The organism is Lacticaseibacillus kribbianus, from assembly GCF_020180945.1.
In the GTDB taxonomy this organism is placed as follows: domain Bacteria; phylum Bacillota; class Bacilli; order Lactobacillales; family Lactobacillaceae; genus Lacticaseibacillus; species Lacticaseibacillus kribbianus.
Genome location: NZ_JAIPUL010000001.1, coordinates 961,992 through 1,019,662, shown reverse-complemented (window position 1 = coordinate 1,019,662; position 57,671 = coordinate 961,992). Strand labels below are relative to the sequence as shown.

The 57,671-nt window shown below is 64.6% G+C and carries 51 protein-coding genes and 1 riboswitch (2 of these 52 cut by a window edge); of the genes, 43 read left to right on the top strand and 8 right to left on the bottom strand.

Going from position 1 to position 57,671, the window contains the following annotated elements:
- The 19 genes from typA to uvrC all read left to right on the top strand — a co-directional run.
- A protein-coding gene (typA, locus tag LE416_RS04755; protein ID WP_225047340.1) for a translational GTPase TypA crosses the window boundary here: on the top strand, positions 1–346 show its 3' end. Its footprint begins 1,502 nt before the window's first position; the window shows 346 of its 1,848 coding nt (coding positions 1,503–1,848); the start codon falls outside the window, past its left edge; it ends in the stop codon at positions 344–346.
- A 170-nt stretch (positions 347–516) separates the two neighbouring features.
- Positions 517–1,707 (top strand): FtsW/RodA/SpoVE family cell cycle protein, encoded by a 1,191-nt coding sequence (locus LE416_RS04750; RefSeq protein ID WP_225047339.1) that lies wholly within the window; start codon positions 517–519, stop codon positions 1,705–1,707.
- Positions 1,700–5,134: a pyruvate carboxylase gene (locus LE416_RS04745; RefSeq protein ID WP_225047338.1), complete on the top strand. Its 3,435-nt coding sequence runs from the start codon at positions 1,700–1,702 to the stop codon at positions 5,132–5,134. The genes LE416_RS04750 and LE416_RS04745 overlap by 8 nt, the downstream gene beginning before the upstream one ends.
- A gap of 132 nt (positions 5,135–5,266) precedes the next feature.
- A complete protein-coding gene (locus LE416_RS04740; RefSeq protein WP_225047337.1) occupies positions 5,267–5,575 on the top strand; it encodes a YlbG family protein in 309 nt (102 codons plus the stop codon).
- A complete protein-coding gene (rsmD, locus tag LE416_RS04735; protein ID WP_225047336.1) occupies positions 5,562–6,116 on the top strand; it encodes a 16S rRNA (guanine(966)-N(2))-methyltransferase RsmD in 555 nt (184 codons plus the stop codon). The genes LE416_RS04740 and rsmD overlap by 14 nt, the downstream gene beginning before the upstream one ends.
- A 3-nt stretch (positions 6,117–6,119) precedes the next feature.
- The gene (gene coaD / locus LE416_RS04730; RefSeq protein WP_225047335.1) at positions 6,120–6,617 is read left to right on the top strand and encodes a pantetheine-phosphate adenylyltransferase; all 498 of its coding nucleotides are present in this window, start codon (positions 6,120–6,122) and stop codon (positions 6,615–6,617) included.
- On the top strand, positions 6,610–7,650 hold the full coding sequence (locus LE416_RS04725) for a SepM family pheromone-processing serine protease (RefSeq protein WP_225047334.1): 1,041 nt from the start codon (positions 6,610–6,612) through the stop codon (positions 7,648–7,650). Before coaD ends, LE416_RS04725 begins: the two co-directional genes overlap by 8 nt.
- A gap of 77 nt (positions 7,651–7,727) precedes the next feature.
- Positions 7,728–8,417, top strand: coding sequence for a helix-hairpin-helix domain-containing protein (locus LE416_RS04720; protein WP_225047333.1), 690 nt, complete (start codon positions 7,728–7,730; stop codon positions 8,415–8,417).
- The gene (locus LE416_RS04715) at positions 8,414–10,579 is read left to right on the top strand and encodes a ComEC/Rec2 family competence protein (RefSeq protein ID WP_225047332.1); all 2,166 of its coding nucleotides are present in this window, start codon (positions 8,414–8,416) and stop codon (positions 10,577–10,579) included. Before LE416_RS04720 ends, LE416_RS04715 begins: the two co-directional genes overlap by 4 nt.
- Complete coding sequence (holA, locus tag LE416_RS04710; protein WP_225047331.1) at positions 10,566–11,594, top strand: DNA polymerase III subunit delta; 1,029 nt, start codon at positions 10,566–10,568, stop codon at positions 11,592–11,594. The genes LE416_RS04715 and holA overlap by 14 nt, the downstream gene beginning before the upstream one ends.
- Positions 11,595–11,602: 8 nt before the next feature.
- Positions 11,603–12,493, top strand: a complete 891-nt coding sequence (locus LE416_RS04705) for a histidine phosphatase family protein (protein ID WP_225047330.1) — start codon at positions 11,603–11,605, stop codon at positions 12,491–12,493.
- Positions 12,494–12,570: 77 nt separating this feature from the next.
- Positions 12,571–12,825, top strand: a complete 255-nt coding sequence (rpsT, locus tag LE416_RS04700; RefSeq protein WP_225047329.1) for a 30S ribosomal protein S20 — start codon at positions 12,571–12,573, stop codon at positions 12,823–12,825.
- A gap of 148 nt (positions 12,826–12,973) precedes the next feature.
- Positions 12,974–13,243, top strand: a complete 270-nt coding sequence (gene rpsO / locus LE416_RS04695) for a 30S ribosomal protein S15 (RefSeq protein ID WP_225047328.1) — start codon at positions 12,974–12,976, stop codon at positions 13,241–13,243.
- 342 nt (positions 13,244–13,585) lie between these two features.
- A complete protein-coding gene (locus LE416_RS04690; RefSeq protein ID WP_225047327.1) occupies positions 13,586–14,395 on the top strand; it encodes an endonuclease/exonuclease/phosphatase family protein in 810 nt (269 codons plus the stop codon).
- Complete coding sequence (locus LE416_RS04685; RefSeq protein ID WP_225047326.1) at positions 14,382–15,068, top strand: SGNH/GDSL hydrolase family protein; 687 nt, start codon at positions 14,382–14,384, stop codon at positions 15,066–15,068. Before LE416_RS04690 ends, LE416_RS04685 begins: the two co-directional genes overlap by 14 nt.
- Before the next feature lie 143 nt (positions 15,069–15,211).
- Complete coding sequence (locus LE416_RS04680; protein WP_225047325.1) at positions 15,212–16,891, top strand: ribonuclease J; 1,680 nt, start codon at positions 15,212–15,214, stop codon at positions 16,889–16,891.
- Positions 16,892–16,950: 59 nt separating this feature from the next.
- A complete protein-coding gene (locus tag LE416_RS04675) occupies positions 16,951–17,868 on the top strand; it encodes a hypothetical protein (protein ID WP_225047324.1) in 918 nt (305 codons plus the stop codon).
- 201 nt (positions 17,869–18,069) lie between these two features.
- The gene (tuf, locus tag LE416_RS04670) at positions 18,070–19,260 is read left to right on the top strand and encodes an elongation factor Tu (protein ID WP_225047323.1); all 1,191 of its coding nucleotides are present in this window, start codon (positions 18,070–18,072) and stop codon (positions 19,258–19,260) included.
- 468 nt (positions 19,261–19,728) lie between these two features.
- Entirely contained in the window at positions 19,729–21,516 is a 1,788-nt protein-coding gene (gene uvrC, locus LE416_RS04665; RefSeq protein ID WP_225047322.1) for an excinuclease ABC subunit UvrC, read from the top strand.
- A 121-nt stretch (positions 21,517–21,637) separates the two neighbouring features.
- Here uvrC and LE416_RS04660 read toward each other — a convergent pair whose 3' ends face one another.
- The 6 genes from LE416_RS04660 to LE416_RS04635 form a co-directional block, all read right to left on the bottom strand.
- Positions 21,638–22,150: a GNAT family N-acetyltransferase gene (locus tag LE416_RS04660; RefSeq protein ID WP_225047321.1), complete on the bottom strand. Its 513-nt coding sequence runs from the start codon at positions 22,148–22,150 to the stop codon at positions 21,638–21,640.
- A 157-nt stretch (positions 22,151–22,307) separates the two neighbouring features.
- Positions 22,308–24,248: a PTS fructose transporter subunit IIABC gene (locus tag LE416_RS04655; protein ID WP_225047320.1), complete on the bottom strand. Its 1,941-nt coding sequence runs from the start codon at positions 24,246–24,248 to the stop codon at positions 22,308–22,310.
- Between the two features lie 2 nt (positions 24,249–24,250).
- The gene (pfkB, locus tag LE416_RS04650; RefSeq protein WP_225047319.1) at positions 24,251–25,168 is read right to left on the bottom strand and encodes a 1-phosphofructokinase; all 918 of its coding nucleotides are present in this window, start codon (positions 25,166–25,168) and stop codon (positions 24,251–24,253) included.
- A complete protein-coding gene (locus LE416_RS04645) occupies positions 25,165–25,914 on the bottom strand; it encodes a DeoR/GlpR family DNA-binding transcription regulator (RefSeq protein WP_338034766.1) in 750 nt (249 codons plus the stop codon). The genes pfkB and LE416_RS04645 overlap by 4 nt, the downstream gene beginning before the upstream one ends.
- Positions 25,915–26,121: 207 nt before the next feature.
- Positions 26,122–28,062 carry an acyltransferase family protein gene (locus LE416_RS04640; protein ID WP_225047317.1) on the bottom strand — a complete coding sequence of 647 codons (1,941 nt, stop codon included), beginning with the start codon at positions 28,060–28,062 and terminating at the stop codon, positions 26,122–26,124.
- A complete protein-coding gene (locus LE416_RS04635; RefSeq protein ID WP_225047316.1) occupies positions 28,025–28,417 on the bottom strand; it encodes an MORN repeat-containing protein in 393 nt (130 codons plus the stop codon). The genes LE416_RS04640 and LE416_RS04635 overlap by 38 nt, the downstream gene beginning before the upstream one ends.
- A 237-nt stretch (positions 28,418–28,654) precedes the next feature.
- On the opposite strand from LE416_RS04635, the gene obgE reads away from it, so the two are divergent.
- The 10 genes from obgE to LE416_RS04585 all read left to right on the top strand — a co-directional run bounded on the left by obgE (position 28,655) and on the right by LE416_RS04585 (position 41,584).
- Complete coding sequence (gene obgE / locus LE416_RS04630; protein ID WP_225047315.1) at positions 28,655–29,944, top strand: GTPase ObgE; 1,290 nt, start codon at positions 28,655–28,657, stop codon at positions 29,942–29,944.
- Positions 29,945–29,967: 23 nt separating this feature from the next.
- On the top strand, positions 29,968–32,004 hold the full coding sequence (locus tag LE416_RS04625) for an acyltransferase family protein (RefSeq protein ID WP_225047314.1): 2,037 nt from the start codon (positions 29,968–29,970) through the stop codon (positions 32,002–32,004).
- Between the two features lie 594 nt (positions 32,005–32,598).
- Positions 32,599–33,534: a ribonuclease Z gene (gene rnz, locus LE416_RS04620; RefSeq protein WP_225047313.1), complete on the top strand. Its 936-nt coding sequence runs from the start codon at positions 32,599–32,601 to the stop codon at positions 33,532–33,534.
- Position 33,535: 1 nt separating this feature from the next.
- Positions 33,536–34,324 carry an SDR family NAD(P)-dependent oxidoreductase gene (locus LE416_RS04615; protein ID WP_225047312.1) on the top strand — a complete coding sequence of 263 codons (789 nt, stop codon included), beginning with the start codon at positions 33,536–33,538 and terminating at the stop codon, positions 34,322–34,324.
- A 9-nt stretch (positions 34,325–34,333) separates the two neighbouring features.
- A complete protein-coding gene (locus LE416_RS04610; protein ID WP_225047311.1) occupies positions 34,334–34,717 on the top strand; it encodes a LapA family protein in 384 nt (127 codons plus the stop codon).
- Positions 34,718–35,101: 384 nt separating this feature from the next.
- The gene (clpB, locus tag LE416_RS04605; RefSeq protein ID WP_225047310.1) at positions 35,102–37,699 is read left to right on the top strand and encodes an ATP-dependent chaperone ClpB; all 2,598 of its coding nucleotides are present in this window, start codon (positions 35,102–35,104) and stop codon (positions 37,697–37,699) included.
- A 548-nt stretch (positions 37,700–38,247) separates the two neighbouring features.
- Complete coding sequence (gene rpmF, locus LE416_RS04600) at positions 38,248–38,436, top strand: 50S ribosomal protein L32 (protein ID WP_225047309.1); 189 nt, start codon at positions 38,248–38,250, stop codon at positions 38,434–38,436.
- Between the two features lie 110 nt (positions 38,437–38,546).
- Positions 38,547–39,098: a DUF1836 domain-containing protein gene (locus tag LE416_RS04595; protein ID WP_225047308.1), complete on the top strand. Its 552-nt coding sequence runs from the start codon at positions 38,547–38,549 to the stop codon at positions 39,096–39,098.
- A gap of 1 nt (position 39,099) precedes the next feature.
- Positions 39,100–40,644: a bifunctional metallophosphatase/5'-nucleotidase gene (locus tag LE416_RS04590; RefSeq protein WP_225047307.1), complete on the top strand. Its 1,545-nt coding sequence runs from the start codon at positions 39,100–39,102 to the stop codon at positions 40,642–40,644.
- A gap of 82 nt (positions 40,645–40,726) precedes the next feature.
- Positions 40,727–41,584 carry a hypothetical protein gene (locus tag LE416_RS04585; RefSeq protein ID WP_225047306.1) on the top strand — a complete coding sequence of 286 codons (858 nt, stop codon included), beginning with the start codon at positions 40,727–40,729 and terminating at the stop codon, positions 41,582–41,584.
- A gap of 305 nt (positions 41,585–41,889) precedes the next feature.
- Here LE416_RS04585 and LE416_RS04580 read toward each other — a convergent pair whose 3' ends face one another.
- Positions 41,890–42,087 (bottom strand): YjzD family protein, encoded by a 198-nt coding sequence (locus LE416_RS04580; protein ID WP_225047305.1) that lies wholly within the window; start codon positions 42,085–42,087, stop codon positions 41,890–41,892.
- Positions 42,088–42,206: 119 nt separating this feature from the next.
- On the opposite strand from LE416_RS04580, the gene LE416_RS04575 reads away from it, so the two are divergent.
- The 12 genes from LE416_RS04575 (at position 42,207) to LE416_RS04520 (ending at position 54,832) form a co-directional block, all read left to right on the top strand.
- Positions 42,207–45,503, top strand: coding sequence for a DNA polymerase III subunit alpha (locus tag LE416_RS04575; RefSeq protein WP_225047304.1), 3,297 nt, complete (start codon positions 42,207–42,209; stop codon positions 45,501–45,503).
- 114 nt (positions 45,504–45,617) lie between these two features.
- Positions 45,618–46,577, top strand: a complete 960-nt coding sequence (pfkA, locus tag LE416_RS04570; protein WP_225047840.1) for a 6-phosphofructokinase — start codon at positions 45,618–45,620, stop codon at positions 46,575–46,577.
- 59 nt (positions 46,578–46,636) lie between these two features.
- A complete protein-coding gene (gene pyk, locus LE416_RS04565; RefSeq protein ID WP_225047303.1) occupies positions 46,637–48,403 on the top strand; it encodes a pyruvate kinase in 1,767 nt (588 codons plus the stop codon).
- A 374-nt stretch (positions 48,404–48,777) separates the two neighbouring features.
- On the top strand, positions 48,778–48,939 hold the full coding sequence (locus LE416_RS04560) for a hypothetical protein (protein ID WP_225047302.1): 162 nt from the start codon (positions 48,778–48,780) through the stop codon (positions 48,937–48,939).
- 143 nt (positions 48,940–49,082) lie between these two features.
- Complete coding sequence (locus LE416_RS04555) at positions 49,083–49,544, top strand: DUF441 domain-containing protein (protein ID WP_225047301.1); 462 nt, start codon at positions 49,083–49,085, stop codon at positions 49,542–49,544.
- Between the two features lie 58 nt (positions 49,545–49,602).
- The gene (locus LE416_RS04550) at positions 49,603–50,454 is read left to right on the top strand and encodes a S1-like domain-containing RNA-binding protein (protein WP_225047300.1); all 852 of its coding nucleotides are present in this window, start codon (positions 49,603–49,605) and stop codon (positions 50,452–50,454) included.
- Positions 50,455–50,462: 8 nt separating this feature from the next.
- Positions 50,463–51,344, top strand: a complete 882-nt coding sequence (xerD, locus tag LE416_RS04545) for a site-specific tyrosine recombinase XerD (RefSeq protein ID WP_225047299.1) — start codon at positions 50,463–50,465, stop codon at positions 51,342–51,344.
- 147 nt (positions 51,345–51,491) lie between these two features.
- Positions 51,492–51,884, top strand: coding sequence for an N-acetyltransferase (locus tag LE416_RS04540; protein ID WP_225047298.1), 393 nt, complete (start codon positions 51,492–51,494; stop codon positions 51,882–51,884).
- Entirely contained in the window at positions 51,859–52,584 is a 726-nt protein-coding gene (locus tag LE416_RS04535) for a segregation and condensation protein A (protein WP_225047297.1), read from the top strand. The genes LE416_RS04540 and LE416_RS04535 overlap by 26 nt, the downstream gene beginning before the upstream one ends.
- A complete protein-coding gene (gene scpB / locus LE416_RS04530; RefSeq protein WP_225047296.1) occupies positions 52,584–53,168 on the top strand; it encodes an SMC-Scp complex subunit ScpB in 585 nt (194 codons plus the stop codon). Before LE416_RS04535 ends, scpB begins: the two co-directional genes overlap by 1 nt.
- On the top strand, positions 53,155–53,976 hold the full coding sequence (locus LE416_RS04525) for a pseudouridine synthase (RefSeq protein ID WP_225047295.1): 822 nt from the start codon (positions 53,155–53,157) through the stop codon (positions 53,974–53,976). The genes scpB and LE416_RS04525 overlap by 14 nt, the downstream gene beginning before the upstream one ends.
- A gap of 50 nt (positions 53,977–54,026) precedes the next feature.
- Positions 54,027–54,147: riboswitch (FMN riboswitch) on the top strand.
- A gap of 94 nt (positions 54,148–54,241) precedes the next feature.
- A complete protein-coding gene (locus tag LE416_RS04520) occupies positions 54,242–54,832 on the top strand; it encodes an ECF transporter S component (protein ID WP_225047294.1) in 591 nt (196 codons plus the stop codon).
- Between the two features lie 379 nt (positions 54,833–55,211).
- On the opposite strand, the gene LE416_RS04515 is transcribed toward LE416_RS04520, so the two are convergent.
- A complete protein-coding gene (locus LE416_RS04515) occupies positions 55,212–55,448 on the bottom strand; it encodes a ferredoxin (protein WP_225047293.1) in 237 nt (78 codons plus the stop codon).
- 30 nt (positions 55,449–55,478) lie between these two features.
- Here LE416_RS04515 and LE416_RS04510 point away from each other — a divergent pair, with 30 nt between their 5' ends.
- A complete protein-coding gene (locus tag LE416_RS04510; protein WP_225047292.1) occupies positions 55,479–56,468 on the top strand; it encodes a YpbB family protein in 990 nt (329 codons plus the stop codon).
- A protein-coding gene (locus tag LE416_RS04505; RefSeq protein WP_225047291.1) for a RecQ family ATP-dependent DNA helicase crosses the window boundary here: on the top strand, positions 56,455–57,671 show its 5' portion. The gene runs 193 nt beyond the window's last position; the window shows 1,217 of its 1,410 coding nt (coding positions 1–1,217); its start codon is at positions 56,455–56,457; its stop codon lies off the right edge, out of view. The genes LE416_RS04510 and LE416_RS04505 overlap by 14 nt, the downstream gene beginning before the upstream one ends.

Sequence of the window (57,671 nt, the reverse complement as noted above, 5' to 3'; positions counted from 1 at the left end):
CACGTACTCGCTGCAGAGCATCGAAGACCGCGGCCAGCTCTTCATCGACGCTGGTGTCGAGGTCTACGAAGGCATGATCGTCGGCGAGAACAGCCGCGACAACGACATCGCCGTCAACGCGACGAAGGGGAAGAACCTGACCAACACCCGTGCGGCCGGTAAGGACCACGCGGCGGCCATCAAGACCCCGAAGAACCTCAGCCTCGAGGAATCCATCGAGTTCCTGAACGACGACGAGCTTTGCGAAGTGACCCCGACCTCCGTTCGCCTGCGCAAGAAGATCCTGAACACCGGCGAGCGTCAAAAGGCCGACAAGCGCCGCAAGATGGCCAAAGACATCGACTAATCGCACCACCGAAGCCCTCCATTGCGAGGGCTTTTTTGGTTTCCTGCCCGTTTTCTGTATGACCGTTGACAGCCAGTTGGTGAAATGACGCATGTGGCCACGCGAATGCCGCACGATTGCGGGATGTGTGGTAGAATTATGTTACATTTTGCCGCGAAAGGGCGACCGCCGTGCTCAAGAAACTTCACTACCTGGATTACTACCTACTCGTTCCCTACCTTCTGCTCTGCGCCACCGGCGTGGTGATGGTGTACTCCGCCAGCGCCTACTACACGCAGGTTCGCTTCGGGGCCAACCAGACCACGTACATGCTCAAGCAGCTGATCTTCGTGGCGCTCGGGCTGGTTCTCGTCGCGCTGTTTTATTACTTCAGGCTCAGCGTGCTGCGGGACTGGCGCTTCCAGTTGGTCGCCAACGTCGCGCTGTTCGGAAGTCTGGCCTACCTGATCCTGCGGGGCATCCTTCACCCGACCTCCGCGGTCAACGGGGCCAGCGCTTGGATCGACGCCGGGCCGATCAGCATTCAGCCGACCGAGTTCGCCAAGCTCGTGATGATCATCTACCTGGCGCACATGTTCACCATGCGTCAGGACCAGATGCGCCGCATCGACTTCAGGCTTCGCGACATGAGAAAACCGCTGATCTTCGTGCTGTTTCTGATTGTTCTGGTCCTGGTCGAGCCGGACACCGGGGGGGCGATGATCCTGACCGGGATCGCCGCGGTGATGCTGATCGCAAGCGGCATCCCCAAGCGCTACGGCTTCGGCTTCGCGGGGATCATGGCGGTGGTGCTCGGCGGCGGCTACTACGCGGCCAGTCACCTGACGTTTCCGGCCAGCTGGCTGAAGCACTACCAGCTGCGCCGGGTCGTCGCCGCGTTCCACCCGTTCGAGTGGGTCAAGCTCGAGGGCAATCAGGTGGTCAACTCGCTTTTGGCCATCGACCACGGCGGGCTGACCGGCGTGGGGCTGGGGATGAGCAGCCAGAAGCTCGGCTTTTTGCCGGAGCCTTACACCGACTTCATCTTGGCGGTGATCGCCGAGGAGCTCGGGCTGATCGGCGCGGCGCTGGTGATCGGCGGCATTTTCTTCCTGATCATGCGCTGCTACCTGGTCGGGGTGCGCAGCAAGAACAACTTCCACGCGCTGATGGCGTACGGCATCGCCACCATGATGCTAATTCAGACCATTTTCAACGTCGGCGCCGTGTCGGGCATGATTCCCGTCACCGGCGTCACGCTGCCGTTCATCTCGTACGGCGGCTCATCGATGCTGGTGCTGTCGGCCTCGGTCGGCATCATGCTGAACATCAGCGCCAGTGAACGCAAAGCCAAGGAGAAAGCAGGGATTGCGCATGCGTAAAGTATTGGTTGCCAACCGCGGGGAGATTGCCGTGCGGATTTTCCGCGCGGCCACGGAGCTTGGGCTCGCCACCGTCGGCATTTTTGCCGCCGAAGACGAGCTGGCCATCCACCGCTTCAAGGCGCAGGAGAGCTACCAGGTCGGCGCGGGCAAGGCGCCGATCGCGGCGTACCTCGACATGGACGACATCATCCGCATCGCGCTTCAAAGCGGCGCGGACGCGATTCACCCCGGTTACGGCCTGCTGTCGGAGAACGCGACGTTCGCGCGCAAGGTCGCGGCGGCGGGGCTGACCTTCGTCGGCCCGCGCCCCGAGCTGCTCGACATGTTCGGCGACAAGGTCGCGGCCAAAAAGGCGGCGCACGCCGCGGGGCTGGCCACGATTCCAGGCACCCCAGAGCCGACGGAAGACTTTGACGAGATCCTCGCCTTCACAAAGACCCACGGGTTTCCGGTCATGCTCAAGGCGGCCAGCGGCGGCGGCGGCAAGGGGATGCGTATCGTGCACTCCGAGGCCGAGCTGCGCGCCGTCTACCAGAACGCGGTGAACGAGGCCAAGGCCAGCTTCGGCGACGGCCGCATGTACGTGGAAAAATACATTCCAAGCGCCAAGCACATCGAGGTGCAGGTGCTCGGCGACTGGCACGGCCACCTGCTGCACCTGTTCGAGCGCGACTGCTCCGTGCAGCGCCGCAACCAAAAGGTGATTGAAATTGCACCGGCCGTCGGTCTCGACTTGGCCCTGCGCCAACGCATCTGCGACGCGGCGGTGGCCCTGATGACAAGCGTCGGCTACGAGAACGCCGGCACGGTCGAGTTTCTGGTCGAGGGGGACAACTTCTACTTCATCGAGGTCAACCCGCGCGTGCAGGTCGAGCACACCATCACCGAGCTGATCACGGACGTCGACATCGTCCAAAGCCAGCTGCGCGTGGCGGCCGGTGCCGACCTGTTCAAGGACCTGGGCCTGCCGCAGCAGGCCGATTTGACCTGGCGCGGCGCGGCGATTCAGTGCCGCATCACCACCGAGGACCCGGCCAACGGCTTCATGCCCGACACCGGCACCATCAAGACCTACCGCAGCCCGGGCGGCTACGGGGTGCGGCTGGACGTCGGCAACGCGTACGCCGGCGCCGTGGTCAGCCCGTACTACGACTCGCTTCTGGTGAAAACCTCCGTGCACTCGGCGACCTTCGCCGGCGCGGTGCGCAAGATGCTGCGGGCGCTCGGCGAGTTCCGCATCAGCGGGGTCAAAACCAACCTGCCGTTCCTGGTCAACGTGCTCAACGCGCCGACCTTCCGGGAGGGGCTGGCCGAGACCACGTTCATCGACCAGACGCCGTCCTTGTTCAGGCTCAAGCCGCAGGTCGCCAAGACCGATCAGCTGATGGCCTACGTCGGCGAGATCACGGTCAACGGCTTCCCGGGGCTCGAGCGCCACGCCCAAAAGTACTACCCGGACTGGCAGTACCGCCTGCAGTTCCCGCAGACGGCGCCCAAGACCAACCTGGTCGAGCTGCTGGCCAACGGTGGTCCGCGGGCGGTCACGGCCTGGATGAAGGACCAAGACCGCGTGCTCTTGACCGACACCACCTTCCGCGACGCGCACCAGAGCCTGTTTGCCACCCGGATGCGCACGCGCGACATGCTGCGCGTGGCGCCGGACATGCACAACGCGCTGCCCGACCTGTTTTCCATGGAGATGTGGGGCGGCGCGACCTTCGATGTCGCCTACCGCTTCCTCAACGAGGACCCGTGGCGCCGGCTGCAGGCGCTCAGGCAGGCGATGCCCAACACGCTGCTGCAGATGCTGTTTCGCGGCAGCAACGCCGTCGGCTACAAGAACTACCCGGACAACGTGATTCGCCAGTTCATCGCCACGGCGGCGAAAAACGGCATCGACGTCTTCCGCATTTTCGACTCCCTCAACTGGGTGCCGCAGCTGACCCACTCGATCGACGCGGTCAAGGCGACCGGCAAGCTGGCCGAGGGGACGATGTGCTACACCGGCGACATCCTGGGCGACGCGCACCCCAAGTACAACCTGCCGTACTACGTCAACCTGGCGCGCGAGTTGGTCGCTGCCGGCGCCGACATCCTGGCGATCAAGGACATGGCCGGGCTGCTCAAACCCCAGGCCGCGTACGCCCTGGTGGCTGCGCTCAAGGACGCCGTCGACGTGCCGCTGCACCTGCACACCCACGACACCACCGGTAACGGCATCGCGACTTACGTGGCCGCGGTGCGCGCCGGCGTCGACGTGGTCGATGTCGCCCAGTCGGCGATGTCCGGCACCACAAGCCAGCCGTCGATGGAAAGCCTGTACTACGCGCTGGAGGGCTCGCCGCGCCAGCCACAGCTCGACATCGACCACGCCGAGCACCTGAACCAGTACTTCCAGGCGATTCGGCCGTACTACGCCGATTTTGCCAACAACGTGACCGGCCCGCTGACCGACATCTACGCCGTGCAGATGCCAGGTGGCCAGTACTCCAACCTGCAGCAGCAGGCCAAGGGGATGGGCCTGACCGACTTCGAGGCGGTCAAGCGCATGTACCAGGACGTTAACGCCCTGTTCGGCGACATCGTCAAGGTTACACCGTCGTCCAAGGTGGTCGGCGACATGGCCCTCTACCTGTTGCAAAACGAGCTGACCACCGCGGACGTCCTGGATCACGGCGAGCAGCTGGACTTTCCGGAGTCCGTCGTCGCCTTCTTCAAGGGCGACCTCGGCCAGCCGGTCGGCGGCTTCCCTAAGCTGTTGCAGGCCAAGATTATCAAGGGCCAGACGCCCCTGACCGTGCGGCCGGGCAGCCTGGCCGAGCCGGTTGATTTCACTGCGGTCCGGGAACAGCTGAAGACTTCCGGCCTCGCGCACCCGACGGAGGAGCAGGTGCTCTCCGCAATCCTGTACCCGGAGGTGTTCGCCGGCTACCTGAAGAACCAGGCCCTGTACGGCCCGGTCACCCGCCTGGACAGCCCGACCTACTTCCAGGGCATGCGCATCGGCGAGCGCGTCAGCGTTGCCGTGGCGCCGGGCACCACCTACATCATGCAGCTGGACGCGATCGGCGAGCCCGACGCGGCCGGCCTGCGCACGCTGTACTTCACCGTCAACGGCCAAAAGCGCGAGGTGCAGGTCAAGGATGCGGCGGCCAAGCACACCACGACCGGCGCCCAGCTGGCCGAGCCGACCGACAAAAACCAGATTCCGGCACCGATGGGCGGTCGCATCCTGACCGTCGCCGTGTCGGTGGGCCAGGCGGTTCGAGAGGGCGACGCGCTGTTCACCACCGAGGCGATGAAGATGGAAACTACGGTGCACGCGCCGTTCGCCGGCACCGTGACCCACCTTTACGTCGCGGAAGGCGACCTAGTGCAAAGCCAGACGCTGCTGGCGACGCTCAAGCCCGCAAGCCAGGGGTAGGGGGCCAACGCGCAACGCGGGTGCGTCTAGCTACGCGCCGGCACTCGGGCCAAAGTGCGGCCCACTGCCCAGCCTTACGCTGGCCGATTGCCTAAGCCCGCGCTTCTTCACCCTCTGAAAGGAGTTTTTCCAATGCTCGATGTCACCGCTCGGCAGGGCCTGGTGGTTTGGGTGTACTCGCTCAAGCAGATCAAGGCGCTGCGGCACTTCGGCACGGTTTTGTACGTGTCCAAGCGCATGAAGTACGTGTACCTGTACCTAGATGAAGACAAGATGGCAGACACCATCGCCCAAGTCGAGAAGCTTCGGTTCGTCAAAAGCGTGACGGTGTCGCCTCAGGCCGCGCTGCGCACCGAGTACGGCGGGCACGCGAGCTTCGCCGCCGTTGAAGACGACGAGGACGACGATGCCCCCAAAGGAGGTTCCCATGCGCGTCATTAGCGGTGAGTTCCGCGGCCGCAAACTCAGCGCGGTGCCGGGGGATCAGACCCGGCCGACCGCCGACAAGGTCAAGGAATCGATGTTCAACATGCTCGGCCAGCAGTTCGGAGGCGGCGCCGCGCTCGACCTTTACGCCGGCACCGGGGCGCTGGGCATCGAGGCGGTGTCCCGGGGGATGGCCCACGCGACGCTGGTCGACAAGCAGTTCGCGGCGATCAAAACCATCCGGGCCAACATCGCGTTGACCCGCGCGCCCGAGCGCTTCACGGTGCTCAAGGCGCCGGTGGACCGCGCCCTGACGCAGCTGGGGGCGGCGCACGCGCAGTTTGACCTGATCATGGCGGACCCGCCGTACGCCAAGCAGGAGGTGCTGGCGCAGCTGGCGGCCTTCCTAGAGCTGGACCTGATCGCCCCGGGCGGTCGCGTGCTGCTTGAAACCGGTCTGGACGTCGACTACCCGGAGGCGATTCCGGGTTACAACCAGCTGCGCCTGCAGAAGTACGGCGTGGCGCAGGTGCTAATTCTAGAGCGAGGCGAGTAACTCATGGCAAGAATCGCATTGTTTCCCGGCAGTTTTGACCCCTTCACCAACGGCCACCTCGATACGGTGCGGCGCGCCAGCAAGCTGTTCGATGAGGTCGTGATCGCGGCGATGACCAACACGAACAAGCGCGCGCTGTTCACGGCAGAGGAGAAGCTGACGCTGATTCAAGACGCGACCCAAGACCTCCCGAACGTCCGGGTGGTGACGCAGCCGGCGATGCTGACGGTGGCCTACGCCGAGTCGATCGGTGCCACGGCGCTGATCCGCGGCGTGCGCAACACGGCGGATTACAACTACGAAAGCGGCATCGCGGACATGAACGCGAACCTCGCGCCCGAGATCGAGACGGTGCTGCTCTTCGGGGACAAGCGCTACCGCTTCATCTCCTCCAGCCTGATCAAGGAGGTCGCAACGTTCGGCGGCGACGTCTCCGCGCTGGTGCCGGCCAACGTCGACGCCGCCTTGAAGGCCAAGTTGGGAAGTGAGCGCCATGAGTAAGCGTCGGCGCCGCTGGCTGGGCCTCGGCCTGGTCGTCGCCCTTGTGCTGGCCTTCCTGTTCGTGCCCACCAACCAGTACGTCGAGGTGCCGGGCTCCGCGGAGTCTTTGAAGCCCTACGTCAAGGTTGCGGGCATCAAGGACCGCGAGGCGGGCAGCTACATGCTGACCACGGTCGGCATCATCGGCCCGGCCTCGCCTGCGGTGCTGTTGTGGAGCAAGTTCCAGCCCTTCTCGGAGACCATGAGCAAAACCGAGCTGATGGGCCAGGACTCAAGCGCCGAGTACCAGCTGATGCAGCAGTACGACATCCAAAGCGCGGGCAACAACGCGATTCAGGCGGCCTTCGCCCAGGCGGGGAAAAAGGCGACCGTCAATCACCTGGGCATCTACGTGATGTCGCTGCTCAAAGACTCGCCGTTTCGCGGCAAACTCAAGCTCGGCGACACCATCACCGCGCTTGACGGCAAGCACTACGAGACCGCCGATCAGTACGTCACGGCCATCAAGGCGCGCAAGGTCGGCAGCACCATCACGCTGACCTACCTGAGAGACGGCCAAAGCCACCAGGCATCGGCCAAGCTGATGCGCCTGCCAGGCACCAGCCGCGCGGGCATCGGCATCACCTTGACGGAGCACACCACCGTCACCACCACGCCCAAGGTGACCATCGACGCCGGCCAGATTGGCGGCCCGAGCGCCGGGCTGATGTTTGCGCTTGAGACCTACACGCTGATCACGCACCAAGAGCTGCGCAAGGGGCAAAACATCGCGGGCACCGGCACCATCGCCGCGGACGGCACCGTCGGCCAGATCGGCGGCATCGACAAGAAGGTGGTGATGGCCGACAAGGAAGGCGCCAAGGTCTTCTTTGCCCCGGACCAGCCGGCCACCAAGGCGATTCTCAAGGCCGACCCCGGCTACCAAAACAACTACGCCGTGGCCAAAAAGGCCGCCAAGACGATCAACAGCAAGATGGTAGTGGTGCCGGTGCGCCACCTCGAAGACGCGGTGACCTACCTGACCAGCCGCTGACGACCACCCGACCGAGGATTCCTCGGCCGGTTTTTTTGTGGCCGTTCGCGTAATCTCCTAGACAGGAGGTGAGGGCGATGCTGCAGGTGAAGCAATGGGCGCGCGACTACTGGTATGTGCCCCTGTTGGTCGTGGCGGGGCTCGCGTTTTGGTGGTGGCAAAGCCGCGCGCCGGTGGTGCCGGCGGACTCCGGCGCGGCGGAAAGCAGTAGTGCAGTGGCCGGGGCGGGCAGTGGGACGGCGACCACGGCCGGTGCCGCGGGCGGCAGCGCGGCCGGCGCGGTGAGCGGGGCGGTCAGCGAGTCCTCGGCCAAGCCTGGCTACGTCTACCTGACCGGGGAGGTGGTGCACCCCGGCCTGTACCCGATCACCGGCACCACGCGCTGGGACGCGGTGGTGAAGGCGGCGGGAGGTTTGACGGCCAAGGCCGACGTGACGCAGGTGAACCTTGCCAAGGTCGCGGTCGATGAGGAGAGCCTGCACATCCCCGCGATTGGCGAGGCACCACCGCCTGCCACGGCCGCCGCGGGTGCTGCCGGCAGTGCCGCGGGGAGCGCGAGTGCCGAATCGGCCCTGGTCAACTTGAACACCGCAACGGAGGCGGAGCTTGAGACGCTGTCCGGCATCGGGCCCAAGAAGGCCGCGGACATCATCGCCTACCGGGAGGAGAACGGCGGCTTCAAGCAGATCGAGGACCTCAAGAACGTCAGCGGCATCGGCGACAAAACCTTCGCGGCCCTGGCGTCGTCCATCACGGTGGGGCCATGAACCGGCAGGGCGTGTTTTGGCTGGCGGCCTTTCTCGGCGCCCTGCTGCTGTGCCTCGGGCCGCGGTGGCTGGGCGGGCTCCTTTTGGCCTGGGCGCTGCTGCGCGCGTGGCGCTTCGCCCTGCCGGCAATGGCGATCGCGGCCGCCCTCGGCCTGGCGCTCGGGGGCTGGACGATGCGCCGGACCGCGACCCCGCCGGTGCCCAGCGGTCCGGCGCGGGTGCTGCCGACGGGGTGGACGCTGAGCGAAGGCACCGCGCGTTATGTTGGCACCGCGGCCAACGGCGTGCCGATCAGCGGCTTCGTCACGGTGACGCCGGCGCAGGCCGCTGATCTGCGCACCCTGACGACGCCGAGCCTCGTGACCTGGACGAAGGCGCCGGAGCGGCTGACCGGCGCGCGCAATCAGTACGAGTTCGACTACGCGGCCTACGCCTGGCAGCAGTCGGGGCTGGCCTACCAAAGCGTTGCCCAGCCGCTGGTGTGGCAGCGGCTGGCCGTCAGCACCCCGATCGACTGGCTGGCCGGGCTGCGCGCCCGGCTGCTGCTGCGGTTGGGGCGGCTGCCGGACCGGGTGCAGGCGTACGCCAAGGGATTGTTGTTCGGCCAGATGGACGCCGACTTCGCCGCCCAGCGGCAGACCTTTGCGGATCTGGGCATCCTGCACCTGTTTTCGGTGTCGGGGCTGCACCTGTTCGCGCTAATCGGGGCGCTGTACGCGCTGACCGACCGGCTGCGCCTGCCCAAGGAGGGGGTGGACTGGGCGCTGATCGGCGGCCTGCCGACGCTTCTCATTCTGATTCCGCCGGGCGCCGGCATCACCCGCGCGGTCGGACTGCGGTTGGTGGCGCTTTTGAACGCACGCCTGCACTGGCACCTGACCCAGCTGGACTGCTTCAGCCTGGTGCTGGGGCTGAACCTCGCCGTGCAGCCGTACGTGCTCCACACGATGGGCGGGCAGCTGACCTACCTGCTGTGCGGGGTGCTGATGCTGGCGCCGGGCAGTCGCCTGACCACCGCGTGGCGGCTGACGCTGGCCTCCGCGCCGGTGGTGATCGCACAGACCTTTCGCTTCCACCTGCTATCTGCGGGGTTCAACTGGCTTTTGATGCCGGTCTTCGAGCTCGGCCTGATGCCGGCCTTGGTGCTGGTGACCATCTGGCCGCAGCCGCAGCTGACAGCGGGGCTTGAGCGCCTGATTGAAGTCGGGGAGCGCGGGCTGACGGCGGCGTCCGGGCTGCCCGGTCAGGTGATCTTCGGTGCGCTGCCGACCGCGGTGGCGGTGCTTGGCGTGCTCGTCGTGCTGGTGGGGCTGGCCCGCAGGCGGTGGGCGCCGCTTGTGGTGTGGGTCGGGGTCGCCTGGCTGATCGCCAACGTCCATCCCGCCTGGCGGGTCACGATGTTTGACGTCGGACAGGGGGATGCGATCCTGATCGAGGCGCCGTTCAAGCAGGGGACGCTTTTGATCGACACGGGCGGGCGCGGGTTTGGCACCAGCAGCAACCCGCCGGCCAAGCGCGCCATCGTCAACTACCTGCACGCGCGCGGCATCGCGCGCCTAGACGCGCTGCTGTTGACCCACCCCGACGCCGATCACATGGGTGATGCGGCGCTTTTGTCCGACCTGATGCCGGTGACCACGCTGTACACCACACCGGCGGCCGCGACGGACGCCGGCATCCAAGCGGTCGCAGCCAGGGTGGACCGGGCCGTGCAGGTGCAGGCCGGGGCCGCGCTGACCGTCGGCGCCATCCGGCTGGAGGTGGTGTCGCCGCTCACCTCCAGCACGGCGGACAAAAATCAGGACTCGCTGGTCGTGTATGGTAAGATAGACAACGAGCGCTGGCTGTTGACCGGCGACGCGGATGAGACGGTGGAGCAAAGCGTGCTGATGCCACAAAACCTCGACGTCGACATTCTCAAGGCCGGCCATCACGGCTCCAAGACCTCGACCAGCGCTGCCTTCCTCGCACAGATCACCCCGACGACGGCGCTGATCTCGGCGGGGGTGGACAACCGCTACGGCCACCCGAACCCGGAGACCCTGGCGCGGCTGGATGCGGCGGGCGTCGCCTGGCTGAACACGGCCGACGTCGGCATGATCTGGCGCGAAAACCACCGCTTCATGACTTACCTGAAAGGACCACGCGATGCAAGTCGATGACCTGATTGAACAACTCAAAACCAAGGAAAGGCCGCCGCTGGTGCTGGTGCTCGGCACGGAGCAGGCGCTGTTCGACCGTGCCCTGCAGGCGCTGCGGGCGCTGGTGCCGCCGGACCAGCAGACGATGAATTACGCCAGCTACGACATGCGCCAGACACCGGTGGCCGTGGCGCTGGACGACGCCAGCTCGCAGCCGTTCTTCGGCGACTTCCGCGAGGTCGTGATCACCGACCCGTTTTTCCTGACCGGCGAGGCCGGCAAGGGCGGGCCGGTGCACGACCTAGACGGGCTTCTCGCCTACTGCCAGCATCCGGTCGCGTCGACCACCATGGTGATCGCCGCCGGCTACCCGAAGCTCGACGAGCGCAAGCGGCTGGTCAAGGCGATCAAGAAGGCCGCCCTGGTGGTCGATGCGGCGCCCCTGAACCAGCGCGACGCCCAGTCCGCGATTCAAAAGGCGCTGCGCAAGCAGAAAATCGAGATCACTCCGCAGGCCTCCGCGGCGCTGGTGCAGCGGGCCGGCGGCGACTACTCGGCGATGGTGCGCGAGCTGCCCAAGCTTGCGACCTACGCCGCGGCCGGCGGCACGCTGGATGAGGCGGCAATCGACGCGCTGGTGCCCAAGCAGCTGACGGATCGGGTCTTTGACTTGGTGTCGGCGGTGGTCGCGCAAAACGCGACGCTGGCCATCGGCCTGTACCGCGACCTGCTGCTTCAAAAAGAGGAACCGATCCGCCTCAACAGCCTGCTGGTTGGCCAGTTTCGGCTGCTGCTGCAGGTCGCGATTCTTTCGCAGAAGGGCTACAGCCAGGGCAGCCTGGCCGGCACGCTGAAGGTGCACCCGTACCGCGTCAAGCTGGCGCTGCAGGCAGTGCAGCGCACAAGCCTGGCGTCGCTTCAGGACGCCTACGTCGGCCTGGTCGACACGGAGACGGCGATGAAAACCGGCCGCATGGACAAGGCACTGGCCTTCGAGCTCTTCGTGCTGCGCTACTGCGGCAAGGCGCGGCGGTAGGGGGCGGGATGGCACAGATCGACTTCATCCGCCACGGCGAGCCCGACGTGCGCGAGCACGATGATCTGAGGCGGCCGTTGACCGCGCGCGGGCGCGCCCAGGCCGAGGCCCTGGCCCAGACGCTGACCGCGACGCCATACACCGCCGTGTACAGCAGCCCGTTGCGGCGCGCGGTGCAGACGGTGCAGCCACTGGCCGCCCGGCTCGGTCTGGTGGTGCAGCTCGACTCACGGCTGGTCGAGCGACGCATGCCCGGCTGGCAGGCCGATTTTGCCGGGTACGCAGCGCACCAGTGGGCGGACTGGGACTTCACGGCGCTAGGCGGCGAAAGCCTGCGCCAGACCCAGGCGCGCTACCGTGCCTTCGCGGCGGACCTGCCGGCGGACGCCGTTGTGGCCGTCGGGGCGCACGGCACGGCGATGGGCACGGTGCTCGAGGCGGCCTGGCCCGGCCACGGTGCGGCGTTCTGGCAGGCGCTGCCGTTTGCCGCGCGGCTGCGGGTGACCTTCCGCGGCGACCGCCTGCCGGCCGTGGTACTGCCGCAACCGCTCGGGCCGCTGGGGCAGGTGGTCACGGTGACGATGGACCGGCCGCTCGGCAGCACCCACCCGCGCTGGCCGAACCTGCGCTACCCGGTGAACTACGGGTACGTCGCCGGTGTGATGGGTGGCGACCGGCTGCCCCAGGACGCCTACGTGCTGGGGCCGATCCGCCCGCTGACCCGCTACACGGGGCGCGTGCAGGCGGTGATCTGCCGCCACGACGATCGCGAGGAGAAGTGGGTGGTCGCCGACCGACCGCTGACGCCCGCGGCGGTGGCTACGGCCGTGGCGTTTCAGGAGCGTTACTTCGACACGACCGTCATCTGCTATCAAGGCGGCGGACTTGACAACTTTTAGTTGCAACGACGGCTCAGATTCGCTATAATACTCGCTGTGTTGTGTAAACAACCGATTAATCCCCGGAGGTGACATGTATGCCACAAATCAAATCTGCGATCAAGCGCGTCAAGACGCAGGCCGCGAACCGCGAACGCAACGCGGCTCAGGTCAGCGCACTGCGCACGACGGTCAAGAAGTTCAAGGTTGCGGCTGCCGCAGGTGCTGACAACAAGCAGGACCTGTACAAGGAAGCTGCACGTGCGATCGATATGGCCGCTAACAAGGGCCTGATCCACAAGAACAAGGCCGGCCGCGACAAGAGCCGCCTGTCCGCACTTTTGACCAAGTAATCACCCGGGGTCGTGATTTTTGTTGCGACCTCGGATGACCAAGCTTCGCGCTTGGGACGTGGTCAAGTTTTGAACCCGTTACTTCGCTGGCGGTTCACCGTCGCCTGCCGCAGTTTCGGGCAATTTAATGAAAGGTGGAAATAAGCTCATGGCTGTTTCTCAAACTGAAAAGAACGAAATCATCGCAAAGTTTGCGCGTCACGAAGGCGACACTGGCTCACCTGAGGTCCAGATTGCCGTTCTGACCGCCGACATCAAGAACCTGAACGCTCACTTGGGCGTTCACAAGAAGGACCACCACTCCTATGTTGGTCTGATGAAGAAGATCGGTGAACGTCGTAACCTGCTTCGCTACCTGCGGAACAAGGACATCACCCGTTACCGCGACCTGATCAAGGCTCTTGGCCTGCGTCGTTAATCTAGATTTCACCGCCGCTGCAGCGTTCGCTGTGGCGGCCTTTTTTGTTCCCAGAGCGAAGCCAGGCGCACTTAGGCAACCGCACAGCGTAAGGCCAGCGCTTGGGGCGCACTATGCCCCGAGGGCTGGCCTTAGCAGCGCGAGTTGTCGTTGCCTTGCGTAGCTCGACGAGGCCAGAGCGAAGCCAGGCGCACTTAGGCAACCGCACAGCGTGCCGGCCGCAGTCTCGCACTGAGGCCACATCGGCCAAAAAAGTTGCCCGGCGCCGGTGGTCACGCCGCTTGTGAAAGCGTATCCTAGACGGTGACCGCATTGCGGTGAGTCATGAGAAGAGGTCAAACCATGAAATTAATGACGTACAACATTCGCTACGACAACCCGGAGGACGAAGGGGGCCAGTGGCGCTGGGCCCAGCGCCGGCCGCACGTGATTGCCAACATTCAGGCCCAGGCGCCGGACCTTTTGGCGCTGCAGGAGGTGCTGGCGGAGCCCTTGGCCGCGCTGAAGCAGGCGCTGCCGGCGTACCGCTTCGTCGGGGTGGCGCGCGACGACGGCATCGCCGCCGGGGAGTTCAACGGGCTGTTCTATCTGCCCGCCAAGTTCGCGCTGATTGCAAGCGGTCACCAGTGGCTGGCGCAGACGCCGGATCAGCCGACGAAGTTTCCCGGGGCCGGCAGCACCCGCATTTTCCAGTGGGCGCGGCTGCGCGAGCGCGCGACTAACCGCGTGTTCACGGCGGTGGTGACGCACCTGGACGACCAGTCCCAGCCGGCGCGCGAGCAGGGCATGGCGCAGATCCTGCGCTACTTCGCGCCGCTGCTTGCGGCCGGCGAGGCGCTGGTTTTGGCCGGTGACTTCAACGCGGAACCCGAGGACCAGGCCTACCACCAGGCCGTCTCAGCCCTGCAGGACGCGCAGCTGGTGGCCAAAACGCGCGAGATGCCGTACCCAGGCACCTTCCAGGACAACGGGCAGTTCCGCGCGCGGCCGGACCTGACGACCAAGCGCATCGATTACTGGTTCGTCACACCGAACGTGAGCGTTGACCGCTACCAGATCGACGTCGCGCAGACGCCGGACGGGCACTACGCCTCCGACCACTTCCCGGTCGTCATCGACGTGACCTTGGAGGCGCAGCATGGTGAAGCTTGATGGCGCAACACTCTACGGCTTCGGCGACTCGCTGGTGCGGGGCCACGAGCTGGACTACGGCATGCTCGACGACCTGGCCGCCCGCCACGGCATGCGCTACGTGAAGTACGCGCAAAACGGTGCGACGGTGGTGCCGACGCGGCCGAGCGACCACACCTGGCCCTCCGACAACGATGTGCCGGACGTGGCCAGGCAGCTGCGCGACGCCGACCCGGCGGCCCCGGACCTGATCGTGTTCGACGGGCTGACCAACGACGGCGCAAGCTACGTGCCGGCGCTGCGGGCGCTGGGCACGCTGACTGCGGGCTACGATGCCGCGGCCTTCGATCCCAACACGTACCTCGGCGCCTTCGAGTGCGTGCTCGCGACGCTGCGGGCGAAGTACCCGCTGACACCGGCGTTTTTCGTCGCGCCGCACCACATGCCGCTGATTGCGCCGGCGCTGCAGGATCAGCTGCACGCCGCGGCGCGCGCCGCGTGCGCGAAGTGGGCGATTCCCGTGGTCGATGTGTACCGCGAGGGGCAGATCAACACCTGCCTGCCTGAGATGGCGCGCCGCTTCTCCTACAACAGCGGCAAGGTGCCGCACGATGGCGACGGCACCCACCTGAACCAGGCAGGGTACCAGCGCTTCTACACGCCGCTTCTGGATTGGAAGCTGGCACAGGCGTGAGAGATTCGGGGCGGGCCATGCGGCGCGCCCCGTTCGCGTCTTCGGGGCGGGTGCAAGACGCCGCGCGGTGTGGTACACTGGTAAAAGGATTTATTCGTGCCAAGACTTGGCGAAAAACCTAAATATCAACCAGAGGTGAACCCATGAGTAAGATCAAGGTGGTCGCCCTCGGTGGTGTACGTGAGAACGGCAAGAACATGTACGCAATCGAAGTGGACGACCGAATTTTTGTATGTGATTTCGGGCTGAAGTATCCCGACAACGAGCTGCTGGGCATCGACATTGTGATTCCGGACCTGACCTATCTTGAGGAGAACGCGGATCGCATCGAGGGGATTTTCCTGTCCCACGGCCACGCCGACGCGGTGGGCGCGCTGCCGTACTTCCTGCCGGAGCACCCGGTGCCGGTCTTCGGCTCCGAGCTGACCATCGCCCTGGCCAAGCTGGGCATGACGACGCCTGCGGCCAAGAAGTTCAAGGACTTCAACGTGGTCACGGCCAAGTCCGTCGTTCAGTTCGGCAAGATCAAGGTCTCCTTTTTCCCGACCACCCACAGTATCCCGGGTGCCCTGGGCATCGTGATCGAGACCCCGAGCGGCGCGGTGGTGTACACCGGCGACTTCAAGTTCGACCAGAGCGCGGCGCCGGCGTACGCGTCCGACCTGTCCCGCCTGGCCAAGATCGGCGATCGCAAGGTGCTTGCGCTGTTGTCCGACTCCGCCAACGCGGAATCGCCGTACCAAAACGCCAGTGAGCACGAGATCTACACCTACATTCAAGAGACTTTCAAGTACCACACCGGCCGCATCGTGGTGGCCAGCGTCGCCTCCAACATCGAGCGCATCCAGCAGGTCTTGAACGCCGCCGCGGCCACCAACCGCCGCGTGGTGCTGACCGGCCGCGAGGTTGAGCGCGTGGTGAAAACCGCGATGCGCCTCAACGACATCGTGCTGCCGAATCCCGAGATTCTCGCCACCACCAAGGAGCTCAAGACCCTGGACGACAGCCAGGTGGTGATTCTTGAAACTGGGCGGATGGGCGAGCCGCTGAAGTCGCTGCAGCGCATGGCGACCAACAAGCACCGCCTCGTCCACATTCACGAAGGGGACCTGGTCTTCATCACCACGTCGATCTCCCACGCGATGGAGACCATGGCGGCCAAGACCCGCGACATGATCTACCGCGCAGGCGGCGAGGTCAAGGCGGTGTCCGACGACCTGCACGCCTCCGGGCACGCCAACAAGGCCGACCTGCAGCTGATGATCAACCTGCTGCGGCCGAAGTTCGTGATCCCGGTTCAGGGCGAGTACCGTCTGCTGGCCGCGCACGCCGAGATCGCCCAGGAAACCGGCATTCCGGAAGAGAACATCCTGATTCCCAACATCGGTGACATCCTGAGCTACGAGAAGGGCAAGATGCACAACGCCGGCCACGTGGACGCGGGCAACACCATGATCGACGGCATCGGCGTCGGCGACATCGGCAACATCGTGCTGCGCGACCGCAAGATGCTGGCCGAGGACGGCATTTTCATCGCCGTTGTCACCATCGACCGCAAGAAGAAGCGCATCGTCGCCAAGCCGAAGATCCAAAGCCGCGGCTTCGTCTACATGAAGACGGCCAAGGACCTGATGACGGAGTCGGCGAACCTGGTCGCCGCGACGGTCCAAAAGAGCCTGGACAACAAGGAGTTCGACTGGAGCACGCTCAAGCAAAGCGTGCGCGACGACCTGAGCCGCTTCCTGTTCGACCAGACCAAGCGCCGCCCGGTAATCCTGCCGGTGATCATGGAAGTCAACCAGAACAGCGCCAAGCGCCAGTAATCGCAATCGCGCCCGAACGACACCGCAGTGGGTGCCGTTTTTTGGGTCTCACGGAGGTCATGATGGGAAAAGTAGTCGCAATGCCGAACAACAGTAATCGTCACCTGAGCCTCGGGCTCGCCGCGCTCAAGAAGCAGAACTTCGCAAGCGCAGTGCCGCACCTGGAAAAGGCCTTCAAGCAGGCGCCGGCGTTCGAGATCGCGCGCCCGCTGGTGCAGGCGCTCTTGGGGATGCAGGACGCCAAGGCCGCGGTGCCGTACGCCAGCCAGTTCATGGAGGACTTCCTGGCCACCCCCGAGGACACGGCGCTTTTGTACGACACCCTGCTGGCGCTGCCGGATTACCGCTTCGCCTGGGCCGTGCTGCACCACGTCCAGGGCGACCCGGCTCCAATCGCCGCGCGGATTGAAGCCGCGGAGCAGGCGGACCTGGCCGCCAACGGCGCGGCGATTGACGCGTTGGCCAAGAAGCTGCGCCACCTCGGCGGGTTCGCCCCGCATGAGCAGGAGCAGGCGATTGCAGACCTCGGCCGGCTGCCGCGCGCGGTGATGATCGACGCGGCCCAACCGAACCTGACCGACCCGGACGTGCACCCCGCGATTCGCATCAGCCTGCTGGACGCGCTGACGGCGGTGGGGGACGACACGCCGGTCAAGGTGGCCGGCTACCAGACTTCGGGCGAGATCGTGCCGAGCACGCTGCCGGGGGTCCTGAACGACCAGACGCTGCTTCAGGTGCTGAACCACATTCAGCTGGAGATCGGGCTGAACGATCCGGAGCTGATGCGGGCGACCGTCGAGGTGCTGCGCTTCGAGCTCGGCTACCTCTATCCGTTCGTCGACCGGGCGATTAAAGACCCCAAGCACTTCGCCCAGAGCTACCTGAACAAGTCGGGGGCCACGGTCACGCCAGAGGAGCACGCGTTATTCAACTGGCTGCAGGCACAGACCGCAGAACTCGTGAATATGGCGAAATGACGGGATTTTGGTGTAAAGGGAAAAAAGTTGACGTTCCAGGTTTACAAAGCCCGGGATTCTCGATATAATCATTTTCGGAATTCATTTCCAGCCAAAATATTCCTTTGGTATTTCGGCTTAAATGTAGTACACTAGAACGTAAAGGATTGCAGGGTTTAGACTTTGCGTCTTTACGAAAATATACAGGAGGTTCGTTTTTTCATGGCTGAAAAAGAACACTATGAACGCACTAAGCCCCACGTAAACATTGGTACGATCGGGCACGTTGACCACGGTAAGACCACTCTGACCGCGGCTATCACCAAGGTACTTTCCGAAAAGGGCCTTGCCAAGGCGCAAGACTACGCATCCATCGATGCTGCCCCTGAAGAAAAGGAACGTGGTATCACCATCAACACCGCCCACGTTGAATACGAGACCGAAAAGCGCCACTACGCTCACATCGATGCGCCAGGGCACGCGGACTACGTTAAGAACATGATCACCGGTGCGGCTCAGATGGATGGTGCGATCTTGGTTGTTGCGGCCACTGATGGCCCAATGCCACAGACCCGCGAACACATCCTCTTGGCTCGCCAGGTTGGTGTTGACTACCTGATCGTCTTCCTCAACAAGACTGACCTTGTTGACGACGAAGAACTCACCGACCTCGTGGAGATGGAAGTTCGTGAACTTCTGTCCGAATACGATTTCCCTGGTGACGACATCCCTGTTCTCCGCGGTTCTGCCCTCAAGGCCCTTGAAGGCGACCCAGAACAGGAAAAGGTTGTTATGGAACTCATGGACACGGTTGACGAATACATCCCAACCCCAGTTCGTGACACCGACAAGCCTTTCCTGATGCCTGTTGAAGACGTCTTCACCATCACCGGTCGTGGTACCGTTGCTTCCGGTCGTATCGACCGTGGGACGGTTAAGATCGGCGACGAAGTTTCCATCGTTGGTCTGAAGGAAGAAGTTATCAAGTCCACCGTTACCGGCCTTGAAATGTTCCGCAAGACCCTCGACCTGGGCGAAGCCGGCGATAACGTTGGTGTTCTGCTTCGTGGCGTTGGCCGCGACCAGATCGAACGTGGCCAGGTCCTGGCAAAGCCAGGTTCCATCCAGACCCACTCCAAGTTCAAGGGTGAAGTTTATGTCCTGAGCAAGGAAGAAGGCGGCCGTCACACCCCGTTCTTCTCCAACTACCGTCCTCAGTTCTACTTCCACACGACGGACGTTACCGGCGTTATCCAGCTGCCAGAAGGCGTAGAAATGGTTATGCCTGGCGATAACGTAACCTTCGAAGTCGACATGATCAGCCCTGTCGCTATCGAAAAGGGTACCAAGTTCACCGTTCGTGAAGGTGGCCGTACCGTCGGCGCCGGCGTTGTTTCCGAAATCCTCGACTAATAACGCAGTGCCAGAGAACACTCCCAATTTTTGGGAGTGTTTTTTTGTGTCCAGGGCGGAGCCAGACGCACTTAGGCCACCGGCCAGCGTAAGGCCAGTGCTTGGGCCGCACTTTGGCCCGAGTGCTGGTCTTAGCTGGGCGAGCGGCCGTTGCCTGGCAGAGCCCGACGTGACCAGGGCGAAGAAGCGCGGACTTAGCGGGTCGGATAGCCTAGCCATGGCGTTGAGGCGGGCTGGGCCTCGGCGCTAGGGCGCAGCTAGCCGCACCCGCGTTGCGCGTCGCAGCCCGACGATGACCAGGGCGAAGAAGCGCGGACTTAGCTGGGCGAGTGGCCGTTGCCTGGCGTAGCCCGACGCAGTGCCGGCGGATTGCGCAGGCACGCGGGGCGCCTGCTCTCCGTCACTTGCGTTCGGCCCAGGGAGTTTGTACAATAGTAAGCGAACGTTTGTTTCGAAAGGAGGGGTCACGTGGCCTCAGAGCACATTGAACACAAGCTGGCGCTGCTGCCCGACCTGCCGGGGTGCTACCAGATGAAGGACGTGATGGGCAAGATCATCTACGTCGGCAAGGCCAAGAACCTGAAGAACCGGGTCCGCTCGTACTTCAAGTCCAGCCACGACGGCAAGACGGCCCGGCTGGTGGCCGAAATCGCCGACTTCGACTACATCGTCACGAGCTCCGACAAGGAGGCCTTCCTGCTTGAAATCACGCTGATCCAGAAGTGGCAGCCGTACTACAACATCAAGCTCAAGAAGGGCACCGGCTACCCATACATCAAGATCACCAATGAGCGCGACCCCAAGCTCGAGATCACCGGCGACATCAAGAAGGACGATGCGTACTACTTCGGGCCGTACCCGAACGTCTACGCGGCCCAGGAGACCATGCATTTTCTGGAAAAGGTCTACCCGCTGCGCCGCTGCAACGGCTACCAGGGCCGCCCGTGCCTGTACTACCACATGGGCCAGTGCCTCGGGGCCTGCTGGCGCACGGTGCCGGAGGCCGAGTACGCCGCGCAGATTGCCAAGATCAAGAGCTTCCTGGACGGCAACACCGGCAAGGTCACACAGCACCTGACCCAGGCGATGAACAAGGCCGCAGCTGGCCTTGAGTTCGAGCGGGCCGCAGAGCTGCGCGACCAGCTGCACTACATCGACGTGACGGTCGAGAAGCAAAAAATCATCTCGACGGACAAGACGCAGCGCGACATCTTCAACTTTTACATGGACAAGGGCTGGATCTCGATTCAGATCTTCTTCATCCGCCAGGCGCGGCTGATGAAGCGCGAGTCGCGGCTTTTCCCGATCGTCAACTCGGCGGAGGAGGAGTTCGAGTCCTTCATCCTGCAGTTCTACGACCGCAAGAACAACGTGCGGCCCAAGGAGGTGCTGGTGCCCGCCGGCGTCAACAATGCGGTGCTGGAGTCGGTAATCGGGGTGCCGGTGCGCACGCCGCAGCGCGGCGAGAAGCGGTCCTTGATGGAGCTGGCGCACAAGAACGCGCGCATCAAGCTGGACGAGAAGTTTCGGCTGCTGGAGCTGGACAACCGCACGACCATCGGCGCCCAGCGCGAGATTTTTGACGCGCTCGGCCTGCCGTTCGGCCACGTGATGGAGGCCTTCGACCACAGCCACATTCAGGGCGCGGAGCCGGTGTCGGCGATGGTTCAGTTCGTCGACGGCCGGGCGGAGAAGGCCAACTACCGCAAGTACAAGCTCGCCCAGGAGGAGGGCGACCACTCCGCCAACGAGGACCAAAACACCCGCGAGGTGATCCGCCGCCGCTACACGCGGCTGCTCAAGGAGCACGCGGCGCTGCCGGACCTGATCCTGATGGACGGCGGGGCGATCGAGATGAACGCGGCCAAGGACGTGCTGGAAAACGAGCTGAACCTGGACATCCCGGTCGCGGGCATGGTCAAAAACAACAAGCACAAGACTGCGGCGCTTTTGTTCGGCGACCGCGACGAGCCGCTGGACCTTGATCCGCAGTCGCAGGGCTTCTACCTGCTGGAGCGCATCCAGGAGGAGGTCCACCGCTTCGCCATCACCTTCCACCGCCAGCTGCGCAACAAGAACTCGTTGGCCAGCCGGCTGGAGACCATCAAGGGCGTTGGCCCGCGGACGCGCACGAAGCTTCTGCGCGAGTTCAAGACGGTCAACCACATCAAGGAGGCGTCGCTCGAGGACATCCAGGCGCTTGGCATCTCCAAGGCCGTCGCGCAGGCGGTCAAGGTCTCGCTTGCGGCGCAGTGAGGCCGTCATACGCGCGTGGCGGCGGCGCCCACCGCAGGCCATCGCACCAGCGCTCACGGCACGCAAAAAATCGGCACCACCTGGCCTATGCGGTCGGGTGGTGCCGATTTTTGCCTGTGGCTTAGTTCTCCGGCTGGTTCTCCGTGCGCGGCAGGACCAGGCGCTTGGCCATCAGGACCTCGTCGTGCAGCGGGATGTCGTTGCTGCCGAGGCTTGGAATCTCGGGCTTGCGCTGGCGGGCGATGTCGACGGAGCCGCGCAGGATCTTGTTCAGGCGGTAGCCCTGGCGCTGGAAGAAGCCCAGCGCCTGCAGGTTGTCGTTCATGACGGACACGTCCATCACGGTCAGGCCCAGCATCTTGGCGCGGTTTTCGGCCATGTGCAGCAGGTGCTTGCCGACGCCGCGGCCGTTTCTGACGCTGTTGAGGCTGACGACGGCCATCGCGTTGCCGTGAATGGCGTAGGTGATCAGGCCGACGACGGTGTCGCCTTCCAGGGCGATCAGGCCGTTCAGGTCGTCGAAGTGGTAGTCACCGGCCGAGACAATCAGGGTGTCCGAGAGCCAGTGTTCAATGAAATACTTGCGGCCGGCCTCTGTGTGGTCGGCCAGCTTTTCGTAACGAATCGCATCCAAGTGGCGATGCTCCCTTCAGTGAGTTTCCATATCAGTATACCCGAGTTGGCGGGAATGTGAACAGCAAAATGCTCGGCGGGCCGGCCCGGCGTTGGCGCGCCGATCACAAAGGCCCCGCAACCGGCCGGGTGGGCGGCTGCGGGGCCTTGAGTTGGGCTCAGTCTTCCTTGGCAACCGGGCGCCAGAGGCCGAGTATGACCCCGGCGATGACGGCGCCGACCACCAGGCTGATGATGAAGCCGAGCTTCTGGTCGGTCAGGGCCAAAGCGACGATGCCGCCGTGCGGGGCCGGGACGTTGACTTTGAACAGCTGGGTGAGGCCGCCGGCGATGGCGGAACCGATGACGGAGCTGCCGATGACGTGCAGGGGATCGGTGGCGGCGAACGGAATCGCGCCTTCCGTGATGAAGGTCAGGCCAAGCACGTAGTTAGAAAGGCCGGAGTTGCGTTCGGTCTTGGTGAATTTTTGCGGGAAGAAGGTCGAGGCGAGGGCGATGGCCAGAGGCGGGATCATGCCGCCGATCATGACCGCGGCCATCCAGCGGCCGTCGGTGAAGTTGCTGGCCTGGTAGATGCCGATGGCGAAGGTGTAGGCCGCCTTGTTGAAGGGGCCGCCCATGTCGATGCTCATCATGGCGGCGAGGATCACGCCGACCAGCACCGCGTTACCGGTACCCATGTTCTCCAGGAAGCTGATCAACGCGCCGTTGATGGCGGCGAAGATCGGGTTGACGATGAAGAACATGATCAACCCCATTAACGCGAGGCCGATCACCGGGTAGACCAGGATGGTCTTGAGCCCGTCCAGGGAGTGCGGCATGCCGGCGAAGAGGCGCTTGAGCCCGACGATCAGCCAGCCGGCGATGAAGCCGGCGGCCAGCCCGCCGATGAAGCCGGCTGGGTTCTGGGCGTGCACGACCGAGGCGCTGGCGATGGTGGCCATGTAGCCGGCGACGAAGCCGGGCATCAGGGCCGGGCGATCACCGATGGACACCGCGATGTACGCGGCCAGGACCGGCACCAGGAAGCTGAAGGCGTAGTTGCCCAGGTTGTTGGTGAAGGTGAAGGCCATCGACTTGGCGCCGAAGACGTTCTCGAAAATGAACGAGAGGGCCATGATGATCCCACCGCCGACGACGAAGGGCAGCATGTTGGAGACGCCGTTCATCAGGTCCTGGTAGATGCGGCTCCACAGGCTCTTTTGGTCTTCGTCGGCCGCTTCCGGGGCAACGCTAGCGGTCGCGTGGTAGATCGGCGCGTCGGCCGCCACGGCCTTTTGGATCAGCTCCTCGGGCTTCTTGATACCGTCGATCACCGGTCGGTTCAGGAGCGGCTTGCCGTCAAAGCGCGGCATGTCGACCTTCTTGTCGGCGGCGATGATGACGCCGGAGGCCTGGGCGATGTCCTGGGCGGTCAGCTTGTGCTTGACGCCCTCGGAGCCGTTGGTCTCAACCTTGATGTCGACGCCCATCTTCTCGGCCTGCTCCTTGAGGGCAGCTTCTGCCATGTAGGTGTGGGCGATGCCGGTCGGGCAGGCGGTGACGGCGACGACGAACGGGCGGGTCGCCTGGGCGGCCGCCGCGTTGCGGTCGGCTTCCTTGGCGGCCTGCGCCGCCTCATCGGCCTTGTCCTTGGCCTCCTTGGCCGCCTGCGCGTCGCCGAACAGCTGCAGCACGTCGTCCGGCGTGGTCGCGCGCTTCAAGGCGGTGACGAGCTTCGGGTCGATCAACAGGGAAGACAGGGCGGCAAGCGCGGCGAGGTGCGTGTTGTTGGCGCCTTCGGGAGCGGCGATCATGAAGAACAGGTGCACCGGCTGGCCGTCCAGGGAGGCGAAGTCCACGCCGGCTTCGCTCTTGGCGAAGAGCACGGTGGCGCGGGTGACGGCCTTGTCCTTGGCGTGCGGCATCGCGATGCCCTCGCCGATGCCGGTGGTGGATTCCGCCTCGCGCTTGACGATGTCTGAGCGGTACAGGTCGGCATCGGTGATGATGCCTTCCGCCGCGTACTTGGCGACCATCTCGTCAATCGCGGCCGCCTTGGTCGTGGCCTTGAGGTCCATGATCATGACGTTTTTGAGCAGTAGGTCTTTGATGTCCATGGTTAGACTTCCTCCATTGTGATTGTGCGGTACACCTGATCAATCTTGGCGCGGTCGGCGAGGTCCTTGGAAAAGGCGGTGGCGCTGCCGCAAGCCAGGCCCTGCTTGAAGGCCTCCAGCGCGTCGCCGGTGGTCGCAAGCGTGCCGGTGAAGCCGGCCAGCATCGAGTCGCCGGCGCCCACGGAGTTGACCACCGTGTCCTTGGCGACGTTGCCGTGGTAGGCCTTGTCCTTCGTGATCATCAGCGCGCCCTTGCCCGCCATCGACACCAGCACGTGCTGGGCGCCCAGCGCCAGCAGCTTGCGGCCGGCGGCAACGATCGCCGCGACGTCTTGGTACTCGGCATCGCCGAACAGGGCGGCGAGCTCGTGGTGGTTGGGCTTGACGACCAGCGGGTGGTCCGCCAGGGTGTCGAGCAGCGCCTGGCCGGTGGTGTCGATGACGAACTCGGCGTGGGCCGCCTGAATCACCGGAATCAGGTCGCGGTAGAAGGTCTGAGGCAGACCGTTGGGCAGGCTGCCGGCCATCACCACCACGTCACCGGGGGCAAGCCGGGCGGCGAGGTCGGTCCGAAAGGCCGTGGCCTCCGCCTCGCTGATGGTCGGGCCCGGGGCGTTGAGCTCCGTTTCCTGCTGGGCCTTGAGCTTGACGTTGATGCGCGTGTCGCCGGCGATTGGCGTGAAGCCACAGGCCAGGCCGAGTGTTCTAAGCGCGTCTTGGATGAACTGGCCGGTGAAGCCGCCGACAAAACCCAGCGCCGTGGTCGGCTGGTTCAGCGCCCTGAGGATGCGGCTGACGTTGATGCCCTTGCCGCCGGGGAGCTTGTCGGCGCCGTCCAGGCGGTTGACCAGGCCCAGCGAGAGCGCTGGCAGGGTGACGACATAGTCGATCGACGGGTTCAAAGTGATCGAGTAGATCAAAGGGGAACCTCCTTAATGTTGACGTAATCCGAGTAGTACGGCGCAAGCGCCGAGAGTTTGGTGGTCAGAATCTGGTTGTCGGTGATCTTCGCGAACTTGGCGAAGCTGACCTGACCGAATTTGGCCGGATCGGCCAGAATCACCGTGGCTTTCGCCTGGGCGATGGCGGTCTGCTTGACTTTGGCCTCCTCGGCGTCCGGCGTGGTCAGCCCGTACTTGGGGTGCACGCCGTTGGTGCCGAGAAAGGCCAGGTCGAAGTGCATGTCGGCCAGCGCGGCGACCGTGCCGGCGCCGACCGTCGCCTTGGTGGCCGCTTTGATGCGCCCGCCCGGCATCAGCGCCGAGACCCCGAAGTCCGCCAGCTGGCTGGCGTTGTCGACCCCGGAGGTGACCACGGTCACGTCCAGCGGCGGCAGCAGGGGAATCAGCTGCGCCGTAGTCGTGCCGGCATCGAGGAAAATGGTGCTGTGCGGCGCAATCAGCGCCACCGCCGCTTGGGCGATCAGACGCTTTTCGATCAGCGCCTGCGTCGCCTTCTCCTGCACGCTGGCCTCGACCACGTTTTCGGCCAGCCGTTCGGCCCCGCCGTGGATGCGGCGCAGCGCGCCCGCCGCCTCAAGCTCCGCCAGGTCACGGCGGATTGTGGACTCCGAGGCGTTCATGGCGGCCATCAGCTCCTTGGATTTGACAACCGCCTGCTTGGTCAGGCAGTCCTTGATGAAGCGTTGACGTTCCTCTGTAAGCATTTCCATCACCTCGCAAGCTCCATTATACACGGCATCCCGTCATGTGCAAGCAAAAACGTTCAAAAACATTCAAATAATCGGTGAAAGGTTCACTAACCGTCATCCCGGCGACAATTGTGCACGCGGCGGGCGGCGCTCACCGCGTGCACACCAAAAACCCCGGGTTCGGCGAAGGCCGAGCCCGGGGTGCTGCGGTGATGCGTGGCGTTACTTCTTGGCGGGCCGCTTGGCGGCCTGGATCAGGGCGCTGTTGACCAGCTGCGCGAAGAGGATGTCGCCCTCGCGCCGGCCGGCGAAGTGCACGCCGTCCGTGCCCTCGAACAGCTTCGGGTGCGTCGGGGCGACTTGGCCCCAGTCGGCGATGGTGATCCAGTCGTACTTGTCCGGCAGTTTGCGCTCCAGTTCGCCGAGCTTCGTTGAGTTCCAGTCGGGGCCGGCCTCGCGGTTGTACGGGGTCATGAACACGAGCTTGTGGCCCGGCGCCAGGTCCTTGATCACCTTGGCGGTCTGCGCCGCGTAGTCGTCCAGCGCGTTGGTGCCGATCGCGATCACCACGAACTCGCGCAGGGTGTTAGCCTTTTGCGCGGCCATCATCACGTTGTACGCGAGGTTCATGGTGCGGTCGCCCTCCGCGTCGACGGTGGATTCCGCGACGTGGGCGCCGAGGTACTGACGGGTGCCGAGCGTCACGGAGTCGCCGATGACGGAGACGCCGGCGGGGATGTCGTGCTTTTCTGCCGTGCTCTTTTGGTTGTACGCGCGGTAGTCCGTCACCTTGGGCGCGGGCTTGGCCGGGGCCGTCGCGGCCGGTTTGGCCTTGGGCTTGGGCGCCGAGACGGCCAGAATCTGGCTGCGGGCGGCGCCAAGCTGGTCTTGGTCCTGGTAGAGGCCGCCGACCTCAAGCGTCGCCTGCAGCGCGGTTTGCCGCGGGGCATCGCGCACCGTCCACACGCCGATACCGCTCAGCGCCAGGGCGAGCAGGGCGATTGGAACGCCGAGCACCCACCCGCGCGGGCGCCACGGGCCGATTTTGGCCGCACGCCCGGCGATGATCGGTTCGATCACGTAGTAGGACAGGGACGACAGCACCAGGCCGAGGCCGATGGTGACCAGCACCGCCTGCCAGGTCGGCATCAGGTGCGAGAAGATGACGAACAGCGGCCAGTGGTAGAGGTACATGCTGTAGGAGGTGTCGGCCAAAAAGCTGACCAGCCAGGGCTCGGTCGCGCCAAGCGTCGCCTCGTGCAGCACGCGGGCCGCAAAGATCATCACGCAGGCCAGCCCGACCGCCAGCAGCATCCCGTACTGGTAGGTCGAAAGCTGGTCGAAGCGCAACCAGCGCCCGAGGCCGAACAGCCCGGCCGCCGCGGCCAGCATCAACAGGGCGGGCCACCACGCGTTGGCCCGACGACCCAGCGCCTCGAACCAGTACGGGCGCGCGGTGATGCCGGTCAGCGTGGCCAACAGCGCTCCGATGAAGAACGGGAAGCCGTGGGTGAGGCTTGAGAAGTAGACGGGCGAGAACTCGGTGAGCCCCGCTGCCTGCAGGTTCATCAACAGGATTGAGCCGCCGCCGAACACCAGCGCAAACAGCGCAAGCCCCATGCGAAAGGACACCGTCAGGGCGCTCGGCCGCCCGCCGAAGTGGCGCACGAAGCGGGCCAGCAGAAAGACGAAGGCCCCCCAAAGCACGTAGAAGTGCATCTCGACGGCCAAAGACCAGGTGTGCACGAACAGGTGCGGAATGAACTTGGTCTCGTAGCTGCCGCCGGTGGCGATCTCGAAGTAGTTGGTGACAAACCCCAGGGCGGCCGTCACCTGCTGGCCGATGCCGGCGCGAAAGTCCGGGCTGACCAGCAGGGTGAGGGGCAGCACCACCAGCACCGACAGCACCAGTGGCGGCACGATGCGGTAGAAGCGCCGGCGGTAAAAGCCCAGCAGGTCGAAGTCCTGGCTGCTGGCGAACTCGTCAATCATCAGGCTGGTGATCAAAAAGCCGGAGAATGCGAAGAACACATCCACGCCGATGAAGCCGCCGGCCAGGGCGTCCGGGTAGAAGTGATAGGTCAAAACCAGGATCAGCCCGGTGATGCGAACCAGGCTGAACCAATTAATCCGTTGGTGCTTGCGCGCGTGTGTACTTACCATTCTTGAATGTCCCCCGATAACTGTGCTGTCCCGTGCGCAACGTGCCGGTGCCGGTCACCTGACCGGCCTTGAAGTGTCCCGTGTAGCGCCACCCCGCGTGCGAGGTGAACGTCCCGAGGCCGTCGAACCGGCCGGCCTTGAAGTGGCCGCGGTACCGGTCGCCGTTGGTGAAGGTCAGGGTGCCGACGCCGTCGAACTGCGCGTTCACCGCCTGCCCGTCGTAGCGGATGCGTCCGGAATCCAGCCGGTAGTGAACCGTTTGGGTGGGTGCCGGGCGAAGGGCGAGCCACGCGCCGGCGCAGATGGCCAGCACGCATAGGATTTCCAGGGCGGTACGGGTGTGGCTGTTTCTCATGGTTGCCTCCTGTCCAAAACAAAACGTCAAGCTAAATCATAAGCTAAAGCCGCAGCAAGAAAAAGGCCAAATTGCCGATAAAATCAATAAATCGCTTTCACCGCAACCGCGGGCTTTGTCTGCACTTCCTGCGGCACGGCGAGGAAAATATTGTTATAATGTAAGGGACGTTTGCATTGCGGTTTTCAGCGCGGATCAATATAATAGGTAGATTGCGTTGGAGTCAGGAGGACACTTATGTTTGTCGATCAAGTCACAGTAGAGGTGCAGGCCGGTAAGGGCGGCGACGGGATGGTCGCGTTCCGGCATGAAAAATTCGTTCCGTTCGGCGGCCCCGCCGGTGGTGACGGCGGCAAGGGGGGCTCCATCATTTTCTACGTGGACTCCGGGCTGCGGACCCTGATGGATTTCCGCTACCAGCGCCACTTCAAGGCCAAGGCCGGCGGCAACGGCCAGGGCAAGCAGATGTACGGCCGCGGCGCGGAGGACGTGCGCCTTGCCGTGCCGGCCGGCACCACGGTGTTCGACGCGGATACGCACGAGCAGATCGGGGATCTCACCGAGCCCGGCGCGACACTGGTCGTCGCCCGCGGTGGCCGCGGCGGCCGCGGCAACATGCACTTCGTCTCGCCGAAGAACACGGCGCCCGAGATTGCCGAGAACGGCGAGCCCGGCCAGCACCGCTTCGTCACGCTCGAGCTCAAGGTGTTGGCCGATGTCGGCCTGGTCGGCTTCCCGTCCGTCGGCAAGTCGACGCTTCTGTCCGTGGTGACCAAGGCCAAGCCAAAAATTGCGGCCTACCAGTTCACGACGCTGGTGCCGAACCTCGGCATGGTGCAGCTGCCCGACGGCTCCGACTTCGTCATGGCGGACCTGCCCGGCCTGATCGAGGGCGCCAGCACCGGCGTGGGGCTGGGCTTCCAGTTCCTGCGCCACGTCGAGCGCACCCGCGTCATCCTGCACCTGGTCGAGATGGACCCGGACAACGGGCGCGAGCCGCTGACCGATTACCATCAGATTAGAAGCGAACTTGACACCTACGACGACACCATTCTCAGTCGCCCGCAGCTGGTGGTCGCGACCAAGATGGACGTGCCAGGGGCAGCGGAGCGCTTCGCCGAGTTCAAGGCCGGGCTGTTGGCCGAAGGAGTGCCGGCATCGCACATCTACGCGATCTCTAGCATCACCCACGACGGCGTGGCGCAGCTGATGCAACACACCGCTAAGGCCCTGGCCGACGCACCGGTGTTCACGCCGAAGTCGCGCGCACTTCAAAACGCGACGTACCAGTTCGCGCCGCAGTCCGACGAGCTGAGCGTCACCCGCGACCCGGATGGCACCTTCATCCTAGGCGGGGCGAAGGTCGAGCGCCTGTTCAAGATGGCGAACCTGGATCACGACGACGGCGCGATTCGCTTCGCCCGTCAGCTGCGCGGTCTCGGCGTCGACGACGCCCTGCGCGAGGCGGGGGCCGTGACCGGCGACCTGGTGGCCATCGACGACTTCACCTTCGAGTTCGTCGAATAATTCACTGAGTGGGAGGCAGCCACATGGGGCAGAGTAAACATCGCTACATCGGCGGCTTCGACGGCTTGCGGACGCTCGGGGTGATCGGGGTCATCCTTTACCACCTGCGCCCGGAGCTGTTTCGCGGCGGCTACCTCGGGGTCTTGATCTTCATGACCATCTCGGGGTACCTGATCACCGACGGCTTCATCCGCGCCAGCGACGCGGGGCAGGGCCTGACGCTGCCGAATTTCTGGGCGCGGCGCGCGCGGCGGCTCTACCCGGGGCTGGTCGCGGTGCTGTTCGGTACCGGCGCCTACATGGTCCTGTTCAGCCGGGACCTGTTGCTGAATTTTCACAAAATCGTCCTGACCAACCTGACCTTCACGTACAACTGGTGGCAGATTTTCAACGGCCAGTCCTACTTCGCGCGCTTCGCCAACAACGAGTCGCCGTTCGTCCACCTGTGGACGCTGTCCATCGAGGGTCAGTTCTACCTGCTGTGGCCGCTGCTGTTCCTGCTTTTGGTCAAGCTGGTCAAAAAGCCCGAGCGCCGCTTCCAGGTGACGCTCGGCATCGCGGTCCTGAGCGGCCTGTGGATGACCATCCTGGCGCTGGTGCACCCGACCGGTGATCCCAGTCGCCTGTACTACGGCACCGACACGCGGCTGTTCGGGCTGATGCTCGGCGCGGCCCTGGCCTTCATCTGGCCGAGCACGAAGCTGGCGCGACACCTCAACCGTCGCGCCGCAGCGGCGCTCGACCTGGTCGGCACCGCGGCCGTTCTGGCGATGGTCTGGGGGATGCTCAGCCTCGACGCGGACGGGCGCGCGGCCTACCTCGGGGGGATGTTTGGCTTCACAGTGGCAACGGTGCTCCTGGTGGCCGTCGTCGCCTCGCCGGCCACCATCTGGGGCAAGCTCCTGAGCAACCCGGTGTTCCACTGGGTCGGCTCGCGCAGCTACGGCATCTACCTGTACCAGTTTCCGGTGATGATTTTTTGGGAAAACGGGTTCAAGAACATCGCCGACCATCCGGTGCTGTACCCGGTGCTCGAGGTGCTGCTGATCCTGGGCATCTCGGAGCTGTCGTACCGCTTCATCGAGCAGCCGCTGGCGCACTACGACTACCGCAAGCTCGCGGCCAGCGTGCGCGCGCTGTTCGACCGGAGCCAAGCGCTGCGGCGCACCCGCATCGTCTGCGGTGTGGCCGCGGTGATCCTCGCGCTCGGCACGGTCGGCCTGGTGATGGCGCCCGGCGTCAAGGACACCGCCAACGACTCGGCGGTCGCCAAGAAGCTGCGCGCCAACCAGGACGACAAGGCGCAGCACGATAAGGAGCTCGCGGCGGCCAGAAAGCGCGTCGCGGCGGCGAAGAAGGCGGCCGCGGCCGCCAAGAGCTCGAGCGCCGAAAGCGCCAAGAGCTCAAGTGCCAAGAGTAGCAGTGCCAAGAGCAGCAGTGCCAGCAGCAGCGCGAAGGCCGCCAGCAGCAGTACCAAGTCAAGCTCAAGCGCCAGCAGCACCAAGCCCGGCGTGAACGCCGATTATGTGCGCTACGGCATCAGCCAGGACGCGCTGACCAAGGCGCAGGGCGTGACCCTGACGGCCGTCGGCGACTCCGTCATGCTCGACGCCAAGCCGGGCCTGCAGAAGCTGATGCCCAAGGCCTTCGTCGATGCCAGCGTGTCCCGCCAGCTTTACAAGAGCGTGGACATCGTCAAGAGCTACGCCCGCACCGGGGCGCTGGCCAACGTCGTCGTGATTGGGCTGGGCACCAACGGCTCGTTCACCACCACCCAGATGGGGGAGATGATGCGGGCCATCGGCAGCACACGCCAGGTTTTCTGGATCAATGTGCACGTGCCGACGCGGCCGTGGCAAAACAGCGTCAACGGGACGCTGGCCGGGGCGACCAAGCAGTACCCGAATCTGACCGTGATCGACTGGCAGCGCTACTGCCAGGGTCATCGCGACTGGTTCTACGACGACCTGGTCCACCCGAACCCCGAAGGCGCCAAGTACTACGTTGCGTTCGTGACCCGAGAGATCATGGCACACCTGAAGACACCCGCCGCGGGCTAGTGACCGCGGCACAGCGCGAGGCGGACGCCTCGCGCTTTTTTGATACCAGGGCGGAGAACCGCGGGTTTCGGCCACCGGCTAGCGTAAGGATGGGCATTGGGCCGGTCTTTGGCCCGGTGACCATCCTCAGCTAGACGAGTGGCCGTTGCGATTCGGAGCCCGACGATCAGGGCGGAGAACCGCGCATTTAGCGGGACGGGTAGCTCCGCGAGGGCATTGGGCCGCACTTTGGCCCGAGGCGCCTCGCGTGGCTAGCCGTTTCCGCGTTGCGGTTTGGAGCCGGACAACCAGGGCGGAGAACCGCGCATTTAGCGGGACGGGTAGCTCAGCGAGGGCATTGGGCCGCACTTTGGCCCGAGGCGCCTCGCGTGGCTAGCCGCTTCCGCGTTGCGGTTCGGAGTCCGACGACCAGGGCGGAGAACCGCGGGTTTCGGCCACCGGCTAGCGTAAGGATGGGCGATGGGCCGGCGGTCAGGGACAGGGGTGACGCGTGCGACAGCGCCGTGCCTGCTTCAAGCGACCGCGCATTGCAGAAGGGTTTTGTGGTAAACTAATCAGTAGTCTGCACCGCGGTGCATAGATAGGAAGAAGCCAATGGAACTTTTATTTTTAGGAACCGGCGCGGGGTCACCGTCCAAGACCCGCAACGTGTCCAGCCTGGCGCTGAAGCTCTTGGACGAGCGCAACGAGGTCTGGCTGTTCGACTGCGGTGAGGGCACCCAGCACCAGATTCTGAAGACCAACATCCGGCCGCGCAAGGTGACCAAAATTTTCATCACCCACCTGCACGGCGATCACATCTTCGGCCTGCCGGGCTTTTTGGCCAGCCGGGCCAACCAAGGCGGGGAGGAACCGCTGACCATCTACGGGCCGGCGGGCATCGAGCGCTTCGTGCGCACCAGCCTGCAGGTGACGCAGACCAGGCTGCCGTATAAGCTCAGCTTCGGGCTGCTGGAGACGCCGGGCACGGTGTTCGAGGACGCGACCTTCAAGGTGAGCTTCGCGGCGCTCAGCCACCGCGTGCCGAGTTTCGGCTACCGGGTCGAGGAAAAGCCGCACCTAGGCGAGCTGCTGATCGACAAGGTGCGCGATGCTGGCATCCCCAACGGCCCGCTGTACGGCAGGCTCAAGGCGGGGCAGACCATCACGCTGCCGGACGGTCGCACGTTCGACGGCCGCGACTTCATCGGCCCCGACCAGCCCGGCCGCACCGTGGTGATCTGCGGCGACACGCGGGCCACAGCGGCCACGCAGGCCCTGGCCCAAGGCGCAACGGTGCTGGTGCACGAGGCGACCTTTGGCCCCGACGAGAGCCAGCTGGCGCGCCAGTACTACCACGCGACCAACCTCCAGGCGGCCAAAATCGCCAAGGAGGCCGGCGTCTCGCGCCTGCTGTTGAACCACATCTCGGCGCGCTACGTCGGCGCCGCCGCCCAGCAGCTGCAAAAAAGCGCCCAGCGCATTTTCCCGCGCACGCACGTGGTGCACGATCTGGAGACCATCGACATTCCCTTTGCAAAGGAGCAGTGACATGAGAGACTTGAAACACCAGATTGTCGTCGTCACCGGCGGCTCCAGCGGCCTCGGCCGCGCCGTCGGCCTGGCCGCCGCCAAGCGCGGCGCCACCGTCGTCTTCCTGGCCCGCCGGCGCGACAAGCTCGTCGCCGCGCAGGCCAAAGCCACCGCGCTGTCCGGCCAGCCTGCCTACGCCTATGTCTGCGACGTGGCCGATCCCGTCGCCATCGAGGCCGTGGTCAACCGCATCGCGCGCGAGGTCGGGCCGGTCGACGTGCTGGTCAACGCCGCGGGCTTCGGCCACTTCGAGGACGCGCTGGACACCGACATGGCCCTGGTGGAGCGAATGATGCGCGTCAACGTGCTGGGCACCATGTACATGACCCAGCTGATCGGGTGCGGCATGATCGAGCGCCGGCGCGGCCACATCATCAACATCGCCAGCATGGCGGGGAAGATGGCCACCCCCAAGTCCGCGGTGTACTCGGCCACCAAGTTCGCGGTGGTCGGCTACTCCAACGGCCTGCGCCTTGAGCTTCGGCCATTCTGCGTGCGCGTGACCACGGTCTGCCCGGGCCCCATCGACACGGCGTTCTTCGACGTCGCGCAGGCCAATGCCTACCTGGCGCGGGTCAACTGGATTGTGCTCAACCCGGAGAAGCTGGCCGCCCGCATCGTCGGCGCCTTCAACCGCCCGGTGCGCGAGATCAACGCGCCGGCTCTGATGAGCGTCGCCGCGACGTTTTACACCCTGGCCCCGCACGTCGGTGACTTGCTCGCCGGCAGTCTATTCAACCGAAAGTAGGTACGCGCCGTGAAAAATCAACAACGCCTCATCGTCGGCCTGGTGATCGCCCTGATCGTGATCATCTTCGCCCTGCTCAACGGCCAGCCGGTGGCCGTCAACTTCTTCGGCGCCGCCTTCAAGTGGCCGCTGATCGTCGTGATTGTGGTCTGCCTGCTGCTCGGCGCCCTGGTGACACTTCTGGTCTCCACCGCGGCCATCACCAAGACTCGCAAGGAGATGGCGACCCTGACCAAGGCCAACCAGGAACTCGAAACCAAGGTTGAGGCCAAGGTTGAAGCCGCGGTTGAGGCGGCGACCAAGGAGCAGACAGCGGAAATCGCCGCACTCAAGCGCCAGCTCGAGGCGGCCGCACCGGCTGCCGGCCACCAGCCGGCACCGGGCACCAAGTAGGCACAACATTGCACCGGCCGGGGGAGTCTTCCTGCGTGTCGTGCGCGCCACCCAAACCGGCGCGCTCTTTCCATTCGGAGGGGCGCGCCGGTTTTGCTGTCTTGCGGGACTGGCCCTGCGGCGGCGTGAACCGGCAGGTGGGGGGGAGGGCTTCCGGCTTGCCGCCGGCGCAAAGCGGCTACCTGGCCAGGACTGTCGGTGGTCGGTACCCTGGCGCCACAAGTCAGTCCTGCGACCGATTTTGGCCGTCAAACACGATTTGACCTTTACTGACCAATGGCACATTGGTAAGATGTCCCTGTAGCGGCGCCCTGTGCCATGCGTGTATCATACAAGGGGAGCCAGAACGCCGGATTGCCGGCGCGTCAGAAGGAGGACAACCACATGAATCCAGATAATTTGACCCAAACCGTGACGGAGGCCCTGAGCCAGGCCCAGCAGATTGCAAGCGTTCGGCGCCACCAGGAGGTTGACGTCGCGCACCTGATGAAGGCGCTGATCCAGCCCAACGCCTTTGCCACCACGCTGCTGCAGGACGCCGGGGTGAACATCGACGGGCTGACCGCGACCATCGACAAGGCGCTGGACGATCTGCCGGTGGTGGAGGGGGCGACAAGCTATGGGCAGTCCCTGAGCCAGTCGCTGTACCAGCTGCTTCAAGACGCCGGCAAGGTCCAGCAACGACTCGGCGACACCTACATCGCCACCGAGGCCATTTTGCTAGCGCTTTTTGACCAGAAGTATCTGCCGATCACCAAGTTCCTGACGGCCGGCGGGCTGACGCAGGCCGCGCTGCAAAAGGCGGTGGAAAAGGTGCGCGGCGGCGCCAAGGTCACCAGCAAGAACGCGGAAAACACCTACCAGAGCCTGAAGAAGTACGGCACGGACCTCGTCAAGGAGGCGCGCGGCGGCAAGATGGATCCGATCATCGGGCGCGACGAGGAGATTCGCAACGTGATTCGCATCCTATCGCGCAAGACCAAGAACAACCCGGTGCTGATCGGTGAGCCCGGTGTCGGCAAGACGGCGATCGTCGAGGGCCTGGCCCAGCGCATCGTGCGCCAGGACGTGCCGGATAACCTGAAGAACAAGACCATCATCAGCCTCGACATGGGCAGCCTGCTCGCTGGCGCGAAGTACCGCGGCGAGTTCGAGGAGCGGCTCAAGGCGGTGCTCAAGGAGGTCAAGTCCAGCGAAGGCCAGATCATCCTGTTCATCGACGAGATTCACACCATCGTCGGCGCGGGCAAGGCGGAGGGCGCCATGGACGCCGGCAACCTGCTCAAGCCGATGCTGGCGCGCGGCGAGCTGCACCTGATCGGCGCGACCACTTTGGACGAGTACCGCGAAAACATCGAAAAGGACAAGGCCCTGGAGCGCCGCTTCCAGCGCGTGCTGGTGCAGGAGCCGACGGTGGCGGACACCATCTCGATTCTGCGCGGCCTCAAGGAGCGCTTCGAGATTTTCCACGGCGTGCGCATCCACGACTCCGCGCTGGTCGCCGCGGCGACGCTGTCCAACCGCTACATCACCGACCGCTTCCTGCCGGACAAGGCGATCGACCTGGTCGACGAGGCCAGCGCCAACATCAACGTCGAGATGAACTCGCGCCCGACAGAGCTGGACGTGGCCGAGCGCCGCAAGCTGCAGCTGGAGATCGAGGCGCAGGCCCTGAGCAAGGAAACCGACGCGGGCTCGGTCAAGCGCCTGGCGCAGCTGCAGGGTGAGCTGGCCGACCTCAAGGAGGAGACCAACAAGCTCAAGGCCCAGTGGGCGGCGGAAAAGGCCGACATCAGCGCGGTCAACGCCAAGAAGGCGGAGATCGACCAAGCCAAGCACCAGCTGGAGGACGCCCAGGCCAAGTACGACCTGGAGGCGGCCGCGCGGCTGCAGCACGGCACCATTCCGGCCCTTGAAAAGGAGCTGGCCGACATGGAGCAGGCCGACCGTCCGGACGAGTGGCTGGTCCAGGAATCCGTGACGGAAAACGAAATCGCCGCGGTGATCTCGCGTCAAACCGGGATTCCCGTGGCCAAGCTGGTCGAGGGCGACCGCGCCAAGCTGTTGCACCTAGCCGACCATTTGCACCAGCGCGTGATCGGCCAAGACGCCGCCGTCAGCGCGGTGGCCGACGCTGTGCTGCGCTCACGGGCCGGCCTGCAGGACCCGAGCCGGCCGCTGGCCAGCTTCATGTTCCTTGGCCCGACCGGCGTGGGGAAGACCGAGCTCGCCAAGGCGCTGGCCGACGCGCTGTTTGACTCCGAAAAGCACATGGTGCGCCTGGACATGTCCGAGTACATGGACAAGATCTCCGTCTCCCGCCTGGTCGGCGCGGCCCCAGGATACGTCGGCTACGAGGAGGGCGGCCAGCTGACCGAGGCGGTGCGGCGCAACCCGTACACCATCGTGCTGCTGGACGAAATCGAAAAGGCGCACCCGGACGTGTTCAACATCCTGCTTCAGGTGCTGGACGATGGCCGCCTGACCGACAGCCAGGGCCGCACCGTCGACTTCAAGAACACCATCATCATCATGACCTCCAACCTCGGCTCGGAACTTCTGCTCGACGGTGCCGAAGACGGCGGCCACATCACCACAGCCGTGCACGACCAGGTGATGCAGCTGATCCGCGGCCATTTCAAGCCGGAGTTTTTGAACCGCATCGACGACATCATGATGTTCGACCCGCTGACCCTGGCCGACGTCGAAAAAATTGCGGTCAAGGATCTCGCACAGCTCGGCGCGCGCCTGGCCGCCCAGGACATCACCCTGGACGTCACCCCGGCGGCGCAGGAGTGGTTGGCGCACAAGGGCTACCAGCCGGCGTACGGCGCGCGGCCGCTGCAGCGGCTGATCACCATCGTGGTGGAGACGCCTTTGGCCCGCGAGCTGATCGCCGGCACGGTGGCGCCGCAGAGCACCGTCACCGTCGGAGTCCAAGACGGGCTGCTGACGTTTGCCAGCAAGCCGACGGCCGAGTAGCGGGATTTCGCCGCCCTGGGCGTCGTCGGGCTCCGCAAGGCAACGCGGGCGCGGCTAGCTAAGGGCGGCTGCTCTTCGAATATACCAGACGGTCTGTAATTTTCTAGCATTTCACAATCTCTGGAATTTCCACTATGTAGGGCGGAGGCCCGGACGCACCACTGCTGGAGGCGAAGGGCCGGGGCGAGCCAGCGTGAGATTGCACTTAGCCGGCGAATTTTGCTGGCTTAGTGCAAGGGCGGGTCCTGAGACCGCACTTTGGGCTCAGGAGAGCCCCACGCGTTCCGCCGCCCCGGACCGGAGCCGTAAGTAGTGGCGCGTCCGGGCCGGAGCCCGGATTGTCAGATTCTACTAGTCGTCGGACGGCGTGAAACCGCGCCGCGGCGAAAATTTGCTGTTAAGGTCTTGCCTTGACGGCCGGTTTCTAGTAAGATAGGTGGTGCTGTGGTAGTCCGCTACCCAAGGCATCGGGCAGGGATTTTGCCTTGCAATTTCCCAGATGTCCGGTATAGTAGAAAAGAAATCTAATACAAAGGGGTTTTCCGCTCATGGCAGTTCCAGCACGCAGAACTTCAAAAACCAAGAAGCGTATGCGCCGCGGTCACATCAAGTTGAATGTGCCTAACCTGCAATTCGACGCAACGACCGGCGAATACCGCGTTTCTCACCATGTTTCTCCAAAGGGCTTCTACAAAGGCGCCCAAGTGGTCAACAAGAAGTCAGACGCTAACGCGTAACCCAGATGGTCCGGTGCTTGCACCGGGCTATTTGTTTGCCCAAACGCTGGTGGTTTCCAACACCAGCTCTCGTGGTATACTGGAAGTATCAACGAATCAAGGAGGCTGCCATGCCAGAAGAAGAGGGCTTCACCGCGTACCTCGCGCGCCTGCGCCAGGCCAACCTGCCGCGCTGGTCGGACCTGCCGCAGTTCGACCTGTACATGGACCAGGTCGTCCAGTACGTCAACGACATCATCACGCCGCTGGGGCTGGACGAGCTGACCGCGACCATGGTGAACAACTACGTCAAAAAAGGGGTGATCACCAGCCCCACGAAGAAGAAGTACCACCGCGGCCAGCTGGCCAACATCCTGGTGATCGCGATGCTCAAGCCGGTGTTCGCGCTGGACACGATCGCCGCGGGCATCGACTATCAGCTGCAGGGCCGCGAGAAGCAGCAGGCCTTCGACGCCTTCATCCTCGCGTTCATCGGCGCGGTGCAGCAGGTGAACTCCGATTTCACCGGCGAGGTCCTGATCAACAAGGTCAACCGCCAAGACACCACCAACGTCCAAAGCGCGATGGTCTACCTGGCCATCAACGCCGTGCTGCAGAAGATGCTGGTCGAGGCCATGACCGCGATGGTCACCCCGACGCAACCCACAAAGAAGAAGGATTAGCATGCAACTGACCATTTTATCCACCAGTGACACCCACGGCTTCGTCACACCGACCAACTACGTGCAGCGCAACCTGGACCTGCCGTTCTCATTGAGCAAGGCCAAGACGGTGATCGACCGCCTGCGCCAGGCCGCCACGGGGCCGGTGCTGACCATCGAAAACGGCGACTTCGTTCAGGGTTCGCCTCTGGCCTACTACGCCGCGCGCGTGGCGGCCAAGCCAGAACTTGAGACGGCCGCCTACAACACCGTCGGCTACGACCTCGGCATCCTTGGCAACCACGAGTTCAACTACGGCCGCGACTACCTGTCAAGCGCCGTGGCGACGCTCGACTACCCGGTGCTGTGCGCCAACATCCTGGACCACGGCGATCCGGCGTTCGGCGCGCCTTACCGCGTGTTCGACAAGGCCGGCGTCAAGATTGCGGTGCTTGGGCTGACCACCGATTACATCCCGCACTGGGAAGGGGCCGACAACATCCGCGACCTGAGTTTCGAGGACGTCGTCGAGACGGCCAAGGCCTGGGTGCCGCGGCTGCACGCGCTCGCGGACGTCGTGGTGATCGCCTACCACGGCGGGTTCGAGCGCGACCTTGAAACCGGCGAGCCGACCGAACCCTTGACCGGGGAAAACGTTGGCTACGCGCTGACCCAGATCCCGGGCGTCGACGCGCTGGTCACCGGCCACCAGCACCGCGAGCTGGCCGGCGTGGTCAACGGCGTGCCGACCACGCAGCCGGGCTACCGCGGCGCCGACGTCGGCGTGATCACGCTGACGTTGGAAGAGACCGCGACCGGCTACCGGGTCACCGACGGCCAAGCGGCGCTTGAGTCCACCGCGGCCGCCGTGGCCGATCCGGCCGTTTTGGCCAGCGTCGCGGCCACGAGCGCTGAAGTCGAGGACTGGCTGGACGCGCCGCTGGGCCAGGTCGTCGGCGACATGCGCATCACCGATCCGTTCGCCGCGCGCGTGCACGAGCACCCGTACATCGAACTGATCAACCGCGTGCAGATGGCCGCCACCGGCACCGATATCGCCGGCACCGCACTGTTCAACAACGAGGGTCGAGGCTTCGGCGCGGCGATCACCATGCGCGACGTGGTGACCAACTACATCTACCCCAACACCCTGGCGGTGGTTGAACTGTCCGGCGCCGACCTGAAGGCGGCGCTTGAGCAGGACGCCGAGTACTTCAGCCTGGCGGACGGGACGCTGGTGGTGACCGAGCGCTTCGCCCGGCCGAAGCCCCAACACTACAACTACGACATGTACCACGGCATCGACTACACGCTGGACATCTCCCAGCCGGTGGGGCGGCGCGTCGTGCGCCTGGACTACCACGGTCAGCCGGTTCGACCGGACCAAAAGCTTGAGGTCACGGTCAACCAGTACCGCGCGGCCGGCGGCGGGGATTTTGCGATGTTTGACGCCAGCAAGGTCGTGCGCGAGAACCAAAAGGACATGACCGAGCTGATCGCCGACTACCTGCGGGCCAACCCGGTGATCCAGGCGACGACGGACGACAACTTCACCGTCCTGGCCTGATGTGACACGCAGTCATGTTGCGGTTGTGTTTCGCCGCGCGGCTTGGTACGGTAAGGACAACTCAATCAAAGGATGGATCTGGATGACACATTTTTCTCGCATCGTGGCGCTTGGCGCCGCTGCCTTCGCCGCGCTGGCCCTCGCCGGCTGCCAAAAGGACACGCTGACCACCACCAAGACCAACTACAAGCAGACCGGCATGGTCGCGGTCATTAAGGGCGAGGCCAAGGGGGCCAAAACCGTGCGCTACCAGGCGCCGAGCGTTAAGGGTTCGGTGAAGGTCAACAGCGACGCCTTCGTGATCACCGTGCCGATGACGCAGACCAAGCAGACCGTGACGCTCAAGGCCGGCGACCTGACGCACAAGGTCACCGTGCGGGCGGCCAAAGCCCTCGCCAGCTACCAGAAGGTTCAGACCGCGTACAACCAGGCCATCATCGCCACGGCGCTGCCGGCCAGCATCCAAAAGCAGCTGAAGGCGGCGACCTCCGCCAAGGACGTCGACGTCACCAAGCTGAGCCCGGCCGAGCAGTCGCTCATGGAGCGGCAGCGCCAAAACGTCGCCAAGGCGATGGCGCGCGCCAAGGTGGCCACCAAGGATCAGCAGATGCCGGACACCGTGTCCGGCATCAAGCAGGTGCTGGACGACAAAAGCGGCACCGTGCGCATGAACGTCCAGGACGGCCAGGTGCTCGGCATCACCGACATCGTGCCGCTCAAGGCGCTCAAGGATAAGGCCGCGCAGACGGCCTTCGGCACCCGCTTTGCGCTTTTGACCAGCGCCACCGGGGCGGACGCCAAGTCGGTGCTCAAGCAGTTCAACCAGGCAACCAAGGACGCCGACGGTAGCGCGACCACCATCGCGACCATCACGTCCAACGGCGTGAAGTTCAACGTCGGCTTCTCGACCAGCGACCTGTACGTGTACATCACCAAGTAACGATTGGACGCCAAGCGCGCCGCACCTCCAGTAGGGGATGCGGCGCGCTGTTTTTATGGGGTGTTGGTGCGTGGAGCCGGGTCGGGGTGGCGGATGCGGGCGCTACGCCGCTGCGCTAGGCCATCCGTCCCGCTAAGCCCGCGCTTATGCGCCCTGGGATCGTCGGGCTACGCCGAGCAACGCGGGAGCAGCTGGCTACGCCCAAGCGCCGAGGCCAAGACCGCCTCAACGCTTGGGCTAGGCCATCCGTCCCGCTAAGTGCGCTCGGCTTCGCCCTGGGCACAAAAAAAGGCGCAATCTTTCGATTACGCCTTTTTGGTTTTGCTGGCTTCGGGATCGAAGTAGGTCATGATCGGTGGCAAAAGCAGCAGTAGGGCTGCGAACACGACGCCGACAATCAGGCTCAGCTTGGGGTCGAAGGTGCCGCCGGCCAGCGCGCTGACCAGGAAACCGACGACCGCGCCGAGAAGGGCACCCCAGACCAAGGTTACGATATAGCGCATAGTCATCCCTCTTTTCTAAGTTATCTTAACACGCTTGTCGGATTTTGCAACCAAGCAGGGCACAAACCTCTGTTCGCGTTGCCGTGGCGGTTCGGGTATAATAATGGCGAGGTGGCAAAATGATGTTCACGCACTTACAAGTCCTAAGCAGCTTCACGCTGCTCAACGGCCCGCTCACGGTGGCCGATATTGTGTCCACGGCCAGGGAACGCGGCTTCTCCGCGATCGCCCTGACCGATGTCAACGTGATGTACGGGTCGGTCGACTTCTACCGCCAGGCGACGGCGGCCAAGCTCAAGCCGCTGCTCGGGATGACCCTTGCGCTGCCGGACGCCCGGGCCGTTTTGATCGCCGAAACCACGGCCGGGTACCACCAGCTGCTGCGGCTTTCAAGCGCCGTCAAGCTGGCGGCGACTCCGCCTGCGCTCGAGGCGATGCCGAACCTTGAGGGCATCGCGGCAATCGTGCCTAGTGGCTACCTGCTGAGCCAGGCCTTCCGCGACGCGGGCCAAAGTGCGGAGGGCCTCTTTGCGGCGCTTGCCGCCAAGGGCCCGGCCAGCCTGTACCTGGGACTCGAGCCGAGTGATCTGAACTCCGAGCTGCCCGATTTTGCCGCGGCGCACGGCATCCAGCCGCTTGCGCTGAGCCGGGTGTGCTACAAGGACCCGGCGGATGCGTTCACGCAAAAGGTGATGCAAGCGATCGGTGACGGCAGCCAGCTGAACTTTCGGGACCCGACCCTGCAGGACGCCGGCCCGGACTGGCTGATGCCACCGGACCTGGCCGCCCAGCCGTACGTGGCGGCGGGGCAGCAGGCCGCGCTTGACAACCTGGCGGCGCTTGCGGCGCGCGCCGATGCCGAGATCGCATTTCGCGAGCCGCAGCTGCCGCACTACCCGGTGCCGGGCGACGAGCCTGCGCCGGACTACCTCAGGCGGCTTGCGGAGGCAGGGCTGGCCGAGCGCTTTGGCGGCGCGGCGGTGCCTTCGGAATACACTGAGCGGCTGGACTACGAGCTGGGCGTGATCACGAAGATGGGCTTTGCCGACTACTTCCTGGTGGTGTGGGACGTGATGAACCACGCGCACGAAGTCGGCATCATGACCGGCCCGGGGCGCGGCTCCGCGGCCGGCGCCCTGGTGGCCTACGCCTTGGCCATCACCGAGGTCGACCCGATTCAGTACAACCTGCTGTTCGAGCGTTTCCTGAACCCGGCGCGCGCCAACATGCCCGACATTGATCTGGACATTCCGGACAACCGACGCGGCGAGCTGATTCAGTACGTGCACGACCGCTACGGCGGCGACCACATGGCGCAGATCATCACCTTCGGCACATTCGGGGCCAAGCAGTCTTTGCGCGACGTCGCGCGGGTCTTTGGCCTCAGCCAGTTCGACGCGGCCAAGTGGAGCCAAGCGATTCCCAATGCCTTCCACATCGACCTGCGCGAGGCCTACAAGCAGTCGCTGCCGCTGCGCAACCTGGTCGGCGACGCCGAGCAAAACCGGCTGCTTTTCACCACCGCACTTGCGCTTGAGGGCCTGCCGCGCCACGACTCCACCCACGCGGCGGGCATCGTGCTCGCCCAGGAACCGCTGACCGACACGGTCGCGCTGCAGGACGGCGGGGAGGGCATCGCGCAGACGCAGGTGCCGATGGGCGACGTCGAGGCGCTCGGCCTGCTCAAGATGGACTTCCTGGGGCTGCGCAACCTGAGCCTCCTGGCCAGTGCGGCGCGCATGATCGGCCAGATTACGGGCCAGCCGTTCGATCCCAAGGCGATTCCGCTGGACGATGCGGCGACGCTGCGCCTGTTTGCGCGCGGCGACACCAACGGCGTGTTCCAGTTCGAGTCCAACGGCATCCGCTCGGTGCTGCGGCGCATGAAGCCGACGCAGTTCGAGGACGTGGTCGCGACCAACGCCCTGTACCGGCCGGGCCCGATGGAGCAGATCGACGTCTTCATCGCGCGCAAGAACGGCCGGGAGCCGGTCAGCTACCCGGCGGCCGCACTGGAGCCGATTCTGCGCCCGACGTACGGCGTCCTGGTCTATCAGGAACAGGTCATGCAGGTGGCCAGCGTGATGGGCGGCCTGTCGCTTGGCGAGGCCGACCTGCTGCGGCGGGCGATGTCCAAGAAGAAGCAGGCGGTGATCGACGCCGAGCGTGTGAAGTTCATGGCCGGTGCCCAGCAAAAAGGGTACGCCAAAGACGTCGCCGAGACGGTTTACGCCTACATCGAGCGCTTCGCCCAGTACGGGTTCAACCGCTCGCACTCGGTGGCCTACTCCAAGATTGCCTTTTGGCTGGCCTACATCAAGACCCACTACCCGACGGCCTTTTTCGCCGCGCTGATGAACGCCAATATGGCCAACAGCGGTAAGCTGCGCCAGTACGTGCAGGAGCTCAAATCCCGCAAGGTGCCGGTGTACGGCCCGGACATCAACCGCTCCGGGCGCGCCTTTCGCTTAGAGGGCAAGGGGTTGCGGTTCGGCTTCCTGTCGCTTCAGGGTGTGCGGCGCGACCTGGTCGACGCGATCATCGCGGCGCGCGGCCACAAGCCCTTCGCCGACCTGCGCGACCTGATGCAGCGGCTGGACCCCAAGTGGCTGCGCCCGGAGACCTACGCGCCGTTCGTCGCCGCGGGGGTGTTCGACAGTTTCGACGACAACCGCGCGCAGGTGCTGGCCAACCTCGGCGAGCTGATCGACTCCGTGCGCCTGGCCGGCAACGACGTCGGGCTGTTCGCGGCGCTGGCCCCGAAGAAGGTCACCGTGCCGCCGCAGCCGGCGACCGAGCGGCTGGACGCCGAGGCCGCGGTGCTCGGCGTCTACCTGTCCGGGCACCCGGTGGACCGCTACGTGACCGCCCTTGCGCCGTTCATGGCGATCACCGCCGCGGCGGACCTTGAGGCCAACCAGACCGTCGCCGTGGTGCTGGTGGTGCGCCGCATCAAGCGCATCCGCACCAAGAAGGGGCAGGAGATGGCCTTCATCGACGGCCAGGACGCCAGCGGCACGCTGTCCGTCACCGTTTTCCCCAAGCTCTACCCGACCATCGCGACGCTTGAGGCCAACACCGTGGTGCTGGTGCGCGGGCGCACCGAGTCGCGCGAGGGCATCGCGCTTTTGGCCAGCGCCATCGAGCCGGCGGCGGAGGCAGTGGCCGCGCTGCCGGCCCAGCGGCTGTTCCTGCGCCTGGCGCCGGACCTGTCCGAACCGGCCAAGGCCGCTTTGCTGAAAATGCTTTCATCAAGCCGCGGCCAGACGCCGGTGATCACAGTGGACGCGGCGACGCGCGACAGCGTGATGCTGGACCGGCGCTACTGGGTGACGCCGAACGCCGACCTGCAGGCGGGCATCGAGCGGCTGGTCGGCCCGGGCAACGCGGTGCTCCAGGATGTGAAACTTCCCTAGGAAAAAACGGCAATAATGGGGGCCAGGGCGGGACTTTCTTTCTGAAAAGTGATATGCTTGATGAGTATTTGGGGGCAATTATGGTCCTTAAAAGAAAACGCATGAGGTGAAATGATGAAACGCATTGGGATTATGACCAGTGGCGGCGATGCACCAGGCATGAACGCCGCAGTTCGTGCGGTTGCACGCAAAGCGATTACGGAAGGCCTTGAGGTCTACGGGATCAATTACGGTTTCGCAGGGCTGGTTGCCGGTGACATCTTCAAGATGGAAGCCGCAACGGTCAGCGACATGATCTCCCGTGGGGGCACGATGCTCTTCTCCGCGCGTTACCCTGAATTCGCGCAGGAAGAGACCCAGCTCAAGGGGATTGCACAGCTGAACAAGTTCGGCATCGACGCCCTGGTTGTCATCGGCGGCGATGGTTCCTACCACGGCGCCCTGCGTCTGACCGAGCACGGCTACAACGCCATCGGCCTGCCGGGCACGATCGACAACGACATTCCTTACACCGACTTCACGATCGGCTTCGACACCGCGGTCAACACCGCGCTTGATGCCATCGACAAGCTGTCCGACACCGCCGCCTCCCACGAGCGCACGTTCGTGGTTGAGGTCATGGGTCGCGGCGCCGGTGACATCGCACTGTGGGCCGGCGTTGCCGGTGGCGCCGCCGATGTCATCATCCCGGAGCACGACTTCGACGTTGAAGCCGTTGCGGCCAAGCTGAAGTCCAGCCGCGAGCGCGGCCAAAAGCACGCGATCATCGTGCTGGCCGAAGGCGTCATGCACGCCGACGAGTTCGCCGCTAAGCTCAACCAGTACGGCGACTTCCAGACCCGTGCCACGGTGCTGGGCCACGTCCAGCGCGGCGGCAGTCCGACGGCCAAGGACCGCGTTTTGGCCTCCAAGATGGGCGCCTACGCCGTTGAACTGCTGATGCAGGGCAAGGGCGGTCTGGCCATCGGGATCCAGAACAACCAGCTGGTCAACCACGCGATGACGGACCTGTTCAACTCGAAGCACGAGACGGAACTCTCCCTGTACAAGCTGGCAGAGGACCTGTCCTACTAACCTGTTAATTCTGACGTTAAAGTCGGCATTAAAAAATTGTCAAAGGAGCGATTTCATACATGAAAAAGACCAAGATCGTTAGCACGCTTGGACCTGCAAGTAACACCACGGACATTATCGTTAAGCTGATCGAGGCGGGGGCTAACGTTTTCCGGTTCAACTTCTCCCACGGTGATCACGCCGAGCACCTTGAGCGCATGAACATGGTGCACGAGGCGGAAAAGATTACCGGCAAGACCGTCGGCATCATGCTCGACACCAAGGGTGCGGAAATCCGCACCACGGTTCAGGCCACGCCTAACGGCAAGTTCGAAATGCACACCGGCGATGTGGTTCGCATCTCCATGGACGCCAGCCTTGAAGGCACGCCCGAGAAGATTGCGGTCACCTACCCGGGCCTGTACGACGACACGCATGTTGGCGGTCACGTTCTGTTTGACGATGGGCTGATCGACGTTTTGATCACCGAAAAGGACGAGGCGCACCGTGAACTGGTCACCACCGTTCAAAACGACGGCCTCCTCGGCTCGCGCAAGGGTGTCAACGCCCCGGGCGTTGCCATCAACCTGCCTGGGATCACCGAAAAGGATGCCGATGACATCCGCTTCGGCCTGGACAACGGCATCAACTTCATTGCCGCATCCTTCGTGCGTAAACCGCAGGATGTCCTGGATATTCGCGAACTGCTGGAAGAAAAGGATGCCCTGAACGTCCAGATCTTCCCGAAGATCGAATCCCAGGAAGGCATCGACAACTTCGACGACATCATCAAGGTCTCCGATGGCCTGATGGTTGCCCGTGGCGACATGGGTGTCGAGATTCCGTTCGAACACGTGCCGCTGGTTCAAAAGTCCCTGATCAAGAAGTGCAATGCGCTGGGCAAGCCGGTTATCACCGCGACTCAGATGCTGGACTCCATGCAGGAGAACCCACGCCCGACCCGTGCCGAAGTGAACGACGTGGCCAACGCCGTCTTCGATGGCACCGATGCGACGATGCTCTCCGGCGAATCCGCCAACGGGGACTACCCGGTTGAATCCGTCGCTGCGATGGCCCGGATCGACGAGTACACCGAAAAGGCGATGCAGGACCAGGACGCCTTCGCACTGAAGGCTTACTCCAACGCCAACATCACCGAGTCCGTCGGCCAGGCCGTTGCCCACACGGCACGCAACCTGGGCGTCAAGACCATCGTTGCCGCGACCAAGTCCGGCTTCACGGCCCGCATGATCTCCAAGTACCGGCCAAAGGCTGACATCCTGGCGATCACCTTCGACGAGAAGACCCAGCGCGGCCTGATGATCAACTGGGGCGTTTACCCGATCATCGCCGAGGCTCCGGCTTCCACCGATGACATGTTCGACCTCGCGACCAAGAAGGCTCAGGAACTGGGCTTCGCGTCCGAAGGCGACCTGATCCTGATCACCGCGGGTGTTCCGGTTGGCGAAACCGGCACGACCAACGTCATGAAGGTTCAGCTGATCGGCTCCAAGCTGGTTGAAGGCTCCGGTGTCGGCGACGACTCCACCGTCGGTAAGGCGGTCATCGCCACCAACGCGCAGGAAGCCATCGCCAAGACCCAAAAGGGCGACATCCTGGTTGTGAAGACCACGGACAAGGACTACCTGCCGGCCATCGAGCGCGCAGCGGCCCTCGTCGTTGAAAACGGCGGGCTGACCAGCCACGCGGCCGTTGTCGGCATCGCCATGGGGATTCCGATCGTTGTCGGCGCCAAGGGTGCCCTGGACGCCATCACCGACGGCCAGGTCATCACCGTGGACTCCCGTCGTGGGATCATCTACAAGGGTGCAACCAACGCGCTTTAATCTGACCACAATCGCAACCGCGCTGCCTAGGCAGTGCGGTTGTTTTTTTGCCCAGGGCGAAGCAAGGCGCACTTAGCGGGACGGATAGCTACAGTCGAGTGCTTGGGGCGCACTTTGCCCCGAGTACTCAACTGGGGCTAGACGCTCCCGCGTTGCCTTGCGTAGCCCGACGAAAACCAGGGCGAAGCCGCGCGCACTTAGCCGGTCGGCTAGCGTAAGGCTGGTGCTTGGGCCGCACTTTGGTCCGAGTGACGGCCTTAGCTGGACGATCCGGCGATGCGCGGTGCAGCCCGACGAAACCAGGGCGCGGCCGCGCGCTCGCCTCCGCGGTGGCCTGGATGGTACAATGGAAGCAAACACGAAAGGAGTCGCGGATGAAAAACTTGCAGGCGGGTGGCTTTCTCTTCATCGGTGGGGCCATCATCATGACCACGACCCAGTTTGGCAAGGTAGTTCCCGTGCTCGGCGCGGTCTGCGCGGTGCTCGGGGTCGGCATGCTGATTTACTATCTGTTCAGCGACAACGGCAAGTATTAGCGCGTGAAGACCCGGCTTTTGCAGGCGAAGCCTGTGAAACCCGGGTCTTTGTGTGGGGAGAAGGGCGTAATCGGCGCGGACGGCGGTTGATTTTTTATGTTAACTCCGCTACACTGTTACAAGACTAATCACGGAGGCGGAACATGGAAAGCTGGATTTTCTTACTGGTGGTGCTCGCCATCGCGGCGCTGGCCAAGAACCAGGCGCTCTTGATCGGGGTCGGCTTCGTGCTGGTGCTCAAGCTGGTGCCGGCCTTCCACCCGTTCTTGAAGCTGCTGCAGGCGCAGGGCATCAACTGGGGGGTCACGGTGATCTCGGCGGCCATCATGGTGCCGATTGCGACCGGTGACATCGGCGTCAAGGAGCTGGCACGGGTGATGAAAAGCCCGGCCGGCTGGATTGCCATCGCGATGGGCGTGTTGGTCGCGGTGCTGTCGGCCAAGGGCGTCGGGTTGCTGGCCCAAAGCCCGGAGATGACCGTCGCGTTGGTGTTCGGCACCATCCTCGGCGTGGTGCTGCTGCGCGGCATCGCGGCGGGGCCGGTGATCGCCAGTGGCATGACCTACGTGATCCTGACGGTCTTCAACCTGATTCCGGGCAAGTGAGTCTTCGTCGCGCTTCTATAACATTGTAGCCAATGTGCAGCGCACAAAAGGAGTAACCATGAATTTTAACGGTCAAATCATCACCGCAACGGTGTCCGACCACAACGACAAGCAAGTCTTCGTCCAGTACGACGGGATCACCATGGCGGTGGACGTCGCCGAGTTCGAGCAGGTGCCGGCCATCGGCAACCCGGTCTCCGGCTTCGCCTATGAGAACACCCACGGCGACGCCCGCCTGACCACGAAGCTGCCCAAGGTCGGCCACGACCACTACGCCTTTGGCACGGTGGTCGAGGTGCGCCGCGACCTCGGCGTCTTCGTCAACATCGGCCTGCCGGACAAGGACATCGTCGTGTCTCTGGACCAGCTGCCGGAGCTCACCCGGCTTTGGCCCAACCGCGGCGACCGGCTGATGGTGCAGCTGATGATCGACAAGAAGCACCGGCTGTGGGGCAGCCTCGCCGACGAATCGATCATCCGCGCGGTGGCCAACCGCGCCAAGCCGGAGATGAAAAACCAGGACGTCACCGCGACGGTGTACCGGCTGAAGATGGCAGGGACGCACGTGTTGACCGATGATTTTTACCTCGGCTTCATTCACCCGGCGGAACGCGACGTGGAGCCGCGCCTCGGCGAGGTCGTGCACGCCCGCGTGATCGGCGTCAAGGACGGGGAGCTGAACCTGTCGCTCAAGCCGCGCGCCTTTGAGGCGATCGACGACGATGCGGGCATGGTGCTGGCAGTGCTCGAGCACAGCCCGAACCACCAGATCGCGTTCACGGACAAAAGCGACCCGGAGGCGATCAAGCAGGCCTTCGGGATCAGCAAGGCGGCGTTCAAGCGCGCGCTCGGTCACCTGATGAAGGCCAAGAAGATCCGCCAGCACGACGGCATCACCGAGCTTCTGTGAGGCCCGGCATGGACGAGCTGATTGCGGATTTCATTCATTACCTGGACGTCGAGCGCGGCCTGGCGCCCCTGACGCAGGTGAGTTACCGCCAGGACCTGCGCGAGTTCCAGGCCTGGCTGGAGGCGCAGGAGATTGACGCCTTCCCAAGCGACCTCGCCGTGATCCAGGACTTTTTGAGCGCCCAAAACGCGCAGAAGGCGCCGAGCTCCTTGAGCCGCATGATTTCGGCGATGCGCCGCTTTTACCGCTACTTGCTTAAGGAAGGCGTCATCACGGTCGACCCGATGGCCCTGGTCGACTCGCCCAAGCCTGCCCAGCACCTGCCGGCCACGCTGTCGAGCCCCGAAATCGACCGGCTGATGGCCGCGCCGGACTTGAGCCGGCCGCTCGGGCTGCGCGACCGGGCGATTTTTGAGCTGATGTACGCCACGGGGTTGCGGGTGTCCGAGGTGGTCAACCTCCGCCTGGACCAGCTGCACCTGACGATGAACCTGATCCAAGTCACCGGTAAGGGCGACAAGGAGCGCATCATCCCGATCAGCGCGCAGGCCGCCGGTTGGGTCCAGCGCTACCTCCAAGACGCGCGGCCGGGCCTGACGCAAAAGACCCGCCCGGACGCGGTTTTCGTGAACTTCCACGGCCGCCAGCTGACGCGGCAGGGCATCTGGAAGAACCTGAAGGCCTACATCACGGCGCTTGGCATCAAGAAGAACGTGACGCCGCACACGCTGCGCCACAGCTTCGCCACGCACCTGCTGGAAAACGGCGCGGACCTGCGCGTGTTGCAGGAGCTCCTCGGCCACAGCGACATCAGCACCACCCAGATCTACACGCACCTGAGCGCCAAGAAGATCGTGGCGGTGTACCACAAGACCCATCCGCGCGGCTAGGCCCCGCGGCGGATTGCCCGCCCGGTCTGGCTGTGGTATCTTATCCAGTGGGCAATGGATAGGGCGTATCCGAACTGACTGGCGCAATCGCCGCCGGTCGGAAGCGACGCCCCGTCCCGCGCCGATTGGCAGAACCTGGAGGCTGTAATGCTAACGAAGTACAAGAATGATTATTCCAAAATCGCGATGGGCTTCCTGTCGTTCATCCCAGATCTCAAGGACATCGGGCACCTCAAGACCGAGCTTAGGCTTTACACCGAGGACAACACGCACGAGCTGTACCTCTACCGCGAAACCGCCGGTGGGGATTTCGAGGGCGTGGTCGGCGTTGAGCTCGGGCAAGACTTCGTGCTGGTGCGCCACCTGTCGCTGTCGCCGGCGTTTCGCGACGTCGCGACCCAAGACGCGGTCCTCGGCGACCTGCAAGCCGTGTACCCGGACCGCCGGCTGATGGGGACGCTTGAAAACGCGCCCTTGGTGGCCGGCTTCAACCAGCGGAGAAAAGAGGACCAGCATGGCACTGACGCTCGTCCTGAATGATTTTTCCGGGCCACTCGACCTGCTGTGGCACCTGATTCGCACCAACGAAGTGGACATCTACGACATTCCCATCGCCGCCATCACCAGCCAGTACCTCGACTACCTGCGCCAGATGCAGGAGCTGAGGCTCGATGTGGCCGGCGATTATTTCGTCATGGCCGCAAGCCTGATGGCGCTCAAAAGCCAGATGCTGTTGCCCCAGGCCGAACCCGATGAGGAGCTCCCCGACGATTACGTCGACCCGCGCGCGGACCTGGTGTCGCAGCTGTTGACCTACCAGGTCTACCAGGAGGCCGCCGGCGCGTTCAAGTCGCTGGAGCAGGCGCGCGCCAAGTCCTACGCCAAGCCGGAGACGCTGCCGGACGCCGATTTTCAGGTGCCGATGGCCCCCGGCGCGGTGAAGCTGCGCGACCTGACCGCCGCGATGGCCGCCGTGGTCGCCCGTCAGCTGGCCACGGCGCAGACCATCGCTCACATCGAGGCCGAGCCGGTGTCCGTCACCGCGCGCATCGAGTCGGTGATGCAAGACCTTGCGCGCTGGCACAGCTGCCGCTTCGAGCGCCTGTTGGAACAGCGCACGGTGGAGGCGGTGGTGACCACCTTCATGGCGCTGCTTGAGCTGATGAAAACGGCGCAGGTCGTGTGCACCCAAGAGGAGCCGTTCGCCCCGATCATCGTCACCCTGAAGGAGGCCGCGTGATGCACCCGGTAATCGAAGCGATTCTTTACACCGCCGGCACCGCCGGCGTGGCGCTGGACCAGTTCGCCCAGCTGTTGAACATCAGCCCGGCCGCCGCGCGCCAGCAGCTCGCCAGCTTCGGCCAGCGGCTTGCGGACGACCCGGAATCCGGGCTGATGCTCCAACAGGCCGAGGACCGTTACTACCTGCTGACCAAGCCGGACTACGCGGACGTGCTGAAGGCCTACTTCGCCGGGCCGCCGGCGCAGGGGCTGTCCCAGGCGGCGCTTGAGGTGCTGGCAATCATCGCCTACCAGCAGCCAATCACGCGCATCGCCATCGACGAGGTGCGCGGCGTGCAGAGCAGCGGGGCGCTGACCACGCTGGCCTCGCGCCGGCTGGTGCGCGAGGCCGGGCGGCTGGATGCGCCCGGGCGGCCGATTCTGTACGCGACCACCGACTTTTTCCTCGCGTACTTCGGCCTGACCACGCTGGACGACCTGCCGGCCCTGGATGAAAGCCAGGCGCCGGCGGAGGTCGACCTGTTCGCCGACTTTGACACTGTACTGCCCACCACTAAAGGAGACTCGGATGGAACTGAATGAAGAACGACTGCAAAAGGTGATCGCCAACGCCGGCGTCGCATCGCGCCGCCACGCGGAGGAGCTGATCGCCACCGGCCACGTCACCGTCAACGGTGAGGTCGTGACCACCATGGGCGTCAAGGTGTCGGCCAAAGACGAGATTCAGGTCGACGGCGTGCCGCTGAACAAGGAGAAGAAGCGCTACTTCCTGTTCTACAAGCCCCGCGGCGTGATCACCGCGGTGACCGACGACAAGAAGCGCAGCGTGGTCACCGACTACTTCGCCGACGTCCGCGAGCACCTGTACCCGGTGGGACGCCTCGACTACGACACCTCAGGTCTTTTGATCATGACCAACGACGGCGAGTTCGCCAACATGCTGATGCACCCGAGCTTTAAGGTCGACAAGAAGTACGTCGCCAAGCTCAAGGGCATCCCGACGCGCGTGCAGCTGATGCCTTTGCGCGACGGCCTCGTGGTCGAGGGCAAGAAGCTCGCCCCGGCGCGCTTTAACATCATGTCCACCGACAAGGACAAGCAGACCGCCATCGTCTCGCTGACGATTCACCAGGGGATGAACCACCAGGTCAAAAAGATGTTTCAGACCCTCGGGTTCCCCGTGCAGAAGCTGTCGCGTGTCGAGTACGGCCCGCTGACGCTTGAGGGCATGGTGTCCGGCGAGCACCGGCCGCTGCGCGCGGCCGAGATGCAGGCGCTCAAGGACCTCGCCGCCACCGGCAAGGAAGCCGCCGCGCCGCGCCGCAAGCCGGTCGACAAGACGGGCTGGGCGAAGGCCAAGTCGCGCCGTGAAACCGCTCGCAGAAAGTAGTTGACACGCCCAATCCACTTGGTTACAATTAGTGCGTAATTAAATAACTGGTTCGTCTTCAGGGGCAGGGTGCAATTCCCGACCGGTGGTGAAAGTCCACGACCCGCGGCAACGCGGCCGATCCGGTGTGATTCCGGAACCGATAGTATAGTCTAGATAAAGAAGATGGGGCTTATTTTGAATGCTGCAATTCAAGAGAAGACTCATTATCCCCGGGGGTAGTGGGTCTTTTTGCTCCTCTGAAGCAACCATTGGAGGAATTGTCATGTCTAGTTCTAAGTTGCACCGGTTGGTTGGCGTCGCGCTGCTGGCGGCCGTCGGGTTCGTCCTGCAGATGTTTCTGGAGTTCCCGATCCTGCCCGCTTTTCCCTTCCTCAAGCTTGACCTCTCGGATCTCACGGTCCTGCTCGGCGGTCTATTGTACGGGCCGGTCGGCGGCGTGATGGTCGCGTTCGTCCGCAGCCTGCTTCACTACGTGCTGACCGGCGGCGGGGTGATCAACCTGGTCGGCGACGCGGCATCGTTCATCGCCAGCGTCGGCTTCATGTGGCCGGTGGTTGCGATGATGACCAACAAGAACTCGCTGGGTCGCCAGATCGGCGGGCTGATCGGCGGCACGCTGAGTCTGACGGTGATCATGAGCGTGCTCAACTGGCTGGTGATCATGCCGATGTACCTGGCCGTGATGAACTTCAGCCTGGGGATGTCCACGCTGAAGTACGTGCTGATCGGCGTCGTGCCGTTCAACCTGATCAAGGGCGTCGTCGTCTCCGTCGTGTTCTTCGCCCTGGCCAAGGCCCTGATGCCGTGGCTTGAAAAGCAGCGCCGCGCCAGCCAGACGCCGCACCTGTCGTAGGCTGCATGCCGGGCGGAGGCGGGGCCGCAGTGGTGCTTCCGGCTCCGGCCCGGAGCGGCGGAACGCGTTCGGCTCCCTTGAGCCCAAAGTGCGGTCTCAAGACCCGCCCTTGCTGTAAGTCGGCAAGAACGGCCGACTTACAGCAATGTCACGCTGGCTCGCCTCGGCCCTCCGCCTCCAGCAGCGGCGCGGCCGCGTCTCCGCCCTGAATAGTGGAGACAGGACAGGTGCGAGGCTGCGGGAACGCACAAGGCCCACGCGTCGATTAGGTGAACCCATGCGTCGCGCTGGGTGGCCGCCGCGCTTGACCTGAATGGCATACAAAGAAGCGCCGCGCAAAAAATTTGCGCGGCGCTTCTTCGCGTTTTTTGGCGAAATCTCAGTCGTGGGGCCAGGGGGTCTTGGCGCGCTGGATGGCGGCGGTGGGGCAGCGGCGCTGGGCCAGGGTGAAGGCAATCTGCTGATCGGCGTTCAGCGGCTGGGTGCCGGTGTTGTGGTCCGGGACGTAGCTTGCGATGCCCTCCGCATCGTACGCGAAGAGGGCGGGGGCCAGCAGCTGGCAGCGGCCGCAGGCGATGCATGCGCTTTGATCCACTTTTCCGTAGTATAATGTCATCTTGAAGTCTCGCTTTCGTCGGAGGGTGCCATGCTAGATGAGCTGATCGTTCAATTCTTCTCCGCCACGCCGCGGCGGCCAACCGCCGTGTACTTCCTGCTGACGGGGAAGAAAACCATCTCAATTCTGTTCGCCGCGCTGCAGCACCATCAGCTGCAGTGGCTTCAGCTCTACCCTACGCTGCGGCGCGGGGATTTTCAAGCTGCGGTGGCGCGCCTGACTCAGGCCAAGACGCTGGTTGAGACCGAAGACGGGCTGGTACTTGCCCAACCGGAGGCGGCGGCCGCGGCCGCCGCGGTGCTGCCGAGACCCGCTCACTACCGCGCCGACTGGGACCTCGACGGGTTCGCGCGCCGGCTGGTGCTTGCGGTGCAGGCGGTGTCCGAGGCGCGCTTTGAGAACCGCCGCTACCGGCCGGCGGTCGACGACTGGGCGACCCAGCAGGCGGTGCGCCGGTGGTACCAGACCACGGCGACGCCGGTTGACGCGCTGCCGGGCGAGCTGACCGCGGCCTTTGCGGCGCTTCCCGAGGCGACGGCGGACCGGCTGGCCAACCGGCTGATCGGGCACCATTTTGTCGGCGGTGCAGCGGCGGTCGGGCTTGCCGGCGAGCTGCGGCGCCAAGACGACCTTGGCCGCCTAGTCGCGGCCATCGCGGCCCACCCCGAGTGGGCGGCGCTTGGTGGGCTCTGGGGCGGGCCGCGGTCCTTGATCTCGACCAGCAACCGTGCGGCCTGCGAGCTGGCGGAAGCCGGGGTGCCGCGCGCGGCGATTCAGGCGCGGCTGCGCCTGAAGGAGAGCACGGTCAACGAGCACCTGCTGGGCGCCGCAATCCTGGGCTGGCAGCCGCCGGCCGGGCTGTTTTCTAAGGCGTTGACCGCAGCTTTTGACGCCGTCGCCGACCCGCACGAGCCCGACTACCGCGCGCTGCTTGCCGCGGTGCCTCAGGCCGATTTTTTCCACGTGCGGCTGTACCAGATACTTCAACTGCAAGGACGGTGGCAGCATGCAAGACCTTGACAACGAGCTGAGACAGGCCTTCGGGTTCGACGCGTTTCGCCCGGGGCAGCGGGAGCTGGTCGCGGCGGCGCTCGACCACCGCGACGCCCTGGGGGTGCTGTCAACCGGCAGCGGCAAGACGCTGTGCTACCAGCTGCCCGGCCGGCTGATGCCGGGCCTGGTGGTGGTCGTGTCGCCGCTTCTGGCGCTGATGGCCGATCAGGTCGCCCGGCTTCAGGCCAGCGGGGAAAAACGGGTGGTGGCGCTGTCCAGCCGGCTGGCGCCTGCGGACTTTGACTGGGTGCTGGCCCATCTGGACCAGTATCACTTCGTCTTCGCGGCGCCCGAGACGCTGCTCAAGCCCCAGGTGCTCGCGCGCCTGGCCGACATTGGCGTTGCGCTGTTCGTGGTGGACGAGGCGCACTGCATCTCGCAATGGGGCCCTGATTTTCGCCCGTCGTACCTGCTGTTGGGTCAGGCCATCGCGAGGCTGCACCCGGGCAGCACGATGGCGCTGACCGCCACGGCGCCGCGGCGCGTCCAGGACGACATCGTGGCCGGCCTTGGGCTGCGCGCGCCGGTGCGGGTGGTCAATTCGGTGGACCGGCCGAACATCTTCATGGGCGTCGAGCAGGTCGCAAGCCCCGCCGCCAAGCAGGCGCGTGTGCTTGCGCTGGTGCAGGCGGTGGCGGGGCCGACCATCGTCTACTTCGACAGCCGCAAGCAGGCGGAGGAGACAGCCGGGGAGCTGACCCGCCGCGGCGTGGCCGCCGGCTTCTATCACGCCGGCATTGCGGCCGAGCAGCGCGACTTGATTCAGCACCAGTTCATGGCCGACCGGCTGCGCGTGATCTGCGCGACCAGCGCCTTTGGCATGGGCATCGACAAGAACGACGTGCGGCTGGTGGTGTACACCCACGTGCCCGAGTCGCTCGAGGCCTACTCGCAGGGCATCGGCCGCGCGGGCCGCGACGGCCGGCAGTCGCTGAGCGTTGTGCTGGTGGCGCCGGGGGACGTCGCGCGCGCCGCCACGTTCGCCGGCACGCTGCCGGACGCCGCCATGATCCGGCAGGTGTTTAAGCACCCGGACGCGTACCAGGACTTCGACGACCCGCAAGTCGCCTTGATCGAGGCCTACATCAAGGCGGGCTTTGCGGAACAGCAGGTCGCCGCGCGCCTGGCCGCCAGGCTCTCCGAGCGCCAGGCGGCGGCCGGCGCGATGGC

Coding starts and splice junctions, on each gene's coding strand:
- LE416_RS04680 (WP_225047325.1), top strand. CDS start 15,212: ATGAGTAAGATCAAGGTGGTCGCCCTCGGTGGTGTACGTGAGAACGGC.
- LE416_RS04720 (WP_225047333.1), top strand. CDS start 7,728: ATGCTGCAGGTGAAGCAATGGGCGCGCGACTACTGGTATGTGCCCCTG.
- LE416_RS04705 (WP_225047330.1), top strand. CDS start 11,603: ATGGCACAGATCGACTTCATCCGCCACGGCGAGCCCGACGTGCGCGAG.
- LE416_RS04535 (WP_225047297.1), top strand. CDS start 51,859: ATGGCACTGACGCTCGTCCTGAATGATTTTTCCGGGCCACTCGACCTG.
- rpmF (WP_225047309.1), top strand. CDS start 38,248: ATGGCAGTTCCAGCACGCAGAACTTCAAAAACCAAGAAGCGTATGCGC.
- obgE (WP_225047315.1), top strand. CDS start 28,655: ATGTTTGTCGATCAAGTCACAGTAGAGGTGCAGGCCGGTAAGGGCGGC.
- LE416_RS04675 (WP_225047324.1), top strand. CDS start 16,951: ATGATGGGAAAAGTAGTCGCAATGCCGAACAACAGTAATCGTCACCTG.
- xerD (WP_225047299.1), top strand. CDS start 50,463: ATGGACGAGCTGATTGCGGATTTCATTCATTACCTGGACGTCGAGCGC.
- rnz (WP_225047313.1), top strand. CDS start 32,599: ATGGAACTTTTATTTTTAGGAACCGGCGCGGGGTCACCGTCCAAGACC.
- LE416_RS04515 (WP_225047293.1), bottom strand. CDS start 55,448: ATGACATTATACTACGGAAAAGTGGATCAAAGCGCATGCATCGCCTGC.
- coaD (WP_225047335.1), top strand. CDS start 6,120: ATGGCAAGAATCGCATTGTTTCCCGGCAGTTTTGACCCCTTCACCAAC.
- LE416_RS04510 (WP_225047292.1), top strand. CDS start 55,479: ATGCTAGATGAGCTGATCGTTCAATTCTTCTCCGCCACGCCGCGGCGG.
- LE416_RS04520 (WP_225047294.1), top strand. CDS start 54,242: ATGTCTAGTTCTAAGTTGCACCGGTTGGTTGGCGTCGCGCTGCTGGCG.
- LE416_RS04540 (WP_225047298.1), top strand. CDS start 51,492: ATGCTAACGAAGTACAAGAATGATTATTCCAAAATCGCGATGGGCTTC.
- LE416_RS04690 (WP_225047327.1), top strand. CDS start 13,586: ATGAAATTAATGACGTACAACATTCGCTACGACAACCCGGAGGACGAA.
- pyk (WP_225047303.1), top strand. CDS start 46,637: ATGAAAAAGACCAAGATCGTTAGCACGCTTGGACCTGCAAGTAACACC.
- LE416_RS04575 (WP_225047304.1), top strand. CDS start 42,207: ATGATGTTCACGCACTTACAAGTCCTAAGCAGCTTCACGCTGCTCAAC.
- LE416_RS04580 (WP_225047305.1), bottom strand. CDS start 42,087: ATGCGCTATATCGTAACCTTGGTCTGGGGTGCCCTTCTCGGCGCGGTC.
- rpsO (WP_225047328.1), top strand. CDS start 12,974: ATGGCTGTTTCTCAAACTGAAAAGAACGAAATCATCGCAAAGTTTGCG.
- clpB (WP_225047310.1), top strand. CDS start 35,102: ATGAATCCAGATAATTTGACCCAAACCGTGACGGAGGCCCTGAGCCAG.
- LE416_RS04640 (WP_225047317.1), bottom strand. CDS start 28,062: ATGGTAAGTACACACGCGCGCAAGCACCAACGGATTAATTGGTTCAGC.
- LE416_RS04635 (WP_225047316.1), bottom strand. CDS start 28,417: ATGAGAAACAGCCACACCCGTACCGCCCTGGAAATCCTATGCGTGCTG.
- LE416_RS04585 (WP_225047306.1), top strand. CDS start 40,727: ATGACACATTTTTCTCGCATCGTGGCGCTTGGCGCCGCTGCCTTCGCC.
- scpB (WP_225047296.1), top strand. CDS start 52,584: ATGCACCCGGTAATCGAAGCGATTCTTTACACCGCCGGCACCGCCGGC.
- LE416_RS04625 (WP_225047314.1), top strand. CDS start 29,968: ATGGGGCAGAGTAAACATCGCTACATCGGCGGCTTCGACGGCTTGCGG.
- LE416_RS04560 (WP_225047302.1), top strand. CDS start 48,778: ATGAAAAACTTGCAGGCGGGTGGCTTTCTCTTCATCGGTGGGGCCATC.
- LE416_RS04745 (WP_225047338.1), top strand. CDS start 1,700: ATGCGTAAAGTATTGGTTGCCAACCGCGGGGAGATTGCCGTGCGGATT.
- LE416_RS04590 (WP_225047307.1), top strand. CDS start 39,100: ATGCAACTGACCATTTTATCCACCAGTGACACCCACGGCTTCGTCACA.
- LE416_RS04725 (WP_225047334.1), top strand. CDS start 6,610: ATGAGTAAGCGTCGGCGCCGCTGGCTGGGCCTCGGCCTGGTCGTCGCC.
- LE416_RS04615 (WP_225047312.1), top strand. CDS start 33,536: ATGAGAGACTTGAAACACCAGATTGTCGTCGTCACCGGCGGCTCCAGC.
- LE416_RS04655 (WP_225047320.1), bottom strand. CDS start 24,248: ATGGACATCAAAGACCTACTGCTCAAAAACGTCATGATCATGGACCTC.
- holA (WP_225047331.1), top strand. CDS start 10,566: ATGCAAGTCGATGACCTGATTGAACAACTCAAAACCAAGGAAAGGCCG.
- LE416_RS04715 (WP_225047332.1), top strand. CDS start 8,414: ATGAACCGGCAGGGCGTGTTTTGGCTGGCGGCCTTTCTCGGCGCCCTG.
- LE416_RS04645 (WP_338034766.1), bottom strand. CDS start 25,914: ATGCTTACAGAGGAACGTCAACGCTTCATCAAGGACTGCCTGACCAAG.
- LE416_RS04595 (WP_225047308.1), top strand. CDS start 38,547: ATGCCAGAAGAAGAGGGCTTCACCGCGTACCTCGCGCGCCTGCGCCAG.
- LE416_RS04685 (WP_225047326.1), top strand. CDS start 14,382: ATGGTGAAGCTTGATGGCGCAACACTCTACGGCTTCGGCGACTCGCTG.
- LE416_RS04525 (WP_225047295.1), top strand. CDS start 53,155: ATGGAACTGAATGAAGAACGACTGCAAAAGGTGATCGCCAACGCCGGC.
- rsmD (WP_225047336.1), top strand. CDS start 5,562: ATGCGCGTCATTAGCGGTGAGTTCCGCGGCCGCAAACTCAGCGCGGTG.
- pfkA (WP_225047840.1), top strand. CDS start 45,618: ATGAAACGCATTGGGATTATGACCAGTGGCGGCGATGCACCAGGCATG.
- LE416_RS04555 (WP_225047301.1), top strand. CDS start 49,083: ATGGAAAGCTGGATTTTCTTACTGGTGGTGCTCGCCATCGCGGCGCTG.
- LE416_RS04550 (WP_225047300.1), top strand. CDS start 49,603: ATGAATTTTAACGGTCAAATCATCACCGCAACGGTGTCCGACCACAAC.
- LE416_RS04740 (WP_225047337.1), top strand. CDS start 5,267: ATGCTCGATGTCACCGCTCGGCAGGGCCTGGTGGTTTGGGTGTACTCG.
- tuf (WP_225047323.1), top strand. CDS start 18,070: ATGGCTGAAAAAGAACACTATGAACGCACTAAGCCCCACGTAAACATT.
- rpsT (WP_225047329.1), top strand. CDS start 12,571: ATGCCACAAATCAAATCTGCGATCAAGCGCGTCAAGACGCAGGCCGCG.